The organism is Halomonas alimentaria (genome assembly GCF_009902005.1).
Taxonomy (GTDB): domain Bacteria; phylum Pseudomonadota; class Gammaproteobacteria; order Pseudomonadales; family Halomonadaceae; genus Halomonas; species Halomonas alimentaria.
Map to the genome: position 1 here is coordinate 2,052,955 of NZ_WUTT01000001.1, position 57,671 is coordinate 2,110,625.

A 57,671-nucleotide genomic window follows, 5' to 3' on the forward strand; every position below is an offset into this window, starting at 1 on the left:
TGCAGGGGTTATCTGGAGTTCACCCAATCCTCCACCCTTAACCCCGGTACTCGTTCGAACTCCTGCCGGTTGTTGGTGACCAGGATCAGGCCGCGGGATCTGGCATGGCCGGCAATCATCTGGTCATAGGGACCGATGGGAGTGCCGCCTCGGGCGAGTTCGGCCCTTAGCTGACCGCTGTGTGCAGCCGCCTCGTTGTCATAGGCGAGCACGTCGAGGCGCGCAGCGAAGCCCTCGATGACTTCGAGATTTCTCTCTGGCGCTGCCGACTTCTCTGCTCCATAGATCAGCTCCATCAGGGTGATGGTGCTGATGCAGAGTTGATGGTGATGCCGCTTGAAGGCTTCGCGCACCTCGGGTGGACGGTTCTTGATGGTGTAGATGCAGATATTGGTATCGAGCAGGTACTTGAGCATTCAGAAGGCCTCGCGTTCCTGCTCGGGGGGTTGGTCCCGGTCGGCCATGAAGTCGGCCGAGACCGGCGGGCCGTCGAACCAGCTGTCCCAGGATTCCCCGGCCGGGGTGATGATCCGTGTGCGGCCGATGGCGATGATCTCCACGCGTTTAACGTCCTCAGGCAGGGCGACGGCCTTGGGTAGCCGAACCGCCTGGCTGCGATTGGTCTTGAACACGGCTGCCTGTTCCAAGGTGCGGCTCCTTGAGGTTGTGGAAGGTGTGCCATTCAATCCTAGTCGTAGGATGGGATATGTCAAAGGGATATGGCAGGCCGGTTCCCACCAAGGTCGAATCCCCTCCTATCCGGACTCTGTTCGCGCTACCATGACGTTTTAACGTTATCTTCACCCGGTGAGACGCGAACCGATCATGTCCGAGACCCTGACCGAGCCTGTTGTCGTGGCCGACACCAGCGCCGCCGTGGCCGATGCCGAGGCGCTGCTTTCTGCCGAGCTGCTGGAATTTCTGGGCTGTCGCACGCCCGATGCGTGGGTGGCGTGGGCGCTGGAGAATCCCGAGCTGCTGTTGATCGACCACGCCCAGTGCGAGAAGAAGGCGGCCTCCACCGCCATGAGCCTGCTCTACCGCTATGTCGACCAGCCGCTGCTGCTCACCAAGATGAGCCAGCTGGCGCGCGAGGAGCTGCTGCACTTCGAGCAGGTGGTCAAGCTGATGGAGGCCCGCGGCATCGCCTACCGGCACCTGAGCGCCTCGCGCTACGCCGAGGGGCTGCGTCGCCACGTGCGGCCCGCCGACCCCGAGCGGCTCACCGATATCCTGATCATCGGCGCGCTGATCGAGGCCCGCAGCTGCGAACGCTTCGCGCGGCTGATTCCGCACCTCGATGCCGAACTTGCCAAGTTCTATCGCACTCTGGTTAAGTCGGAGGGACGCCACTATGAGGACTACCTGATGCTGGCTCAGCACCTGAGCGACTCACCGGTCGAGTCCCGAATCGCCTTCTTTGTCGAGCGCGAGGCGGCGTTAATACAAGAGCCGGACACGGCCTTTCGTTTTCACAGCGGTGTGCCGGCCTGATCCCGGCCCGCCGCTCAGGACGCAGGAATACCACGATGCGGGATGCCTCCGACGTCGCCGAGACCCTCACCTCGGCTCGGCTGACACTCTTCGGCCACTTCTCGCTCTCTCTCGGCGAGGACACCCTTACCCAGTTCAGCTACGACAAGGTCAAGGCGCTGCTGGTCTACCTGCTGCTGCACCATCAGCCGGTCAGCCGCGCCACCCTGGCCGAGCTGCTGTGGCCCGACCAGGGCCTCTCGTCGGGGCGCACCAACCTGCGTCACGCCTTGCATTGCCTGCGTCAGTCGCTGGGCGAGCACGCCGATGAGGTGCTGGTGGTCTCGCGCCAGACCATCGCCTTCCAGCTGCCCGAGCGCTGGACCCTCGACCTGCATGATATCCAGCAGCTGCTCGACGGTGAGCGTGACCTGCCGACCCTGGCCACCCTGCTCGAGCACTATCAGGGCGATCTGGTGGAGGAGCTGCAGATCGCCAACTGTCCCGAGTTCCAGCGCTGGATGGTGCAGGTGCGCAACGACTGGCGTCAGCGGGTCATCCGCTTCTCCGAGGCGGTGCTCGAGCGCTTCGAGAGCGTGCCCGACTCGCTCCTCGAGACCCTGGTCAACCGCTTCTCCGGCTACGGCCCCTTCCACGAGCGGCTGGTCCGCCAGCTGGCCGAACAGGGCCAGCTGGCCGCCGCCCATGAGCAGTACAACGCCTACCTGCAGCTGCTGGCGCTCTCCGGTCAGCAGCCCGAGCCCGGCTTCCTGCAGCTGGCGCGCTACTGGTCCGACGCCCAGGCCGATGCCGCCGGCGCCGGCAGTGTGGGCTTCTCGCGCACCATGGCGGCGGACAGCTCGCCGCTGCGCGAGGACGAGATCGAGCAGCGCCAGCTCTCGGTGATGGCCATTCGCCTGCGACTCAAGGCCGACCTCTCGACCCGCCCCGCCAGCCGGGCCTGCCTGATGCTGCAGTTCGAGCTGATGCGCTGGCTGGAGGAGCAGTGCCACCACCTGGGTGGCTTCTGGCTGCCTGGCGCCACCGGCGGGCTGGGGCTCGCCTGCTTCGGCACTCATGGCCCGGCGCACCAGCTGGCCGAACTGGTGGCCCTCTACGAACATTGCCGGCGCATGCTGCCGGAGGAGTCCGCACGTCATTGGACGGGGGAGGGCGAGCCGCCGCGTGTAGAGCTCGCCGCCGGCCTCAACAGTGGCCGGGTGATCTACCTGCCCGAGCGCCGCCTGGTCGATCCCATGGGCCAGGTGACTCAGGGCTCCCTGGACCTGATGGGCGCCGCCGAAGGCAGCGAGCTGGTGATCTCCCAGGACGCCAGCCAGCATATGCCGCCGGCGCTGGACCTGCAGCCGCGGCTCAGCTCGCGGCTGGTGGCCAGCGACGGTCGCGTACGCCTGCGCGCGCTGGTCCTGGGGGCCAGCGAGGGCGGCCGCGAGGCCCTGCCGCCGAGCCTGGTGGGCCGTGAGACCCAGCTGCGCAGCCTGCGCGACGCCCTGGCCCGGGCCGGCATCGGCCTGCGCCAGAGCGTGCTGGTGCGTGGCCCCTCGGGGATGGGCAAGTCGGCATTGATGGTGGGCTTCCGTCAGCTCGAGCAGAGCCGCGAGGCCGCCATCTGCTGGCAGCCCACCACCCGGCTCTCGGTGCAGGAGCCCTACGGCGTGGCACGCAAGCTGTTGCGCTGGCACCTCGGCCATGAGTGTGATGTGGATAGCCTGCAGGCACTGTGCGAGGCGCTCGATGCCCCCGAGCTCGACGAGTCGCGCTGCCGCCTGCTGCAGGAGGCCCTGGGCGCCCGCGAGGCCCACGCCGTGGCAGAGCTCACCCAGAGCGGCGAGGCGGTGGAGCTGGTCGTTGGCCTGCTGCAGCGCCTGATCGGCCAGATCGCCGCCGAGCGCACCCTGGTGCTGATGATCGACGACCTGCAGTGGCTCGACGAACCCAGCGTCAAGGTGCTGGCTGGCCTCCAGGCGCGCCTGCCGATCAACTGCGGCTTCATGCTGGTGGCCAGCCACCACGGCCGCGAGGGTTTGCCTGCCAAGCTGCACTGGGACCAGCAGATCACCCTCGGCAAGCTCGACGCCATGCAGTCGTCGCGGTTGCTCTCCCAACTGGCGCGGCGCTACCGCATCCATATCAGCCCGCGGCTGCGCGGCCAGATCATCGAGCGCTGCGATGGCGTGCCGCTCTACCTGCAGGAGATCGTGCGCCGCGTCGACATGGACCGCCGCGAGGGGCGCAGCGTGCAGCTCGACGAGCTGCCCCACGGCCTGCTTGGCCTGCTCGCCAGCCGCATCGACCAGCTCGATGGCGACCGCGAGGTGGCGCATGTGGCCGCGGTGCTGGGGCGCCGCTTCCGCTACGACTTCCTCGCCGAGTGCAGCGAGCTCGATGGGGCCCGGCTGACCCAGGCCCTGGAGCAGATGCGCCGGCTCGAGATCATCGAACCGGTGGAGGGCGATGACGCCGGCCGCGAGTTCCAGTTCACCCACCAGCTGCTGCAGGAAGCGGCCTACCTCTCCTGCCCGCGGGACGTGCGCAGTGCCATCCACCGCCAGGTGGTCGAGCTGATCGAGGAGCGCTTCCCGATGTGGATCGGCCGCCACCCGGGGGACTTCGCCACCCACCTGCGACGCAGCGGCCACTTCGCCCGGGCCGCACGCTATTACGAGCTGGCCGCCCGCGAGGCGCTCAAGGTCAGCGCCAATCGCACCGCGCTGAAGATGGCCGACCTGGGGCTGGTCAGCCTGCGCCAGGTGGCCGGCCAGACCGAACGCGAGATCAGCCTGCTCACCGTGCGCGGCCAGGCCGCCTTCGCCCTGGAAGGGCACGGCTCGCGCACCGCCCACGAGAGCTTCGTGCGGGCCCGCGAGCTGGTCAGGGCGCTGGCCGAGGAGGGCGAGAGCGTCGATCTGGAGCAGGCCTTCCTGGTGAAGTGGGGGCTGTGGGTAGGCTGCAGCCAGCGCCACGCCCACGCAGACGCCTTCCGCCTGGCGACCGCACTGGCCGACCTGGCCCGCCAGCTCGACGACCCACGTTATTCACGCCTGGCCGAGTACGCCCAGGCCAGCTGCGAATACTGGGCCGGACGCATCCCGCTCGCCTACGACCACCTCGACGAGATCAACCCGCTCGAGTGCGAGATGATGATCGAGTGGCTGCCGTTCTCTGACCACCCGCAGGTGGCCGCGGCCTGCTTCCAGGGCTGGGCGCTGTGCCTGCGGGGCGACTATCGCCGTGCCGAGTTCCAGGTGGAGTCGGCCATTCGCCTCGCCGAGCGCATCGGCCACCCCGGCAGCCTGGCCATGGCGCTGATGTACGCCGCTGCCCTCTATCGCCAGCTGGGCCACGTGCACCTGGCCGCCGCCCGTGCCGAGCGCGCCCATGAGCTGACCGGCACCCCCGACCTGCACCTGTGGCAGATGGCCGCCCGCGGCGTGCTCGGCTGGCAGCGCGCCATCGCCGGCGACCGCGACGGCCTGGCCCAGATCGAAGCTACTCAGGAGGAGCTCACTGAGCTCACCGGCCGCGATCCCTACAGTCGGCCCTCGTTGTGGCTGGTCGACGCCTGCATCGCCCTGGGAGAGGTCTCCCGCGCCGAGGACTACCTCGACCAGGCGCTGGTCCTCGCCCGCGAGCGCACCACGCTGTTCGTGCCGGAACTCGCCGTGCAGCTGGTGCGCGTGCGCCACCGCCTGGGTCATCCCCGCGAGGAGCTTGTCGCCCTGATCGAACTGGCTCTGAACCACGCCCGCGAAGACGGCAACCTCCACCAGCAGATCGGTGCCCTTGAGGCCTGGCTCACTCTGATCGACCCCGCCGACGCCGGTGTCCGTCAGGAGTTCCGCCAACTCCTCGCCGAGGTCAGCTACAGCGATGCCCCCATCCTCACCCGCTGGCACAGCCTGCTCGACCGCGCCCAGCCCAGGGCGATGGATACCGCGTTGTAGGAGGACCGGGCGCCGTCAGGCGCCCGGGCGGTGCTGCCTATTTCTCAATCGAGTGCTGTTCTGACCCCCCCAAAGGAATGATTCGCTCCCGGCACGACGATGATTTCGGCGCCGGGAATTCTCCTGGCATACTCCACGAATACTGCCGGAGGAACCTCGCGATCATCTTCGCCAAAGATCAGCGTGCGTCGCACTTCGTGACGCCATGCCTCCCTACCGGAAGGGTTCAAGGAATCGAAGAGCGGGGTAAAGCCGTGGAGCCTGCTCCATCGATCGATATCGATCGGCGCCGCATAGGTGATGACGCGATTCACTTCCGGTACGACCTCTGCCATCAGCAGGGCCAAGACTCCACCGCCCGAATGGCCGATCAGCGTCACTTGATTTACGCCAGGCTGCCGATTGAGCCAGTTGCGAAGACCGCTTGTCATGGCTTCCACGACTCGCTCCGAGTACCGGGAGAAGGTCCACAGCGCTGGATGACATGCAACCTCGGGCCCCATGCCGAAATAGCAAGGCCTGCCCAGATAAAGGGCCGGTGGCGACACAGCGAGAAACCGCCGCAACATCGGCGTATGACGGGGGGTGGGGTCGTCAGAAACACGCCGGCCACCGCTGATCCAGGGGCGGCCATCGCCTTCGATGAATACCGTGACGCTGTGTCCGTTACCCAGTCGCTCGGCGGCGGCCAGCTGGAATCCTGCGCCGCTCAGGGAAATGATGCCAGCAGCATGCCCCTCAGGCAGGCGTGAGGCCACCCCACCGCTCGATGCCACACATCCCACCAACAGGCTGCAGAGGCCGGTAACTATGCACAGTCGCATCACTCGGATGGTCCAGCTGATGATGACGGTCATGAGAGCGTGTTCGCCCTGCGTGAGAAGAAACAAAAAAGGGGCGCGTCGCCTCGCGACACGCCCCAAACAGTACCACTGAAGATCTTGCCTCAGAACTGCTGGCGGAACTGCAGCATCACGCCGTACTCATCGTAGTCGCTGTGGCCGAAGATGGTGTCGGCGTTGAGCGAGAGACTACGGTTACCGCCGATCTCCTGCATCAAGCCCACACTGACGCGCCCGTAATTGTCATCGGGGCGCGGTACATCCACGGTGAAGACATCATTGGGCGAGGCGGCGAATGCCGAGGTGACCGCGGTGGAGTCGTCCTTGAATTCATGCTCCCAGGCCACGGCGGCGGTGGCGGTGGTGTTGTCACCTACCTGGTAGGCGGCCCCCAGGCCCATCTCCCAGTTGATGGACTCGAGTCGAGAATCCTCGACCCGGAGAGCAGCGGCGCCACCGGACTCGGTGAAGCCATCCATGTCCACGTTCTGGTAGTTGAGGTACACGAAGGGCTGCACGGCGAACTTGGGCGTGACCGGGATATCCCGGAGCATGCCCAGCGAAGCGAAGGTGATATCGGCATCGGTGCTGCCGCTCACCCGTCCTGCCCCGGTATCACGATCGGCGTCGATGTCCATGCGGCTATAACCCAGGCTTGCCTCGAGGTAGAGGTTGGGGACCAGCTCATGGCTACCGTAGAGGTTGAGACCGTAGCTGTCGCTGTCGGTACCGCCTGACCCAAGGTCATAGTCGGCGTCGCTGTTGGCGTAGTGAAGTGCCACGCCCCCCTGGGTCTTGTCGTCGAAGTACTTGTCGACACCGCCCACCAAGGTATAGGTGTCACTGTCGTAACCGCTGGTGCTGTCGTTGCCTTCGAAGTCACCGTTGGTGTAGTGACCTCGGAGGAAGTAGCCGAACCCGTCGCGATCGCCCGAGGCAGCGCCGCCGCGAAGCTGCTGGGATGCCTCGATCTGACGGTTGGTCAGCGCCACGTTGCCGTCGTAGTAGTCCATCACATCCACGTTGGCGACGTTGGTGCCGGCCTGGCGCAGAGTGGCCATGCGCTTGCGCAGGGTGCGCATCACCATCTGGCCGTTGTTCAGCGCGCTCTGCAGCATCTGGCTGACCTGGTACTGGGTCAGTTTCTGTTGCTGGGCCACGCTGACCTGCTGGCCAAGGTTCTGCACGTTGGGATTCTGGCTGGAGGAGATGGCCGCGCACACCTGAGCGGCCGCACCGGTGGCTGCTGCGCAGTTGATGCCGATCACGGTGCCTCCACCACTGGCGGTGATGTTGGCCACCAGCTGGGCGAGGCTGCCGGAGAGAGCGTTCAGAGCGGTGGTGTCGGTGTAGACATCACGAAGCGCGTCGATATCGATCACGATGCCACCGGTCTTCAGGGCCACCTCGGTGTAGTCTGCCTGGGTGTTGCTGCTGGCGGTGCCGAACTGGAAGCCTGTCTTCTTGACGATGGTGCCGTCGGCCTGTTGCACATAGGCGGTACCGCTGGTCGGGTCATCCCCCACGATGGCGATGGCAGCATTGCCGTCGGCGTCCAGGAAGCGTTGGTCGACCACCGCGTGAACCGTGGTTCCGGTCCGCTGCAGCTCGCTCTCGATATAGCTTTTTTCCAGCTCGGTCATGCCCTGGGGCAGATGGCTGGTCTGCAGGTTGGTGGTGTCGTTGTCGCGATCCTCATCGGTGATCAGCATGATCGCCTTGCCGACAGATGAACGGAAGGTGTAGTTGCGGAAGGTGTAATCGATGGCACGATAGCCATCCTCTGTGCCTCCGCTGGTGTTAAGCTCCGGCGTTGTGTTGTCGAAATCCTGAGCACTACCCCACACGTCATCCGGGTTTCGCTCCAGCCAGAAGTGGCGATAGAGCGCGCTACCCTCTTCGCGGCCTGCTTCATTGCTGGTAGTGGACTGGAAGGTGCTTCCGCCGAAGCCAACCAACCCGTACTGGTTCAGGGTGACCCCTTCATTGTTGAGAAACTGGTCCAGATTATCGACATAGGTGCCGATGAACTGGTTGTGCTCGCCGGCCATGGAGCCGGATTCGTCGATGACGACCGCCATGTCCAACGACGTCACGGCCTGCTGGGCGTGGGCGGTACCTGCCACCGCCACGGCGGCGGCGATCAAGGTGGGCTTGAACAGTTTCATGGCTAGGTTCCCTTGCTGGCGGCAGGCTCGGGTTCTCGGGCCCCAGTCCTTGCCGTGCGCATTGCTGATGATTCGAGGCCGCAGATTCAAATAGGGCTCTGCTGCTCCGGTTTATTGTCTCTTGCCTGAAACGAATCGATGCCCATGGCACCTTTAGCGTATCAGCTCTGTTAAGTTATGAAACATTATGCCATTCGTCCATCAGCGAAAGCGTCGGTGTCATGTAGGAGAATGCTTACATCATCAGTGGCTCCGGCCTGACGAGCAGGAATCCCTGGAAGAGGCGGTAGCCGCGGGCCTTCAGCCAATGGAGCTGTTCTTCGGTCTCCACGCCCTCGGCGGTGACCTCGAGTATGAGGGGTTGGCCAGCGTCAGGGTGGTGTCGACGACGGCGACGTCCGGCATCAGGTAGAGTTCGCCGATCTCCAGCAGGGCGATGGCCATCGGCCGGTCCCGCGGCGGAAGGGCGGCGAGGCAGCGGATAGTGAGCAGGGGCACACAACGCGGTGTTGCGCCAGTATAATGTGGCTCTGACACTTCCTCACGAACACCGAAAGGACTCACCATGAAGATCGCCATCGCCGGTACCGGCTACGTCGGCCTCTCCAACGCCATGCTGCTCGCTCAGCACAATCAGGTCGTGGCGCTGGATATCGTTCCCGAGAAGGTCGAGGCGCTCAACACGGGCCGCTCGCCCATCGAGGATGCCGAGATCAGCGACTTCCTGGCCCACCGCGAGCTCGACTTCACGGCCACCCTGGACAAGCAGGCCGCATACCGCGACGCAGACTTCGTCGTCATCGCCACGCCCACCGACTACGACCCGATGACCAACACCTTCGACACCTCCAGCGTCGAGGCGGTGATCCAGGATGTGATGGCCATCAACCCGGCGGCGGTGATGGTGATCAAGTCCACCGTGCCGGTGGGCTACACCGTGGAGGCCAGCCGGCGCTTCGGTACCCAGAACCTGCTCTTCTCGCCGGAGTTCCTCCGCGAGGGCAGGGCGCTCTACGACAACCTGCACCCGTCGCGGATCATCGTCGGCGAGCGCTCGGCTCGCGCCGAGACCTTCGCCGAGCTGCTCAAGCAGGGCGCCGAGAAGCAGGACATCCCGGTGCTCTTCACCAACAGCACCGAGGCCGAGGCGACCAAGCTCTTCGCCAACACCTACCTCGCCATGCGCGTGGCCTACTTCAACGAGCTGGATACCTACGCCGAGACCCACGGCCTCGACACCCGTCAGATCATCGAAGGCGTGGGCCTGGACCCGCGCATCGGCAAGCACTACAACAACCCCAGCTTCGGCTATGGCGGCTATTGCCTGCCCAAGGACACCAAGCAGCTGCTGGCCAACTACCAGGATGTGCCGAGCAACATGATCCAGGCGGTGGTGGATGCCAACCGGACTCGCAAGGACTTCATCGCCGAGCAGGTGTTGGCGCGCAAGCCAGGCGTGGTGGGCATCTACCGACTGATCATGAAGACCGGCTCCGACAACTTCCGGGCCAGCGCCATGCAGGGGGTGATGAAGCGCATCAAGGCCAAGGGCATCGAGGTGATCGTCTATGAGCCGGCGCTGGAGGAGGAGACCTTCTACGGCTCCCGCGTGCTGCGCGACTTCGCGTCCTTCAAGGCCGAGGCCGATGTGATCCTGAGCAACCGCATGGCTGAAGAACTCGCCGATGTGGCAGACAAGGTGTACACGCGGGATCTGTTCGGCAGCGACTGAGGCGGGGCAGAACTTGGGACTAAGGTGCTGGTGCCCCGTGCGAGCACGGTACCGTACCCTTGGGGTCTGTCCCCCGTAGTTGTTGTAATAGCGAAAGGCGCCGGGGACAGGTCGTAGAGGGGGTCCTATGCCAGGGATGGCATCGGTAGCGCCCATGGATGGGTTCACAGCGCCCCCTCGAAGGCCTGTCGCCGGGAAAGCCTTGAGCGGTGCTTGCTTCAACAGTCCAGGGGGCTGCCCCCAGGGCTTGCCCTCAGCTAACTGCTACAGATGCAAACCACACTCCCGCTGCATGCCGAAGAAACGGGTCTCCTCTTCAGTCATGCCGGGCTGCAGCGGCTGGCTGGTGTGCCAGTCGCCAACCGAGGTGTAGCCCTGTTCCCACAGTGGGTGGTAGGGCAGGTCATGCTCGGTCAGGTAACGGTGCACGTCGCGGCTGTGCCAGTCGATCAGCGGATAGACCTTGTAGCGGCCATCGCCACGCTGCTCCACGACGGGGCGCTGCTCCCGGGTGCTGGACTGCTGGCGGCGCAGCCCGGCGAACCAGGTGCCCACCCGTAGCTCATTCAGCATCCGTTCCATCGGCTCGACCTTCATCAGCCGGTTATAGCGTGTCAGGCCTTCCTGACCCTGCTCCCAGAGCTTGCCGTGGCGCATCTCCAGATGCCCCGGCGACAGCACTGGCCTGGCCACCTTGAGGTTGAGATTCAGCCGCTCGGTCAGCTCGTCGACAAAACGGTAGGTCTCGGGAAACAGATAGCCTGTATCCACCAGCAACACCGGCAGGTCCGGCACGATGCGGGTCGCCAGGTGCAGCAGCACGGCTGACTGGATGCCGAAGCTGGAGCTGAGCACGAAGGTGCCAGGCAGGTTCTCCAACGCCCACTCGATACGTGCTTGCGCCGACTGAGATTCGAGCAGCGCGCTGGCATGGTCGATATCGATCTCTTGCTGTAAGGCCGCAGATCCCATTGGGTCACTCCGTCTACTCGGTTTCCCCTAGAGTAGAGGGCATTTGACAGATAAAAAAGAAATCAATATCTATTTTTTGATCTCTTTTTGGAATATGCGGCCATAATCGGGGTTGGTGGTTCCGGCGCCTACCTCTCGCCCCACACCACGAAGTAGGGATTGAGCTTCTCGGCGGCAGTGGCGTAGGAAAGCGCCTCGCCCTCCAGGGTCTCCACGCGGCCGCCGGCCTGCTCCACCACCGCCTGGGCGGCGCCGGTGTCCCAGAGGCAGGTCGGGCCAAGGCGCGGGTAGACGTCGGCTTTGCCCTCGGCGATCAGGCATAGCTTCAGCGAGCTACCCATGGGCACCATGTCGTGGCTGCCGAGCTTCTCCAGCCATTCGGCCAGATCGGGACTCGGGTGTGAACGGCTGCCGACCACGCGCCAGGTGGTGCCTTCGGCGGGCTTGCCGGCCACACGGATCGGCGTGCGCTCCCCCTTAGCATCGACCTTGAAGGCCCCCACGCCCTGGGCGGCGAGATATGAAACTTCCAGCGCTGGGGCCACCACCACGCCGAGCACAGGCTTGCCGTTCTCGATCAGGGCGATATTGACAGTAAACTCGCCGTTGCGCTTGATGAACTCCTTGGTGCCATCCAGCGGATCCACCAGCCAGTAGCGGCCATTGGCATCGGCGCCCTCGAAACCCTCGGCATCCTCCTCGGAGAGCACCGGAATGCCCTCAGGCAAGGCGTTCAGGCCGGCGACGATGACCTCATGTGCCGCCTGGTCCGCCTCGGTCAGCGGGCTCTTGTCCTCCTTCTCCTCGATGGAGAAGTCACGGGCGTAGACCGCCATGATGGCATCGCCGGCCTTGAGGGCGATGCTGTGCACGTCGTTCAGCAGGGTAGAGAAATCCATGGGAATTCCTTGTCCAGTGGCGGAGACCCGCGCTCTTGGGTCAGACCCCGGCAAAACCCCGCCGGTGTCTGACCCGCAAGCGCTGCTCAGGAGATCAGCTGGCGCTTACGCAGCATCTCGACGATGGCATCGGCGGCTTCGTCGCTGCTCATCTCGGTGGTCTTGATGTGGATCTCGGGGTTCTCCGGCGCCTCATAGTCAGAGTCGATGCCGGTGAAGTTCTTCAGTTCGCCGCGGCGGGCCTTCTTGTAGAGCCCCTTGGGATCACGGTCCTCGGCGACATTCAGCGGGGTATCAATGAAGATCTCGATGAATTCACCTTCCTCCACCAGGTCGCGAGCCATCTGGCGTTCGCTGCGGAACGGCGAGATAAAGGCGGTCAGCACGATCAGACCGGAATCGACCATCAGCTTGGCCACCTCGCCCACGCGACGGATGTTCTCCACGCGGTCGGCGTCGGTGAAGCCCAGGTCGCGGTTGAGGCCGTGACGCACGTTGTCGCCATCCAGCAGGTAGGTGTGCTGGCCGGCGGCGTGCAGTTTCTTCTCCACCAGGTTGGCGATGGTCGACTTGCCGGCGCCGGAGAGCCCGGTGAACCACAGCACCGCCGGCTGTTGCGCCTTGGAAAGGGCGCGTGCCTGCTTGTCGATATCCACATGCTGCATATGGATATTCTGGCTGCGCCGCAGGGCAAAGTGCAGCATGCCGGCGCCGACGGTGTTGTTGGTCATCCGGTCGATCAGGATGAAGCCACCGGTGTCGGCATTCTCCTTGTAGGGATCGAAGGCCACCGCCTTGTTCAGGCTCAGGGTGCACACGCCGATGCCGTTAAGGTCGAGCTGCTTGGCCGCGGTGTGCTCCAGGGTGTTGACGTTTACCTGGTACTTGATGTCGGTGACCGTGGCCGACATCGTCTGGGTGCCCAGCTTCATGAGATACGGCCGACCCGGCAGCAGCGGCTCGTCGTGCATCCATACCAGGCTGGTCTCGAACTGGTCGGCGATCTCGGCGGGCTGATCCACCCCGGAGATCACATCGCCTCGCGAGATATCGATCTCGTCCTCGAGCAGCAGGGTCACCGACTGGCCGGCGATCGCCTCGTCCAGATCACCGTCGAAGGTGTAGATCTGCTTGATGGTGCTGGACTGGCCGGAGGGCTGCACGCGGATGGCATCGCCCGGCTTGATGCTGCCGCTGGCGATCATCCCGGTGAAGCCGCGGAAGTCCAGGTTGGGGCGGTTGACCCACTGCACCGGCATGCGGAACGGCTGACGCTGCAGGCGCTCCTCGTCCACTTCCACGGTCTCCAGGTAGGCCATCAGCGTGGGGCCGTGGTACCACGGCATATGGTGGCCATGCTCGATGACATTGTCGCCCTTGAGCGCCGACATCGGGATGAAGGTGATGTCCTCGAGGCCCAGCTGTTTCGCAAACTCGCGGTACTCCTCGACGATCTCGTCAAAGCGATCCTTCGAGTACTCCACCAGGTCCATCTTGTTGATCGCCACCACGATATGGCGCATGCCGATCAGCGACATCAGGAAGCTGTGGCGGCGGGTCTGCGGCAGGATCCCCTGACGCGCATCCACCATCAGGATGGCGGCATCGGCGGTGGAGGCCCCGGTGACCATGTTGCGCGTGTACTGCTCATGCCCCGGCGTATCGGCGACGATGAACTTGCGCTTGTCGGTGGAGAAGAAGCGATAGGCCACATCGATGGTGATGCCTTGCTCGCGCTCGGCGGCCAGGCCATCGACCAGCAGCGCGAAATCCATCTCGCCGCCCTGGGTGCCCCACTTCTTGGAATCCGCCTCGATGGCGGCCAGCTGATCCTCGAACAGCAGCTTGGACTCGAACAGCAGCCGCCCGATCAGGGTGCTCTTGCCATCGTCGACGCTGCCGCAGGTGATGAAACGCAGCAGGCCCTTGTGCTCGTGCGACTTCAGGTAACCCTCGATGTCGCCGGCGATCATGTCGGAGGAATGAGCCATTAGAAATATCCTTCCTGCTTTTTCTTTTCCATGGAGGCAGCGCTGTCGTTATCGATAACGCGGCCCTGGCGTTCGGAGGTCTTGGTGAGCAGCATTTCCTGGATGATCGCCGGCAGGGTATCGGCCTCGGATTCGATGGCGCCGGTCAGCGGGTAGCAGCCCAGGGTGCGGAAGCGCACCTTGCGCATCATCGGTACTTCGCCAGGCTCCAGCGGCATGCGCTCGTCGTCGACCATGATCAGCGTGCCGTCGCGTTCCACCACGGGGCGCTCGGCAGAGTAGTAGAGCGGCACGATGGGGATGTTCTGCAGGTAGATGTACTGCCAGATATCCAGCTCGGTCCAGTTGGAGAGGGGGAAGACGCGGATCGACTCACCCTTGTGCTTGCGGGTGTTGAAGAGCCGCCACAGCTCGGGGCGCTGGTTCTTGGGGTCCCAGCGGTGCTGGGCGGTACGGAACGAGAACACCCGCTCCTTGGCACGCGACTTCTCTTCGTCGCGGCGAGCACCACCGAAGGCGGCATCGAAGCCGTACTTGTCCAGTGCCTGCTTGAGGCCCTCGGTCTTCATCACATCGGTGTGGATCGCCGAGCCGTGGTCGAAGGGATTGATGTCCTTCTCGATGCCCTCGGGGTTGATATGCACGATCAGATCCATGCCGGTTTCCTCGGCCATCTTGTCGCGGAACTCGTACATGGCCCGGAACTTCCAGCGCGTATCCACGTGCAGCAGGGGGAAAGGAGGCGGCGCCGGCGCAAACGCCTTGCGCGCCAGGTGCAGCATCACCGCGCTGTCCTTGCCGACCGAGTAGAGCATCACCGGATTCTCGGTCTCGGCGACCACCTCGCGCATGATCTGGATGCTTTCCGCTTCCAGCTTCTGAAGATGGGTGAGTGACGTCATGTCATTGGCCTGTGTGGGTGGAAATGGAAAATTTTAAAACCGCATCGGCTTGTTTGTAGGAGCCCGATTTATCGGCGACTTCGACATTGCCCTTGATCGCGCATGAATGCTGCTCCCACAAGGTGACGGATCCTGATTCTGTGGGAGCCCGATTTATCGGCGATCACAGGCTTCTCCCAAGGCCGGCCATGGCAACAGCCGGAATGACGGATTCCATTCGAGCCACCGCCCAATCTCGGGAACGGCCTGGAACCAGGCGCCATGGAACACCAGCGCCACCGGCTTGCCCTCAGCCTGGTCGAGCAGGCGCTGGAACAGCGCCAGGTAGTCATCGACCATCGGCGGTGTCGTCAGTACTCGTGTGTAGAGCACGCCACGCTTGCCGTGCAGATAGAGTTGGTAACGCGGTCGCTCGGGCTTGGCCTCTACTGCCGCTTGCTGCGTGGGCCGGGCAATGCGCACGCCACCTTGCCAGAGGCTGCCACCGACCTTGCCTACCTCCTTGAGCACTGGTGCGACCTGCTGGCGATACCAGCGACCCGTCTGACCACGCTTGCGCTCGAGTGCCTCCAGGGCCATGGGCTCGGGCTTGAGGTCGTGGGCCTCTAGCCAGTGATCGATGGCGCGCGGTGACACTTCATGCCCCGCGTCCTTGAGCGCGTCGGCCAGGGCGCGACTGCTCCAGGCCGGCTCCGGCGACTCCGGAAGCTCGCGCAAGCATTCGCCCAGTACCTGCTGCGCCGCGGCATCCAGGCGCGCCGCCTGGCCCACCTTGCGGCCCCGCGGGCGTACCGGCACCGCCTCCCAGCCACCCTCGCGGAAGGCCCTCCAGGCCGCCGAGACGGTGGGGGCCGACAGGCCCGTGCGCGTGGCGACCTCGGCGACGGTGTGTCCGTCCAGCCGCAACCTCACAGCCTGCAACCGGCGCTCATTGAGATTGTCAGGCGACAAATGTTTTGCCTTCATTGTTTGGCATAACCTTATGTTCTATAACGAAACATCTGCTGGAAATTGCAGGTGATCGAAGCGCGTTATCGACAATATCATAAAAGGCCAAGTAAACTCCCACAAGCTGGATTTCCTTACCACCCTGCAAAGAGCTTCAAGGACGACGCGTGATGACCTGGGCCGTGCTTCTCTCGATTGCCGGACTCCTCGCCCTGCTGGTCAGCGGCGTGGTACGCCCGGCGATCGCCTTCGTCGGCTTGGCCGGCGCTTACCTGGTGCTGGGCCTGGTGGATACCACCACTCTGCTCCAGCAGTACACCAACCCGGCCCTGGCCACCCTCCTGCTGCTGTTGCTGGTTTCCCTGGCACTCGAGCGCACGCCGTTACTCGACTGGCTCTCCCAGCGCCTGCTCACGGGCAGCGAGAAGACCGCTACCGCAAGGTTGATGGGTGCCAGCGCCGTGCTCTCGGCATTTCTCAACAACACCGCCGTGGTGGCCGCCTTCCTGGGTGCCATCTCGCGTCAGAAGCGTATCGCCCCCTCAAGGCTGCTGATCCCGCTCTCCTATGCCTCCATCCTCGGCGGCATGACCACTCTGGTAGGTACCTCTACCAACCTGGTGGTCAACTCTTTCGCCTTGGGTAGCTGCGGCTTCGAGTTGGGCATGTTCCAGTTCAGTCTGGTGGGCGTGCCGGTGGCATTGCTCACCTTCGGGGTACTGCTGTGGCGAGCGGGTAAGCTACCCGAACATCCGCCGGAAGATACCGCGGAGAAACTCTCCTACTTCCTGGCCGCCGACCTGGAAGCCGGCTCGGAGATGGTGGGCAAGAGCATCGAAGAGAACGAGCTGCGCAGCCTAGAGGGGCTCTACCTGCTGGAGCTCGAGCGGGAAGGGCGCCTGATCAGTCCGGTGGGGCCCGAGGAGATCCTGCAGGCCGATGACACCCTGGTGTTTACCGGCGAGGTGGGCAAGGTGCAGGCGCTGCAGCGTTTTCCCGGGCTCAAGCTGTTCGGCCACCAGGCCGATGACCTGCTGGCGACAAATCTGGTGGAGGTGGTGGTTTCGCACGAATCGGAGCTGGCCGGCCAGACCCTGCAGGACGTCGACTTCCGTAGCATGTTCAACGCGGGGGTGGTGGGCATTCGCCGCGGTGGCAAGCGGCTGGAGGGGCAGCTGGGTCAGATCCCGCTGCGCGTGGGCGACTGCCTGGTGCTGGCGGTGGGCAGCGACTTCCGCCAGCACCGCAATATCGAGCGCAACTTCCATCTACTCAGCGGCAGCTTCAAGCGTCCCCAGCTCAAGCGCACCGAGAGCATGCTGACGCTGGCCGGCTTCGCGGCGGTGATCGGCCTGGCGGCCCTGGAGTGGTTACCACTGTTCCACGGCCTGCTGCTGCTGATGGCCGGGCTGGTGGCCGGTAAGGTGCTCAGTACTGCGGAACTACGTCGACGTTTCCCCTTCGAACTGTGGCTGATCATCGGCTCGGCGCTGGCCATCGCCCAGGGGTTGGAAAGTTCCGGCGCCGCGGCGCTGCTCGCCCAGGGCATGCAGACGCTGTTTTCCGGCTACGGCATCTATGCAGCTTTTGTTGGTTGCTACCTGATGACTCTGCTGCTTACCGAGACCGTCACCAACAACGCCGCCGCAGCCCTGGCCTTCCCCATTGCCTGGACCACCGCCCAGGCCTTCGGCGCCGACCCCATGCCCTTCATCATGGCCGTAGCCTATGGCGCCAGCGCCTGCTTCCTGGTCCCCTACGGCTACCAGACCCACCTGATGGTCTACTCTCCCGGCCGCTATCGAATCAGTGATTTCATCAAGACCGGGCTACCGGTGAGCCTGACCTACTCGGCCGGGGTGCTGCTGCTGACGCCGGTGGTGTTTCCTTTCTGAGCAAGGCCATACAAAAAAACGCCGGACCCCTTGGGGGCCCGGCGCTGTGTGCCTGAAGCGAGTGCCGCTTAGAAGCGGTAGGTGACACCCGCGCCAACGGTCAGCGGGTTCAGGCTGACGTCGGCGACACCCTGGCCACCCTGCTCGAACTCGGCCTCGACATCGGCGTAACGGGCGAAGCCGGTAGCGCTGATGTTCTCGGTGAGGGTCAGGTCCATGCCCAGCTGGCCGACGACGCCGTAGCTGTCATCAACATCCATGCCGGCACCGCTCACGCTTGAGAAGCGGGTGTAGTTCAGACCCACGCCGATGAACGGCTGGACACGCGCCGCCTCGATGCCACCCAGCGGGTAGTACTGGACCAGCAGGTTGACCGGCATCCGATCCAGGGTGCCGGACTGGCTGCCGACCTGATAATCGTGCTCCACGTCCTCGCCGAGGCCCAGCTCCATGCCCAACTTATCGCTGAAGAGATAGCCGCCGGCCAGGCCGAAGGCATTCTCGCGGGAGACGTTGTTGTTATCGTCGATGTCGGACTTCTCGAACTCACCGCGCACATAGACGTCGCCGGCCTGGTAGGCCATGGCCTGACTGGCAACCAGCGAGAGGGCCAGGGTGCTTGCGGCAATCACGGGGATCATGCGCATGTGTAAATCTCCTTGGGGTGGTGGTCCATGCTGAGTCTACATAAGTAGCCTGTGGAACGCGAACACTAGCATCAGTACTATTTTAAGAAAGGCGAACGATGTTTTCCAATTCTTCTGTTCCCAACACTCGCATCTTGGCAAATCTGCATAAAAACTGCGTTGTGAAAGGGTGTTTCTGGCGGGGATTCCATAGGGTTCGGCGTAGCCCTTGGGGTCTGACCCCAAGGGCGCGGCACCGTGCTAATAGCGCCCCGGCCTCCCACAATTCCGCTTGGCCGCTTGGCCGCTTGGCCGCTTCTACTCCCACGCCTTGTCGTGTTCGTCCCAGTAGTCGCCCAGATCGCGCTCTTCGGTCATCCCGTAGAGTCCGTAGCGGCGATCAAGGGTGGCGCCACCGTCGCGGGTCAGGGGGCGCCAGCTGAGGCCGGCACGTGAACGGCTCGAGCGGGTGAACATCGCATCCAGCGGAATCGACAGGTAGAGCCCCTTGTCGAAGCTGCCCTCGCCGAAGTCATCGCCGGCATCGGTCCAGGTGCCCCAGGCGCCGACCCGCACGCCGGAGTCGAACTCGCGTGACAGGTCCAGCGTGGTGCCCACATCGCCTGCAAGATAGCGACCCACGCTCAGCTTCGCCAAAACATCCTCGACCCCGGTCTCAAGGTAGCCGGTCAGGTGGCCCGTCCAGGTCTCGTAGTCACGCAGATCGAAGCGCTGCTCGAAATCACGCTGGCGCACCCAGTTCACGTCCAGGCCCAGGGCGAGCGGGCTGTTGAAGGGTCGATAGAGTAGCTCGCCGCCGGCACCGGCATACATCATCTCCAGCAGGCCACCATAACCCATGGCGTACCAGTCATCGCCGAGCTGGGCGGTGCGGGTGTACTGCAGATTCTCGATCCCCAGACTGGATTCGGCCAGGTAGTCGCCGATGAAGGTGCGCACACGGGGCAGGGCGGACTCGGCGATGTAGTCGTACTCGTCGAAGTTATCGAACAGGGTCAGCGCCAGCTGGCCCGAGAGCCAGCCGTTGCGGTCGGTACGATAGTCGCCACCCAGCACCGCCATCAGCCGGTAGAGGTAGCCGTCGGGGCCGCCGAAGTTCTGGTCGACGCGTGGCCCCAAGCTCCACTGGAAGCCCCGGGGCTCCTGCTCGTAGAGAACTTCGCCGCGCGGCTCGTCGAGCTTGGCATGGGCATAGAGGCCATACAGGTGGTCGTCTTCCTGCCTGGTGGAGCGCGTGCCAGTTACCAGGGCCTCACGGTCGTGCACGTCCTCACGCAGCGATAGGCCGAGCGTCTCCCAGCGAAAGCGAAACCGCTCCACCTCGTCCTCGGCCTGGGCGTTGAGGATGCGCCCGGCGCGGATCTCGCTCTGCAGCAGCGAGGGGTACTTCACCGGCTCCCCGGTGACGACGAGGTCGCGGCCGTCACGGGTGATGCGCGATACCGCGATGCCTGCGTTCTCCTGCAGTTCCTGGCTGACCGTGGTCCAGTTATCCCGGGGGGGCGCCGTCGGATCGGCGGGCGGCGGATCACGCTTGATCTGGCTGAGCCCGGCCAGGTCCACTGCGTAGCTGATGCCGGCCATGGCAGTATCGCCGCGCTGCCAGCCGGCGCGCAGCTCCAGGTTGTCGGCCAGCGCCAGGCGGGCGCCGACATTGAAGCGAGTATCCTGGGGCTGGTCGTTGTCCTGGGGCTCGTTGCTGTAGTCATTGCCTTCATACTCCAGCTGCAACACCAGCGGGTCCCAGGGCGTCTGGTACTCAACGCCGCCGAACAGCGCCGCTGGTCCGCGGAACAGGTCATCCAGGGCGAACTCGCCCCCCTGGTCGCCACCTCCGTCGCCGGGCCGGGTATCGAAGCGATCATGCAGCGCCCCTAGTGGACTATCCATGTCGTCGGCATTACCCAGATAGCCCCAGCCCAGCCCCAGGGTGAAGTCGAAGTCATACCAGCGCTTGGTAGCCACCAAGTACTCCGCGCCGAACAGCGTGGTGCCGCCCAGGTCGCGCAGACCCAAGGCCAGCTGAGGCCAGTAGCGGCTCTCTTCGCGCAGGCGCAGCTTGATGTCGATGCCCTTGTCGAGGTTGGGGCGCTCCTCGTCGGCGGCGGCGTACTGGCGGTTCTCAACCTCCACGTACCGAAAGCCCCCCTCAAGCCATTCAGTCGGCTGAAAGAACAGGCTGTAGCGGCGATAAGGCGCTGTGCGGCTCCACCCCGCCAGCATGCTACCCACCGGTGCCATGCGCGCGCTGGGCGTCTGCATCAGGCCGATGCCGCCGAAGTCGCTCTGGCCAGAGCCTAGGCCACTTGCGAGGGCAGGGGAAGCCACAAGGGAGACTGCGGGAAGAGCAGCAAGTAGCGGGAGGGTTGAAAGTACAAAGTGACAAGAAGAAAGTCCCTCTCTGCACTCATTTCGCTTCGACGCCTTGGCACCCATCAATTGCCCCTTTCTACTTTCCACTTCCCACTCATTCCCTTCCCCCTTTCCGCCCGTCATTCCTCTGCTCCAGTAACCTCTTGAATCTCGCACTCATCCCCCGGCAACCTTGTTGCCAGGTACGCTGGCAGCCGCTGATTGACGAGCCGCCGAGCCGTCGAGTCGATGGAGGCGGGCAGTTCCAGCATTACACGGCTCCCCGGGGTGAGGGGCGTTTCCTGGTGGTTCCAGGCCATTATTCCGCGCCGGTGCTGCTCACCGCTGGGGGTGATCAATGCGGCGTGTTCTGCGCCCTGGCGTGCGGCACTTCCGGCGATCTGGTCGAGTGCCTGTGACAGCGTCATGTCGGGCTGCCAAGGGAGTCTCGATACCCCGCCCAGATGCCAGACCTCGACCCATGTCGGCACTGCGCAGTGCCCCCAGTAATGAAATGCGGACAGCGGTGGATCGCGGCGCCGGTCGGCACCCAGCCAGGGCAGGTCATGCCGCCCAGGGGTTCTAGCAGGGACCGCGCTTGAGGCCTCGAGCTCACGTTGCCAGGCGCCAAGCGCCGCGATCAGGCCGTCGGCACCATCGAGCCGGGCACGGCGCCTCAGTGTCTCGAGTTCGGCGATCAGCCGCCGGCGCTGCGGCTCCACTGCCTCGACGGTAGCGTGTTCGAGGGCGAAGGCATGGGTCCACACCACGCGCTCCCCGCTTCGCTGCAGGGTGTCGAGCCAGGCGTCGGACAGGCGAACGTGTGGCGATGGCTGCGGTTCGGGCTGTTGGGCGGTGGCGCCCAGTGGCATCAGCAACCAACTGGCTGCAAGGCACACCGCCAGCGTGCGAGTGGCTACCACCATGGTCTGGCTACCTCCCAGCGAATCGTGGGGCCGTCTGGCCAGGCTTGTTCCTCGCCGGCCCATAGCCGATGGTTCTGTGGGTCGCGCCACAGCACGCCTTCCGTGACGTCACCGTTATCCCAGTTCAGCACCTGTGTGCAGGGCTGGAGGGTCAGCGTGGCCAGCGGCAAATCGAAGGGCCTGGCCTCGTCGCAGCGTAGCTCGCCTTCTGCGGTCATACGCCTGGGCAGTCCCTGTTCATCCTGCCAGCTACGAGTCACCTCGAAGGGCGCCGGCTCGGCTTGCTGCCATGGCACTTCGGCATCTCCGCGGAGGCGATAGGCGGTATCCAGCAGGTTGTGGGCCAGGCCCACGGTGGTGTGCAGCGCCTCATGGCGCAGGGCGATCAATCCCTGATGGCCGGTTGGCCAGTAGGTTTCCGCGTTACCCTGGGCGCCCAGCACCACCAGCCCTCGGCGGTCGCCGGTGTCGATGTTGATGGTAGCGAAGGGGATCTCGTCGGCCCGTGCCGCGGGGTCGGCCTCGCTCACGCCCAGGGCATCCTCGAACATTGTGGTGATCAGCGATCCACCGCCGTTGGCGCAGCCCGTCAGGGTGAGCGGCAGCAGGGTGGCGCCTAACAGGCAGGCAGGGCGTAGACGTAAGAGAGCCGCCCGCAGGCGGCTCTGTGCGTTCACGTTGCCGTGTATAACCATCGGCATTCGCGACTCCGATCAGTTGGTGCCAGTGGTGCCAGTGGTGCCAGTGGTGCCAGTGGTGCCAGTGGTGCCAGTGGTGCCAGTACCGCTGTCACTACCGGAGATAGCGGCGATCAACGCCACGGCAATGCCAGCGCCAACGCCAACGGTCAGTGCCGGGTTTTCACTTGCTGCATTGGCCAGGCCTGAAGCCCCACCGCTTTGCGGGGCGTTGTCACTGGCGCCTTGCGCCATGGCCAGGGGAGTGCTGAGCATACCGGTGATGGCGATCAGCGCCATGCCCTTCTTGGCGAAAGCGTTCTTGGCAAAAGTATTCTTCATCGTGTCCATCCTCCATGTTGCTGTTCCCGGGCACGACCCGTACACGGGCTTCATCGACTGTCCGGCCTTAGGGTAATCGCTAATCCGGCGTTTGTCTCGTCCTGAGCACTGTGTTTAACAGAAATTCATGGGTGGCGAAACCTGGTGGCAGCGATTGGCTCGCCCCCGTGTAAGAGATCTCCTACACGGGGGCAGGTCGGGCTCCTGATGCTGGAATCGTCATCGTTTGTTCATGTATAGTCGCCACCCTCGAAACCCTAGTAAAGAAAGTTAGCGGCAGCACCTCTACTTTGGTTGTTGCTTGATGCAGACGCTTGAAAATTAATTTTAGTTCGCGAACAATCGCTTGCGGATACTTTACAATCAGCGAAACCAGGCCTCGGGGATGCGCCATGACACCTCGGGGCGGTAGCGTGTCCCGATCCCTTATTACTCATCTCAGCAGGCACGAGCCAATGTTAAATCCAACGTCGATCAAACTGCTGGCGGTGCTTGGTGGCGCCCTGTGGCTGACTGGCTGCGCTTTCGCCCCCGGGAGCCACTTCGATTCCAGCGTCGAGGGCGCGCCCATCGATGACCTGGTGGAGATCGAACCCATCACCCCGGGGCTGGTCAGTGCCCTGCAGCCGGCGCAAGGCGTGGAGCCCGGCAATGCCGATCTGCAGCAGCTTGCCGCTCAGCAGGGTGCCGCCATCGACGATTACGACTACCGCATCGGCAGGGGGGATGTGCTCAGTATCATCGTCTACGACCACCCCGAACTGACGATTCCCGCCGGCAGTGAGCGCAGCCCCGCAGAGTCGGGCAACATCGTGCATCGTGACGGTACCATCTTCTACCCCTATATCGGGCGTGTTCAGGTTGAAGGCAGGAGTGTGGCCGAGGTGCGCGACCTCATCGCCAGTCGCCTGCAGACCTACATCTCGGAGCCCCAGGTCGAGGTGCGCATCGCCGCGTTCAAGTCGCAGGAGGTGCAGATTACCGGAGAGGTGAAAAGGCCGGGCGCTCAGCCGATCACCAACGTACCGCTGACCCTGCTGGATGCCATCGGCCAGGCCGGAGGTCTCGACACGGAGGCCAACTGGCACGAGGTGCAGTTCACCCGTGCAGGGAAGACTCGGCGAATCTCGCTCTACGCCATGCTCAACGAGGGGGAGTTGGCCCGCGATATCCTGCTCCAGGATGGCGACGTTATCCATGTGCCCGATGTTGGCAACCAGCAGGTCTACGTGATGGGTGAGGTAGGCGAGCCCCAGGCGCTTTCCATGGGGCGCACGCGGTTGACCCTCACCGATGCGCTCGCCCAGGCCGGCAGCTTCAAGGAGGCCAGCGCCAACGCCAGCGGCATCTTCGTCTTCCGGCGCGCTCCGGCGACCAGCGGCAAGCTGGCCACCGTCTACCAGCTGGATGCACGCAATGCAGCGGCCATGGTGCTGGGCACGCAGTTTGCCCTGCAGCCCACCGATATCGTCTATGTCACCTCCACCCCGCTGGGACGTTGGAACCGGGTGATCGGCCAGCTGCTGCCCACCGTTACCGCGGTCTACCAGGTGACCCGCGCCGTAAACGATGCTAACGAACTGAGAGACGATCTCTGATGTTCGATCGCATCCTGGTAGTCTGCATCGGTAACATCTGCCGTAGCCCCGTCGCCGAAGCCATGCTTCGCCAGGCCCTGCCCGGCAAGCGGCTGAGCTCCGCGGGCCTCGGTGCCCTGGTCGGCCAGGGCGTCGACCCCACCGCGCGAGAGTTCGCCGAAGCTGACGGCCTCGACGTTTCCGCCCACGCCGCCCGCCAACTCAACCGCGAGATCCTCGCCGGCGTCGACTTGGTGTTGGTGATGAGCGACAGCCAGCGCCGCGCCGTCGGCGAGATCTCTCCCGAAGCGCTTGGCAAGACCATGACGCTCGGCAAGTGGCTCGACGGCGGCAACGGCCAGGACATCCCCGACCCCTATCGCAAGAGCCGAGAAGCGTTTGAGCATGTGCATGAGCTGCTCAAGGAAGCCACCGAAGCCTGGGCAGCCCGCCTGTAGGAGCCCAGATTCTGGGCGATGGCGCCGCAGGCGCCCGGTGGTGTTCCCGTGGCCGCTTCGATCGCTGATAAATCGCGCTCCCACAATGTTGCTTTCAGCACATATTTTTCTTTGACTCACGACATAGCGCATCCATGACCGAATCTTCCAACACAGCTCCCCCACGTTCGGCCCCGGCCGACGACGAGATCGACCTCGGCCGCCTGTTTGGCCTTCTCCTCGATCACAAGTGGCTGATCATCGCCATCACCTTCGTGTTTGCCCTCGGTGGGGTGACCTATGCGCTGTTGGCGACGCCGGTGTACCAGGCCGATGCGCTGGTGCAGGTAGAGGAGAAGTCCGGCATGGCCAATCCGCTGGAGGACGTGCGCTCGATGCTGGGCGAGCAGCCTTCCGCGGATACCGAGTTAGGCATCATCAAGTCGCGCATGGTGCTAGGCCAGGCCGTGGACCAGCAGCGCCTGGACCTGGTGGTCACCCCGCAGCGCCTGCCTGTGGTGGGGGAGTTCCTGGTTCGCCGTGGGATGGAGCGTCCGGATTTCGCCGAAAATAGCGTATGGGCCGGCGAGACGATCAATATCGGCGACTTCCAGGTGACGCCTGACTACGTGGGGCAACCCTTCCAGCTTAAGGTGATCGACGCTCAGCGCTATTCCGTCAGCCTGGAGGGCGAAGACCTGGGCGAGGGCCAAGTTGGCACGCAAGCGAGTTTCCTTAATGGTGATGTCACCCTGCGGGTCGCCGAGATCCAAGCGGGGCAGGGGGCCACCTTCACCCTGCAGCGGCGCTCACGCCTGGCCACGATCATGGGTCTGCGCAGCCGGCTGAGTATTAGCCCCCAGGGCAAGGATAGCGGCCTGCTCGACCTCTCCTTGACCGATACAGATCCCGGCCGCGCAAACCGTGTGTTGGACGCCATTACCCAGATCTACCTGACCCAGAACGTGCAGCGCCAAGCCGCCGAGGCCGAGCAGAGCCTGGCGTTCCTCGAGGAGCAGGCGCCCCAGGTGCGCGAGGAGCTGACCGCGGCGGAGAACAGCCTCAACAGCTATCGATCCGAACGCGACAGCGTGGACCTCTCCCTCGAGACCCAGTCGATCCTCGAGCGCATCGTCGACTTAGAGAAGCAGCTTAATGAGCTGGAGTTCACTGAGGCCGAGGTCTCGCGGCGTTTTACGCCCAGCCACCCCACCTACTCGGCGCTGCTGGAGAAGAAGGCCCAGCTGCGCCAGCAGCGAGATCGCTTGGAAGAGCAGGTGGACAGCCTGCCCGAGACCCAGCAGCAGGTGCTGCGCATGCGCCGCGACGTGGAGGTCAACCAGCAGGTCTACGTCCAGCTCCTCAACAAGATCCAGGAGATGCAGATCGCCCGGGCCAGCACCGTGGGCAACGTGCGCATCATCGACGATGCCGTGGCGCAACCTAATCCCATCGAACCCAAGAAGCCGCTAATCGTGGTGCTGGCCACCCTGCTCGGCGGCATGCTGGCAGTGGGCCTGGTGCTTGTACGCGGCCTGCTGCGCCGTGGCGTGGAGTCTCCCGAGCAGATCGAGGATGCTGGGCTGGCGGTCTACGCTACCGTGCCGCGTTCGGAAGAGCAGCAGAAGCTGATTCGTCGGGTCAAGCACAAGAAAGACAAGCACGCCAGAGAGGTATCTACCGCGGTTCTCGCCGAGCGCGCCCCGGCCGACACTGCCATCGAGGCGCTGCGCGGCCTACGCACCAGCCTGCACTTCGCCATGCTCGAGGCCACGGATAACCGACTGGTGATCACCGGCGCCAGCCCCGGCATCGGCAAGAGCTTCGTCTCCACCAACCTCGCCGCGGTGTGTGCCCAATCGGGCCAGCGCGTGCTGGTGGTGGATGCCGACATGCGCAAGGGCCACATCCACAACGCCTTCGGCGGACGCAGCCACGATGGCCTTTCCGAACTGCTCACCGGCAAGCTCAGCCTGGACGAGGCGATCCGAAAATCTCGCGTGGAGGGCCTGCATTATATGGCCCGCGGCGAAGCGCCGCCCAACCCCTCCGAGTTGCTGATGCACGAGCGCTTCGGCGAGTTTCTGGCCGAAGCCAGCGAGCGCTACGACCTGGTGATAATCGACACGCCGCCGGTCCTCGCGGTCACCGACCCTTCCATCGTCGGCCGCCAGTGTGGCACTACCCTGATGGTCGCACGCTTCCAGCGCAACCCGGTGAAGGAGATCCAGATCGCCACCCGCCGCCTGGAGAACGCCGGCGTTACCGTCAAGGGCGCCATCCTCAACGCCATGGAGCGCAAGGCGTCAACGGCCTACGGCTATGGTTATTACAACTACGCATATAAGTAAGGGGCAAGGGGCAAGGAAGAATCAGTCTGCCAGTAGCATCATCTTGCAAGTTGAACAGCTGAAAAAATCCTGGCACTTATACCCTGCGCATATTCCTGAACGACATTGATGAATCGCTCGGTAACTTCGCTTATCGCTAGGTTCATTAAAAATCAATGGGTTAAGTAGGTCGCTTTCGCCACAATGCGGCATCACCCCGCCAAATGGCGGGGCCTTTGACGAAACGGCCGATGCCGCCATATGGCGGACACACTCCGCCAATTGGCGGGCCCAGATGCTCCGCCAGATTGCTGCCAATGGCCATTTATCACGCAGTCGCCATGCTTGTGATGGCCTCCTGGATACCGCAGATACTGCGCTTATTTATTGAATTCAGAATTGCGATTCCTCACTCTTACCGACACTGATATATAGCCATGAAACTCCTCATCACCGGCGGCGCGGGCTTTATCGGTTCGGCCGTGATTCGTCATATCATCTGCCACACCGCCGACAGCGTCGTCAACGTCGACAAGCTGACCTACGCAGGCAACTTGGAATCGCTCAGCGAGATCGCCGACAGCGACCGCTACGCTTTCGAGCAGGTCGATATTTGCGACCGCGCCGAAGTGGAGCGTGTCTTCCGCGAGCATCGGCCGGATGCGGTGATGCACCTCGCCGCCGAAAGCCACGTCGATCGCTCCATCGACGGTCCCGCCGCGTTTATTGAAACCAATATCGTCGGCACCTACACGCTGTTGGAAGCCGCCCGCGCCTACTGGAACGGCTTGGATGCCGAACGCCGCGACGCCTTCCGCTTCCACCACATCTCCACCGATGAGGTGTACGGGGACCTGGAAGGGCCAGACGGGTTTTTCACCGAGGAGACTTCCTACGCCCCCAGCTCCCCTTACTCGGCCAGCAAGGCCAGCTCGGATCACCTGGTGCGCGCCTGGCAGCGCACCTACGGCCTGCCGACGTTGATCACCAACTGCTCCAACAACTACGGGCCCTATCACTTCCCCGAGAAGCTGATCCCGCTGATGATCCTCAACGCCCTGGAAGGCAAGGCGTTGCCGGTTTACGGAAAGGGCGAGCAGATCCGCGACTGGCTCTACGTGGAAGACCACGCCCGCGCGCTCTTCAAGGTGGTCACAGAAGGCGAGGTAGGGGAGACCTACAACATCGGCGGCCATAACGAGAAGCAGAACATCGAGGTGGTGAATACCATCTGCGCGCTCCTCGATGAGCTGGCGCCATCGCCGCACTCACCCCATGCGAGCCTGATCACCCATGTGGCAGACCGCCCTGGCCACGACCTGCGCTACGCCATCGACGCCGGCAAGATCGAGCGGGAGCTGGGCTGGCGACCGGAAGAGACCTTCGAATCCGGCATCCGCAAGACGGTGCAGTGGTACCTCGACAACTTGGAATGGTGCCGTCGCGTGCAGGACGGCAGCTACCAGCGCGAGCGGCTGGGCACGACCACTCACGTGTAGGAGCGCAGATCCTGCGCGATCCATCGCCAAGCGGTGGCAGCCACAGAACACTGAAAGGAATCACCATGGCACGTAAAGGCATCATTCTCGCCGGCGGCTCCGGCACCCGGCTCTACCCCATCACCATGGGCGTCTCCAAGCAGCTGCTGCCGATCTACGACAAGCCGATGATCTACTACCCGCTCTCCGTGCTCATGCTGGCCGGCATTCGCGAGGTGCTGATCATCACCACCCCGGAAGACCTGCCCAGCTTCCAGCGCCTGCTGGGAGATGGTAGCCAGTTCGGCATCGAGCTGACCTATGCCGAGCAGCCCAGCCCCGATGGCCTGGCCCAAGCCTTCATCATCGGCGAGGAGTTTATCGGTAGCGATAGCGTCTGCCTGGTACTGGGCGATAACATCTTCTATGGTCAGGGCTTCTCTCCCAAGCTCAAGGAAGCCTCGGCGCGAGCCAGCGGTGCCACGGTATTCGGCTACCAGGTGAAGGATCCGGAGCGATTCGGCGTGGTCGAGTTCGATGCCAGCAAGCGCGCCATCTCCATCGAGGAAAAGCCGGCCAAGCCCAAGTCCCACTACGCGGTCACTGGCCTCTACTTCTACGACAACTATGTGATCGAGATCGCCAAGGGTGTAGAGCCGTCGCACCGCGGCGAGCTGGAGATCACCAGCGTCAACCAGGCGTATCTGGACCGCGGCGACCTTAACGTGGAGCAGCTGGGCCGCGGCTTTGCGTGGTTGGATACCGGCACCCACGAGAGCCTGCTTGAAGCCGCCCAGTTCGTGGAAACCATCGAATGCCGCCAAGGCTACAAGATCGCCTGCCTGGAAGAGATTGCCTGGCGTAACGGCTGGATGAGCACTGCCGAGATGGTGGCCGCCGGCGAGCGTTTGGCCAAGAACGGCTATGGGCAGTATCTGCTCTCCCTGATCGAAGACGAATAAGTTCTTCCCTGCTTCACTCCCTCCCAACGGTTCTCGCCATGATTCCTGTGACCAAGCCCTATCTGCCCAGCCGGGAAAAGCTGGATCGCTACATCGACGGCATCTACGAGGGTCAGTGGCTGACCAACAATGGCCCGCTGGTGCAGGAGTTGACGCGGCGGCTGGAGGAGTACCTGGGGATTGAGAATCTGCTGCTTGTCTCCAACGGCACCCTGGCGCTGCAGATCGCCTACCGAGCACTGGGCATAAGCGGAAGTGAAGCACCTGCGGAAGCGATCACGACCCCCTTCACCTTTGTGGCCACGGCCAGCTCGTTGAAGTGGGCAGGGGTAGATCCGCTTTTCGTGGATATCGACGCTGAGACCTGGTGCCTGGACCCTGCGCTTGTCGAATCAGCCATCACGCCCCTTACCCGTGCCATTGTGCCTGTTCACGTGTTTGGCAACGCCTGTGACGTGGAAGCCATAGACGAGCTTGGTCGCCAGCACGGTTTGAAGGTGGTCTACGACGCCTCCCATGCGTTTGGCATAACCTACAAGGGGGAAAGCCTGCTCAAGCACGGGGACGCCGCCACGCTGAGCTTTCACGCCACCAAGCTGTTCCACACCGGCGAGGGCGGGGCGATCATCTTCAAGCGCAAGGAAGACCTGGAGCGGGCGAAGAAAATGATCAACTTCGGCATCACCGGGCCGGAGAGCATTGAAGAGGTCGGCATCAACGCCAAGATGAATGAGTTTCAGGCGGCGATGGGATTGTGTGTGCTGGACGAAATGGAAGAAAACCTGAAAGCCCGTGCAGCGGTCTGGCACCGGTACGAACAGGCGCTGAGCCAGATCCTCCAACTGCAAGCAAAACCGGAAGCACTGGATTACAACTACGCCTACTTCCCGGTGGTGTTCGAAAGCGAGGAACAGGCTGTGCGAGTACTGGACACACTGAAAGAGAACGGCGTGCTGGCCAGACGGTATTTTTACCCTTCGTTGGAAAATGTAGCGTGCCTGAATTCACAGTTAGAGCAGCCGGTATCTAAGGATATTGCCAGTAGGATACTGTGTTTGCCGATTTATGCGGAGCTTGCGCTTGAAGTCCAGAGCCACGTAAGCCATGTGATTGATGCGGAGCTGAAGGCATGAAGCTGGCAGTCATGCAGCCTTATTTGTTTCCTTATATTGGCTATTTTCAGCTAATTCATGCTTCAGATCTGTTTCTTATCTATGATGATGTTGCCTATATTAAACAGGGTTACATCAACCGAAACACTATATCGTCGCCAAATGGTGTGGCGCGCTTTACTATTCCAGTGCCAGGCGCCTCTTCAAATAAGCTGATAAAAGAGCTATCTTTTTCGAGCGATGTGACCAAGGTGTTAAGGACGATCGAGCAAAGCTACTCCAAAGCGCCGAATTTTGCAGAGGTATTTCCTCTGGTTGAAAGGGTTCTTCAGCACGAAGACCGATCTATTGCCTCGGTATGCATGAGAAGTTACCAAGAGATTTTTTCGTATCTTGGTATTCAGAAGCGGTTCAGAAAAACAAGTGAGCTTGATTATGACCGAACAGTATCTGCTAAAGACCGACTGATTGCGTTGAGTCATAAGTTTGGAGCCGATTGCTACATTAACACACCTGGTGGGCGTTCTCTTTATTTTAAAGATGATTTCGAAAAGAGTGGTGTCAGCCTTAAATTTATTGATACCTTGCCGCTCCAGTACCAGCAAGAAAACAGAGAGTTTGTGCCGAATCTCTCAATTATTGATGCCCTCATGAATTGCTCAAGATCTGAAATTGGACGTCTGTTAAGAATGTATGCCCTTAACTAAGACTAATGTAGAAGTGAGAATATATTTTCATGGTGGCTGACAAAAAAGCCAAGTCTCTAGGTGGATATCAAGGGTTGGAGCTTCCATTCTATGGGGCCGACCTTGATAAATGTAAGGTGAAAACTAATTCGGCGCGGTCAGCGTTAAGAATAATACTTAGTGAACTGACACCAAAGAAAATTTGGTTGCCTGCCTATACGTGCGACGCAGTAGTCCAATCAGTAGAGGCTGTGGGTATAGAGAAGGAGTACTATCGGCTCACCTCCTCATTCGATGTTGATGCCTCTGTAAGAGTTGGTGGCGATGAATGCATCTTGATTGTGGATTACTTTGGCCTGTCTGGCGATGCGGTATGCCGAGGTTTGAACCGGTTTGGGCATCGAAATACGATTGTTGATTGCTCTCAGGCCTACTTCTCTGAATATTCAGAAGCGCTGGCTACCATTTACTCACCCCGAAAGTTCTTCGGCCTTCCCGACGGAGGGCTTCTGTTTTCGGACGATCCACGCATCAAACAACCAGATATTAGAGATACAACCTCCGAAAGTCGCATGGGGCATTTGATTAGTAGAATCACGGAAAGTCCCGAAGCGGCTTATAAAAAGTACCAGGATGCCGAAGAGGCGATTGGCGAACTTCCTGTTCAAGGCATGTCTAGACTCACGGAGAGGCTCTTGCGGTCGGTTAATTACGATGCCGCCAGAGTTTCACGTACCCGTAATGCGCAGTACCTGGACAAAAAACTCGGGGAATACAACAAGCTAAGCTTGGAGATCGGCGAGGATATCGCTCCGCTGTGTTATCCGTTTCTTCCAAACACAGCAACAGCCAGTCGGGCAGAATTGATTAAAAACCGTGTATTCGTGCCGAGCTATTGGCCGGAGGTACTCCAGCGCTCAGAAGGAGGAAGCTTTGAGTGGGATATGGTAACAAACGGTTTGTTCCTGCCATGTGACCAGCGCTATACCGAAGAAGATATGGAAAGGCTCGTAAGCCTGTTGGCAATCAGATAAAAGGTATTTATACGTGGCTGTTCCTGAAAATCGGACAGAAAAATACGCACGAGTCTCCGCTCTTGAAGTGCTACTGAAAGATCTCAACGGCAACCTTACTGGTGCCAATGAGGCTTTTCTAAAACACTCGGAAGAGCGCTTTTCTAAAATCTTTCTGATGGGGCCGCACCGCTCTGGTAGCACCCTGTTTACGCAATGGCTAGCAAACACTGGCCTTGCCGCCTACCCAACCAATATGCTCTCCCGCTTTTTCGGAGCACCGCTGGTAGGCGCAAAAATCCAGCAACTATTGACGGACCCGCGTTACAACTTTCGTAACGAAATCCTGGATTTCAACTCCGACATAAATTTCAGCTCCGACAACGGCAAAACCAAGGGTGCGCTGGCCCCGAACGAATTCTGGTACTTCTGGCGCCGTTTCTTGCCTTTCGAAGAGCTGGATTACTTGCCTGGCGAGGAATTACGTGAGAAAGGTAACCTGGCAGGGTTCCGTGATGAGTTGAATGCGCTGGCGAATATCTTTGAAAAGCCGTTCGCCATGAAAGCCATGATCATGAACCAGAATATCCCGGAGCTTGCCGAACAATTCGATAAGCCACTGTTCATCTGGATTCGGCGCGACCCGATCTTCAACATCCAGTCTGCACTGGAAGCCCGAAAGCGCCAGTACGGCGACATCAACACCTGGTACTCGTTCAAGATCAAAGAATACCCGGAGCTGAAAAGCCTCGACCCACTGGAATCCGTCGCCGGCCAGATCGCGGCCATCAATCGCTCGGTAGAACAAGGCATTGCCGCGTTGCCAGATCACAAAAAGTTGGTGGTTCAGTATGAAGACTTTTGCCAGCGTCCGGAGTACTACTACAACGAGATCACCCGCCGGCTGATAGAGCAAGGTGGAGTGAGTGCGGAGCAGGTGCCGGAGTACTCCGGTGAGGCGAGCTTCTCGAATACTAATCGTTGGCGATTGGAGGAGTATTCGCAGGAGGATGCGGAGCGGGTTTATCAGAAAATTGTGGACCATTACTAATGACAGCAGCGGCAATTAGCAAGGTAAAGCGGAAAGCAAAACAAGCCGCATCGGACCTTAACAAACGAATAAAAGCGGCCGGAAAAGAGAAAGTCTTTTGCATCGGCAGAAATAAAACAGGCACTACCTCACTGAAAGCCGCTTTCGAAGCCCTCGGTTACCCCGTTGGTAACCAGCGCAAAGCCGAAGTACTCACCGGCACCCATTACTTCGAAGCCAACTTCCAGCCCATTGTAGATTACTGCAAGTCTGCCCAGGTGTTTCAGGATGTGCCCTTCAGCTATCCGGAAACCTATAAGCATCTCGACAAAGCCTATCCGGGCAGCAAGTTTATCCTGACGGTGAGAGACGACGCGGAGCAGTGGTATCGCTCAATCACCCGGTTTCACGCCAAGAACTTCGGCAAGGATGGTCGGATTCCCACTGCAGAAGACCTGAAAGCGGCTCAGTACGTATGGCCCGGCTTTATGTACAACGTCGTGCGTGTACATGGCACGACAGACGATGACCCGTACAACAAAGAAACCATGATTGCCCACTATGAGCGATACAACCGCGAAGTGATCGAATACTTCAAGGATCGCCCGAACGACCTCTTGGTGATCAACGTAGCGGAAAAGGACGCGTACCAGAAGTTTGTTGAGTTTCTGGGTGTAGATTCGTCATTTGACGATTTTCCTTGGGAAAATAGAACTTGAGGTGCGAGCTAAATGCTTAAATCAGTTTCCATAAAGTTAAAAAAACACATCGAACATAGTGTACTTGGAGGACACAAACCGGATTTTATGATCATAGGTGCCCAGAAATGTGGTACTACTTCTTTATTTTCTTATCTTGATGAGTTGGCCTCTTTCTCAGGCTCTCAACCCAAAGAGGTCCATTATTTTGATCGGGAAGACAACTTTCGAAAGGGACATCGTTGGTATGAATCGCGTTTCCTGAAAAAGACTCACGGAAACCAGCTATTTTTTGAGGCTTCTCCAACTTATCTATGCAGAGAGAAAGTTCCTGCGAGGCTAAAAGCTTATAATCCCGACCTGAAACTGATACTAATATTGCGCGAACCTACCGCCAGAGCGTACTCAGCATGGAATATGTATCGGCAATGGAGTGAGGAAGGCATCCTGCCATGGAGCATCGCCAACGATCAATACGGAAGGAAAGAAAGTCCAATATATAGTACCTTTTTCAAAAGTGGGTGCCCGTCTTTTACAGACTATATTCAGCTTGAAATGGAATTGATCAAGAACGGGGATACGGAAGAAGAGCCTAGCCTTTTGCGTCGGGGGCTGTACAAGCAACAAATTGAGCGCTACGTTAACTTGTTCGGATGGGATAATATCCTCGTTCTGGGCTTCAATGAGCTCAAAAATGATAGCGAATCCGTAATTCGAAAGTGCCATGAGTTCTTGGGTGTTCCATACCAAGCTCAGGTGGCTGCCCCGGACGAGAAAGAAATCAAGAACAAGCGTTCCTATCCGTCAAAAATCAGCTCTGCCGACTTCGAAATTTTGCGAGAGTTCTACGAACAACCTAATCAAGAACTGTTCGACTACCTTGGTTACCAGCCAGACTGGTAAACACTGCTCCGCAGGATAATAAACTTTGGCTAGCCTTAATCGAAAAATTGGTATTGGTACTCTTTGGAATTTTTTGGAGCTGTTTCTTTCCAAGAGCGCCACGACTTTATTCACGATTTTCCTCGCGACACTCCTCGTTCCGAAAGACTTCGGTCTGATAGCGATTATCGCTGTTGTTTTCGAGCTTTCCGGGGTTTTGGTCAATGCCGGGTTTACGCAGGCGCTTATTCGCTCGAAAACGGTGAATGACAGAGAGTTGAGCACTGCCTTCTGGGGTAATCTCGGAATCGCGGGGGGCGTTTACTCAGCGGTTTTCCTGCTTTCTGGTGAAATAGCCGCTTTTTTCGGCGAGCCGATTCTAGAGTTAATGGTTCAGGTATTGGGCATCGGAATTTTGGTGAATTCATTCAGGATTGTTCAAACAGCAATCCTTAGTCGCCGGATGGATTTCCGCTCCCAAATGATCGCGGCTACAGCTGGTACCATCATCTCCGGCTTTATTGCCATTGCAATGGCTTATAATGGGTTTGGCGTATGGAGCCTGGTTGCGCAGATGCTCTCTTCCCAGATTATCGCCACTGGGATTCTATGGTTCTCTACCCGTTGGGTTCCGTTATTTGCTTTTGACGGATCAGCCTTCAGATATCTGTTTGATTTTGGGAAGTTTCTGGTGATTGCTAACGTATTGAACGTTGCATTCAAAAACTCCTATGCGCTGGTAATCGCTAAGCTGTTCAGCCCAGAACTCACAGGGTTGTATTATTTTGCAACCAAGCTCTCTAACCTTGCTGCTCAGCAGCTGACCGGTGCCCTGCAAAAGTCATCCTTTCCAGCGTTAGCAACTCTGCAAGATGACAACGCGCAGCTGAAGCACAAATACCGTCAAATCATACAGCTGACCATGTTCGTGATGGCCCCCGTTATGCTCATATTCATGGGGCTTGCAGATCCGGTATTCGCCCTGCTGTTCGATGATCGCTGGATGGACGCTGTAACCTATACCCAATTGTTGTGTTTGGTTGGTTTGCTATACCCCGTACACTCCCTGAACATTAATGTCTTGATGGTGAAGGGGCGTACAGGCCTCAACCTAAAGCTTAACCTGATCAAAAAAGCCATTCAGATAAGCATTCTGGTTGCGTCAATTCCGTTCGGCGTATTAGGGATAGTGGTCGGGCAAGTAATCGGCTCCATTGTTGCGCTGTTGCCGAACAGCTACTACACGGCGAAGCTGATCCACTACGACTTCAAAATGCAGATCAACGATATTGGTAAACCCATCGGCGCCGCAATGCTGGCCGGGGCAGGTGCATGGTCGATTGCACACACCATAGCAGCGCACCCGTTGATCGTGTTGATTTTCTCCGGGCTCGCAGGGGCTGGGATATACTTACTCGCCAGCATTATCATTCGCGCTGAAGGCGCCTTGATGCTGTGGGGAAAAGTGGGTAGTCGCATGCAGCGTGCATAGGTTATTGGATGACTAAGATCTTATGGCTATAGAACATTTGCAGCCGGGTAATCTCGTGCCTAAGCCTCCGGAACCGAGGCCGGAATCGGAAATTATGGCGGGGTGGAAGGGGGATAGGAATAAACCATTAGTAAGCATCTTGTGTATTACCTATAACCATGCACCGTATATTGCGGATGCGCTCAACGGCTTTCTGATACAGGAAACAGACTTTCCTTTTGAGATTATTGTTCATGATGATGCATCGGCGGATGAGACGCAGCGCATTATTGAGCAGTACCAGCAAAGATATCCAAATTTGATTACTACTGTTTTCCAGACCGAGAATCAGTATTCAAAAGGGAGCAGGCCAACCCAGTTTGTGAAAGACCTTTGCAGGGGAATTTACTCCGCATTGTGCGAGGGTGATGATTATTGGTTGAGTCCCGATAAGCTATCTAAGCAAGTTTTTTTATTAGAGACAAATAAAGACGTTCATTTGAGTGTGCATCCTGCGTATCTCTTCGATGTTAGCAAGGGAAAGTTTGCGCCGAAGTTTGAGCATGATCTGGTAAGTGGCAGTGTTTTGCCAGTATCGGATGCTGTGTCGGCTTCCAGTCAGTTCGCTCCTACGGCATCGTATTTTTTTAGGACTAAAGAGTTCTTGTCGATGCCAGAGTGGTTTTTTAACGCTCAGGATTTGCCTTTTGGTGATTATTTTATAGAAGCGCTACTTGGCCGGCATGGTATTATATATGCGCACGACATATTTAGTGTATATCGAAGGAATGTTCCTGGGTCTTACACGCATAGAACCGCTCAAAGTTCGGATAATTATTTGATTTCACGAATTGGGTCAGTGTTAAGGTATACATCAAAGCTTGAAGATTATGAGTGTATTAGCTCAATCTCTATTCAAAAAAGAAAGGTTAACATTGTAAAGGATTATCAGGGTATGGCTTTGGCTAGGCGTTCGTTATATTTGTATAGAGCGGTCAGTGCCGAGGGTGAAAGATATGCTGTCCGAAATGCCGTTGTTGAAAACATTGCAATGAAAAGTGAGGTTAGCTTTCGATGCTATCGATTCTATCGATTCTTAAAAGCAACTTCCTCTAAGCTTAAGAGCTTTATTTGGATGCTAAAGAAGCGGTTTTCAAGAAGTCCTAATTTTTCAGGTTAATGAAACTATGCCGAGCCTATTGATTTAAATTTCATTGGCGATATGCGGGATGTACAGCATCTAACATGCCGCAGCTGCAACTTATTTTCGTAAGCTTAAAAGAATGGTAAGAACTCGGTTATTCCTTATGTCACTTTATCATTCAGTGAAACTAAGAGTTCGAAAAAGCTTTTATCTAATTACTCGATAGGCTTCTTACCTATGTCCTTGATTTTAACTTTAACCTCTACATCCAGTCGCCTTGCGGTTTTGAAGTATACTCTGTTATCTCTTCTGGATCAGAAGCATAAAGCAGATAAGATAGTTCTTTGCATTTCGAAATCTCCTTATTTAATAGATGAAGGTATAAAAGATCTGCCAGAATGGCTGTCCTATATGGTCAGTCAGGGAGAAATTGAGATAAACTGGGTCGAAAACACGGGGCCTTATCGAAAACTAATTCCAGTATACCGCTCAGCGGATGAAGATGACTGGATTGTCACTTGTGACGACGATGTCATCTATGCCCCCGAATGGCTTGAGTCACTGGTCAAGACGGCTCAGCAGTATCCATCTGCTATTGTTTGCGGTAGGGCTCGTCGTCCCTCAAAAAATCCGCTCGGCATAAGACAAGGCTATATGAGCTGGCCGATAGTTCCACTCGGCTCTAGAGGTAAACATCTGCTGCCTATTGGGATTGCAGGCGTGCTTTATCGAAAAAACCTTCTAGACAAAGAAACTATGTACAGTGATGAATTTAAAAAACTAGCACCGAAGCAGGATGATCTTTGGTTTCATTTGGCTAGAAAATTGGTTGACGGGGAGGTGGTGGTTTGTTTAGAAGCAGGTAAGCATGTGTTTCCAATAGAGGCACCAGGTGCTTTATCCGTTTCTAACACTGCCTCAAACCTCCCAGACTGGGATAAGTTTATTTCGGCACTATCTAGTCGCATTATGATAAAGTTCAAGTCCTATGTCGGCATCCCTACTTGCGATAATGATGTCGTTATCAAAAATCTTGGGAAGTTTAAATCCTCACTTTTTTGATGCCTTGGGTTCCTGAATTCAAGCAATAAGCGCAGCACCTGCGGTATCCAGGGCTCCTGAGTATTCCCCCAGAATCACCTGTGCCGGTGTCCGATAGCCGAGACGTTTTCGCGGTCGGTCATTCAGTTTCTTGACCACCTTGCGCACCTCGGCATCGGTCACCTGGCGGAAATCCGTTCCCTTGGGGAAGTACTGCCTTATCAGGCCATTGGTGTTCTCGTTGGTCCCACGCTGCCCGGAACAGTAGGGATCACAGAAGTACGTCGCTGCTGTCACTGCCTTGGCCACGGCCTCGTGGTCGGCGAATTCAGAGCCATTGTCCAGCGTGATGGTCTGGACAGCACTGATCTTGCCCAGCAACAGTGGACACCCCGTTAAGGTATTACACTCAACGAGGTGACCCATGGCAAAGCAAGCTACCCCGATGAAGAAGACCCGCGCCCGTTACTCCGATGCCTACCGTGAGTTGGGCCTGCAGACCAGCCAGCTCTATCAATGGCGCGCCAAGGCCCCTATGCGTCAACGTAGTTGTCACCCAAACGGATTGAGAGGTGATCAACGTGCGTTATCCCGCAGAACGTAAGGAAGCCATCCTCAAGAAGATGGCACCGCCCATGAGCATGACCATCCCGGAACTGGCCGAGCAGGAAGGCATCACCGCGACAACCCTCTACAATTGGCGGAAACAAGCCAGAGCACGAGGACAGGTTTTGCCATCACGTTCGACCCAGCCCGACCAGTGGACCAGCCAGGAGAAGTTCCAGATCGTCCTGGAGACGGCCCCGATGAACGAGGCCGAGCTCAGTGCCTATTGCCGCGAGCGTGGGCTCTACCCCGAGCAGGTAGAGACCTGGCGGGATGCCTGCATGAACGCCAACGAGGATGCAGCGGCCCAGGCCAAGCAGCTTCGCCAGACGCGTAAGGCGGAGCAGAAGCGGCTCCGTAAGCTGGAGCGCGAGTTGCACCGCAAGGACAAGGCTCTCGCCGAGACGGCGGCACTGCTGGCCCTATCAAAAAAGGCCGAGGCGATCTGGGGCACGACCAACGACGAGGACGACTGACCAGCCTCCCGGATCGCCAGCGCATCGTGACTCTGGTGCAAGACGCACAGCGTGACGGTGCTCGGCTGGCCAAGGCCTGTCAGGTGATGGGCATCAACGTGCGGACCTACTACCGCAGGGTCGCGGAAGGCGAGGTGACGGCGGATCGCCGCCCCGACGCCGACCGCCCAGAACCGGCCAACAAGCTGTCGCCCGAGGAACGAGATGCGATTGTGGTGCTGTGCAACGCCCCGGAGTATCGGAGCCGCCCGCCGGCCTTCATCGTGGCCGACCAGGCGGACAAGGGCCGCTACCTGGCTTCTGAGTCGACGATGTACCGAGTGCTTCATGAATATGACCAGCAACACCACCGGGGCCGACAGCAGGCCCCACAGCGCAAGCGACCGCCGACCACGCACCAGGCCACGGCACCAAACCGGCTTTGGTGCTGGGATATCAGCTGGTTACCGGGCCCTGCACGCGGTACCTGGTGGTACCTGTACCTAATCATGGACGTCTTCAGCCGCAAGATCGTTGGGCACGAGGTCTATGAAGCCGAGACCGGCGAGCTGGCCGCCGAGCTGATCCAGAAGGCCTGCTGGCGCGAGCACCTCACCGATCGTCACAAGCCTTTGATTCTGCACTCAGATAACGGCAGCCCGATGAAGGCGGCGACCTTCCTGGAGAAGCTCTACGACCTGGGCATCACCCCGTCGTACAGCCGACCAAGGGTCAGCAACGACAACGCCTTCGCCGAGTCGGCCTTCAAGACGCTGAAGTACCGGCCGGGCTTCCCCATCGACGGGTTCGCCACCCTGACTGAGGCTCAGGAGTGGGTCCAGCAATTCACCGAGTGGTATAACCACGAGCATCGGCACAGCGCCCTTCGCTACATCACGCCGAGCCAGCGTCATAACGGCGAGGCCAAAGGCATCCTGGCGCAGCGCCGGGAGGTCTTCGAGGCGGCGAAGCAACGTCACCCGGAGCGCTGGTCGGGTGACATCCGGAAACTCAGCCTGCCAGAGATAGTGCACCTGAATCCCGAGCGGGATCCGGTGCCACAGGCAGCAGGGTTTTAAAGAGCCAGAACCATTTTATATGCCAACTATGTTGACAGACTCCGAGGAGTGGGTCCAGCAATTCACCGAGTGGTATAACCACGAGCATCGGCACAGCGCCCTTCGCTACATCACGCCGAGCCAGCGTCATAACGGCGAGGCCAAAGGCATCCTGGCGCAGCGCCGGGAGGTCTTCGAGGCGGCGAAGCAACGTCACCCGGAGCGCTGGTCGGGTGACATCCGGAAACTCAGCCTGCCAGAGATAGTGCACCTGAATCCCGAGCGGGATCCGGTGCCACAGGCAGCAGGGTTTTAAAGAGCCAGAACCATTTTATATGCCAACTATGTTGACAGACTCCGAGGCCCAGCAGAAGAAGAACACGTCCGATCGCGAGCAATCACTGGCTGATGAGAACGCCCGACTTAAGCGGCAACTCGCTGAAATGTCAGAGGAATTGGCCATAACAAAAAAGGCCGCCTTGTGCTCAACCGGTCAATGCAACGGTGGTTGATAAGACTTCGGCGGGTGTCTTGTAGCCCAGCGTTTTCCTGGGGCGCTCGTTCAGCCGCATGGCCACCTGATCAAGGTCTTGCTGGGTGAACGTGGATAGATCCATCCCCTTTGGGTAGTACTGTCTCAGCAGGCGGTTGGTATTCTCGTTGGTTCCCCGCTGCCATGCGATGCCTGTCAAGCTTGTTGGAACCTGGAATCAGGCGGCTTCTAATCGCTGATCACGTTGAACCAGCGGGTCTTCCCGGTCCGGGTTCAGCCAGACCGTCCGACGCGGCGTCCAGTTGCGGGTGGTACCGCTCCACCGACCGGGATGTTGCCGTTTCGCCTCGGCATAAATGGCATCTCGCCTGGCCAGCACTTCGTCATCCTGGCCAGCATGCCGCTCACCCGGGGTAACGAACCGAATGGCGCTGTGGCGGTGCTCGTGGTTGTACCAGTGAACGAAGCCGGTCACCCACTGCTGCGCCGCTGTCAGGTTCTCGTAGCCATCCACCGGGTAGTCGGGCCGGTACTTGCATGTCCGGAACAGCGACTCCGAGAAGGCGTTGTCATTGGAGACTCGGGGGCGGCTGTACGACGGGGTGATGTTCAATCGCTGCAGCGTGGCCTGGAGCGTCGAGCCCTTCATGGCGGAGCCGTTGTCGGCATGCAACACCAACGGCTGGTTGATGCAGCCCTCGCGCAGCACGGCGCGCTGGATGACCTCGCTGCTTTTGGCCATGGACTCCTGGTCGAAGACCTCGGCATCGACGATCTTGCGGCTGTAGATGTCGACGATCATGTAGAGGTAGTAGAACTGCCCACGCACCGGGGTCGGCAGGTACGTCACATCCCAGCTCCAACAGGTATTGGGACGTGTCACACGGTGCCGTTGGGGATCGCCCTTGGGACGTGGGGCACGAGCCCGGCCACGATGGTGCTGCTCGCCATTCGCCCGGAGGATGCGGTAGTAGCTGGACTCTGACGCCACGTAGAGGCCTTCCTCGTCCAGCAGCCGCGGCACTATCTGCCCCGGCGGCAGGCTGGCAAACTCGGGACGATGGCAGATCTCCAGCACCTGCTGACGCTCCTCAGGCGACAGCGCGTGGCGCGGCACAGGCCGCACGGCCTCAGGCCGGCGGTCCTGATCTCCCCGCACCCAGCGACGGTAGGTGTTGGTACCGATGCCGAGCTCTGCACAGGCGGCCTGTAGGCGGGCCCCTGCGGCGCGGGCTTCATCGATCAGCTGTACGGCGTCCTGGCGATCTGAAGTGCTGATCATTCGTCCTCGTCCCCCCAGATCGCTCGGGCCTTTTTTCTCAACGCTAGCAGCGCAGCGGTTTCCGCGAGAGCAGCCTCCTTGCGGCGAAGCTCACGTTTGAGCTCCTTGTTCTCCTGGCGCTCCGCCTTGCGGGCTTCGCTGACCTGCTTCGAAGCGGCATCGCTCCGGTCGTTGGCACCTTCGCAGCTCGCCCGCCAGCGCTGGATCTGCTCGGGGTAGAGGCCCCGATGCCGGCAGTACTCGGCACGCTCAGCTTCACTGAGGGCCGCCGTTTCCAGAACGGCGTGGAACTTGTCCTGCGAGCTCCAGCCCTCAGGGTCATCACTCTGGTCCGGCAGGAGGCGGCCTGCTTGCCGAGCCTTCTTGCGCCAGGTGTACAGCGTTGCCGCTGAGATGCCTTCTTCCTGAGCCACCTCCGCCACCGTGCGGTTATGCGGCGGGAGCAGCTTCTTGAGGATGGCTTCTCGGCGCTCGTCGGAGTACTTCATCGGAACCTCGTCACGCCCCACATCGTTCAGAGTCTAACAGCCGCTGACACTCCAACTAGCTTGACAGTGGGGGCATGGGCTCTGAGGGTCGCAGAAATAGACTTGAATATCGGTCGCAACAGTGAAGTCCTTGTGTGCCGCCAGCTCTGTGCCCCGGTCCCATGTCAGAGAACCTCTCAGAGCGGCTGGCAACCGCTGGGCCTCTCTTACCAAGCCAGCGATCACACTGGTCGTATCCTTGCCATCCACCTGAACTAGCATGGTGAAGCGAGAGTGACGCTCGACCAGCGTGGCAATATGGGAGTTTCTGGCACCGGTGATCAAATCACCTTCCCAGTGTCCAGGGATTGCCCGTTCCTCCGCTTCTGGAGGACGTTCCCGGATGGACACCGCATCTCTGATCTGCCCGCGCGGCTGACTCGTAGCGAGCTTGGAACGGCGCATCATCCGCTTAGAGCGCAGATGCTGGATCAGCTCCTTCTTCAGTACACCGCGCGCTTGGATGTAAAGACTGCGGTAGATCGTCTCATGTGACACCTGCATGCGCCGGTCTCTCGGGAAACGGAGTTTCAGCCAGCCCGAGATCTGCTCAGGAGACCACTGTAGCGCAAGCTTTTCCGCCACGAGATGCCGTAATTCGGGGGCGGTTTCCAGATGGCACACCTTAGGGCGTTTTGCCTGTTCCCATGCAGCCTCATCAGCAGTACTGGCCCGATACCGGTCGCGTCCTCCATGGCGAGCGACTTCCCGGCTCACCGTGGAAACAGAGCGCCCCAGCTGTTGGGCGATTCGCCTAAAGGACTGACCAGTTGCGATACCACGGGAGATCGTCTCCCGCTCAGCCAGGGTCAAGTGCCGACTGGATCGTGAACGAGGGTGCGGTGCGATACCACCATTGATGGACAGCACACGGGACCCGACACTTAACGATTGACCGGCTTGCCACTGCTCCCAGAGTAACTGCTTCTGGTTTGCGGAGATTCCTACTGGCCGTCCTCGTCTTGCCATATCGTTCCCTGTAGGGTGGCTGTGTTGCGATGACCAGTTGAGCGTACCGCGGTGTACTTTGCGAAGAGCCTGAAGTGAAGTACGCCTTCATCCACCAGCATCGCCAGGCATTCAGCACCCAGCGTATGTGCGCCGTGCTCGGTGTGGCGCGCAGCGGCTATTACGCCTTGCGACAGCGTGGTGGCAAACCGTCCCCGCGGCGCCGCCAGCAGGCCATTACCGACCAGCGTGTGGCTGAGGCCTTTGAGCACGGCAAGGGGCGCCAGGGAAAACGCATGAAAAACCGCTCTACGACGGGGTTCGTAGCGTTTTACCAGTAGGAGCTAATGTGGTCATCTAACGGTTTTTGCTCATGGATGACCCGATGCTGACACCGTCCCTTATGCACCATTTATCGATCGTTCCCGACTTCCGCCAGGCTTGGAAAGTGCAGCATCAGCTGTCGGATATCCTGTTTCTGACGGTCTGTGCGGTGATCTGTGGTGCCGAGGGTTGGGACGAAATCGAGGATTTTGGACACGCGAAGCTCGATTTTCTCCGTCAGTACGGCGATTTTGAGGCTGGCGTGCCCAGCCACGACACCTTGGCGAGAGTCATGGCCCTTGTGAATGCCGAGCAGCTGCAAAGCGCATTCGCCGAGTGGATGAAGGCCTGCCACGATGTGACGGAGGGCGCGGTAGTGGCCATCGATGGCAAGACGCTGCGTGGGTCTTACTGCCAAGGGAAGGGCAAAGGCGCGATTCACATGGTCAGTGCCTTCAGTGCGGCAAATGGTGTGGTGCTGGGCCAGGTCAAGACGGCCGAAAAGTCCAACGAGATCACGGCGATTCCCGAGCTGCTCAAGCTTCTCAATCTGCAAGGCTGCCTGGTGACGATTGATGCCATGGGATGCCAGAAGAAGATCGCCACTCAGGTGCTGCAGAAGGGCGCCATTACCTACTGTCCGTGAAGGACAATCAGCCTGCCTTGGCTGACGCCTTCGAGGCCGCATTTCCCATGGCCAAGGTCGCCAGCTTCGAGGGTGATGCCTATGTCACGGATGAGAAGAACCGGGGCCGGCAAGAGACCCGATACCATATTGTCAGCGAGGTTACTGAAGAATTTCAGGAGCTTAGCTATGAATGGGCAGGCCTGAAAACGGTGGGCGTGGTAATGAGTTTCCGCCAGGAAGGCGATAAGGAACCAGAAGCCCCGATGATCCGCTACTACATCAGCTCTGCCGATCTGAGCGCCAAGAAGCTCGCTGAAGCGGCCCGCCAGCACTGGCATGTTGAGAATAAACTCCACTGGTCTCTGGATGTAGCGTTGCGCGAAGACGCCTGCAAAATCCACCGCGGACAGGCAGCCGAAAACCTCGCCAGGGTTCGTCATATCGCCTTGAATTACCTGAAAGGGGAGAAGCGTTTCAAGGGTGGAATCCGGCGGAAACAGAAGAAAGCCACGCTGGATGAGACGTACCTGGCGGACATTCTCTCGGTGTAGGGTTTTTCATGCGTTTTCCCTGAAGTATAGGTTAATTAGTGTCTAATATAATGGGTTTGACCATCAGGTTTCAGCGTCTAATTGATGAGCATGTGCTGTGAAAATAAATAAAAATTTGGCTTTTTGTATAATTTGCTTCCCTTTTTTTTATATAGGGTCTTATGTTCTGATCTCTCACTATATAGGCGGAGATCAAGTTCACTACCGTGCTTTTTATGATGCCCTTTCAAGCGCATCATACGATGCTGTCATGCTATTGGCACGAGGTTATGTTTCAAGCGCCGAGCCAATAACTGCATATGCTTTATGGTTTGGGGCTAGAGCTGGATTTAGTAAGGATGTTTTTATTTCGTTGATAAATGCGACTTTCCTTACATTTTTCTTGCTTTTCCTCAGACGCAATCGCGTACATCCTGTATTTGTGCTTTTGCTGCTGTCAAACTTCTATATAATTGTTATTCTTACGGGTGCTGAAAGGCTTAAGTTTGCGTATTTTCTTTTCATCGTGTCTGCGCTAATTGAGGGGCGTAGCCGATTTTTTATTATTATGGCTAGTCCGGCTGCCCATTTGCAATCATTTGTCTTTATTCCTGCCATTGCAATTTATAGTTACGCAAAAAAAATTTTTGAGATTTTGTTTACATGGAGGCTTAACGCTAGATTTGCTATTGCCTTTTTTTGCGCTGCAGGCTTGTTAGTATTCTTGCTGATTGTGTTTTTCCAGGCTCTCCTAACTAAGGCTGGCTACTATTTTAGTAATGATTTAAGGTTTTCGTCACTTCTGCAAGTGTTTGCCCTCTCGTTGATATCTTTCCCATTGCTAAAGAATAAGATGGGGGCGGTATTGCTGTTTGTTTATTTTTCTGTAGCTATTCTCTTGCTGGGTGGGGAAAGAGTGAATATGATAGCTTTTTCTGTTTTTACATTCTACTTATTGAAAGAGAGGGCATTCTCAAGCATGAGGGTAATTAATTTGCCTTATCTTGCTGCCCTTGCTTACTTTTCTTTTAAATCTTTTGGGTTTATAAGGAATATTATGCTTTACGGCAATGGTTTTTATTCGGTCTGATTGTAGAGGTTTGATGTGAAAGTTTTGGTGTTTTCAGGTTTTTATCTCCCCGGCTACAAGGGCGGTGGACCAATAAAAACAATTGCCAACCTAGTGGCCACAACTTCTGATGCTGTAGATTACCATATTATTACCAAAGATCGTGATCTTGGCGACACCTCCTCTTATGAAAATATCAACTCTAATGCTTGGTCTTCACATGGGGGGGCAAAGGTTTTTTACTGTTCATCAGGACTTCGAGGAATTGTGAGAGGTTGGCTTCAGGTCCTGCGTGGAAGCCACGATATTGTGTATTTGAATAGTTTTTTCTCCCCATTTTTTTCTTTTGTTCCTTTGTTACTCTGCAAAGTGATAGGTCGCCGTGTGGTACTCGGGCCTCGTGGCGAGTTTTCACTAGGCGCGTTAAGTCTCAAAGCTAAGAAAAAAGAAAGGTTTATACGGCTCTTCAAGATGTTAGGGCTAAATAAGGGGGTTGTTTTTCAGGCTTCCACAGAGTTTGAGAAAAGCGACATTTATAGGGCCCTAGGTGACGATATTGATGTTTTTGTAGCTGAAAATATAGGGCTTCTTGAGGCCCCAGAGGCTGTGCCTTGTAAAGTGTTTGACAAGTTGAAGCTTGTATTTATCTCTCGCGTTTCCCCCAAGAAAAACCTTCTTTATGCATTGGAAGCGTTGAAGGATGTCAAAGCATTGGTCTCTTACGATATCTATGGCCCCCTTGAAGATGCTGACTATTGGCAACAGTGCTTGAACGTAATTGCCGAACTCCCAGAAAATGTCGAAGTGGCTCACAAGGGTGAGCTGACGCCTAACCAGGTTGTTCCGACCCTGTCACAGTACGATATGTTTTTTATGCCCACGCAGGGCGAGAACTATGGCCATGTGATTGCCGAAGCTCTATGTGCAGGCTTGCCGGTTCTTATCTCCGATCAGACGCCGTGGCGTGGGCTAGAGGCTCGGGGTATCGGCTGGGACCTTCCGCTTGACGATAAAGGCGCTTTTGTCCAAGCCATCGAGCAAGCTCATGCCATGTCAGCTGATGAGTATGCCGATTTCAGGGAGCGAGTCCTTGCCTGGGCCAAGCAGAAATTTGAAAACCCTGAGGCCATTGAGGCCAACAAGGCCATGTTTGAATACGCGCTAAAGAAAAAATAGGGATACGCATGTCATTGGACGCAAAAACTGTTCTGATTACGGGCGGCACCGGTTCCTTCGGCAAGACCATGGCCAACTACCTGCTGGATCGCGGTTGCAAGGAGATCCGGATCCTCAGTCGCGATGAGGCGAAGCAGGAGGAAATGCGTATTGCCTATGGCCGCCCCGAGCTGAAGTTCTACATCGGGGACGTGCGTGATCGCCAATCCGTCGATAAGGCGATGCGTGGTGTCGATCTGGTCTTCCATGCCGCGGCACTCAAGCAGGTGCCATCTTGTGAGTTCTTTCCGCTGGAGGCGGTGAAGACCAATATCCTGGGCAGTCAGAATGTCATCGACTCGGCGGTGGAGGCGGGCGTCAAGAGCGTGGTCTGCCTGAGTACCGATAAGGCGGTGATGCCGGTCAACGCCATGGGCATGACCAAGGCGCTGATGGAGAAGACCGCTCAGGCGGCGAGCCGCCAGCTGGGGGAGGGGGAGACCACCGTTTCCTGCGTGCGTTACGGCAACGTGATGTGCTCCCGCGGCTCGGTGATTCCGCTGTTCATCAAGCAAATCAAGGAAGGCAAGCCGCTGACCATCACCGAGGCGAGCATGACGCGCTTCATGCTCTCGCTGCCGGATGCCATCGAGCTGGTCAACTTCGCTTTCGAGAATGCTCGCCAGGGCGATATCTTCATCAAGAAAGCGCCGGCCTGCACCGTCAAGCTGCTGGCCGAGACCCTGTTGGACATGTTCGGCGCCGATAACGAGCTGCGCGTCATCGGCATGCGCCATGGCGAGAAGCTCTACGAGACCCTGGCCAGCCGAGAGGAGCTGCGTCGCTCCGAGGACATGGGTGACTACTACCGGGTCAGCTTCGATGACCGCGACCTCAACTACGGCAAGTACTTCACCGAGGGGGACGTGGAGGAGGCGGCGGTCGACGACTACCACTCCCATAACACCTACCAGCTCAACAAGCACGAGCTGAAGGAACTGCTGTTGACCCTGCCGGAAGTCCGCGACGCACTCGATAGCTGATTCAGCCCACCCCACTGCCCGCCAACCCTTCAGGGAGATTCCATGAAGATCGTTATCACCGGAGCCAATGGACTGCTCGGCCGGCATGTTCATCTCTATCTGCGTGCCCAGCCTGCCTATCGTGAGGGGCTGGTGCTGTTGGATCGCCACGCCTTTCAGGACGATGCAGCGCTTATGGCCGCGCTGGAGGGAGTCGACTGGGTGATCCACTGTGCCGGCATTAATCGCGACAGCGAAGAGCGGGTCGAGCAGGGCAACCGCGAGCTGGCCGAGCGGCTGGTTGAGGGCTTGAGCAAGACGGCGGCCACGCCGCATCTCTTCTATGCCAACAGCATCCAGCGCGGCCGGGACGTGCCCTACGGCCGTGGCAAACAGGCGGCGCATCGCGCCTTCGCGCAGTGGGCCGAGGGTTGCGGCGCGCACTATACCGAGCTGGTGCTGCCCCATGTATTCGGCGAGGGGGGCAAGCCCCACTACAACTCCGCGCTTCACACCTTCTGCCATCAGCTGGCCGCGGGTGATGAGCTGGCCATCAACGGCACCGGCCAGCTGGAGCTGCTGCACGCCCAGGATATCGCCAGGGCCGTGGTAGAAGCCTTCGAGCGCGCCCAGAGCGGCGAGCTGAGGCTGGAGGGGCGCACCATGAGTGTGGCCAGCGCCGCCGGCAAGCTGATCGACATGCACCGCAGCTATACCTCGGACGTAATCCCCGACCTGCGCGACCCCTTCGACCTGCAGCTATTCAATACCCTTCGCTCGTTCCTCTACCCCCGCTACTACCCCAAGGCGCTGACACTGCACAGCGACGATCGCGGTGCGCTATTCGAGGGGGTCAAGAACCGCAACGGCGGCCAGGCGTTTCTCTCTACCACCAAGCCGGGTATCACCCGCGGCAACCACTACCACTTCAACAAGGTGGAACGCTTCCTGGTGGTCAAGGGGCAGGCGGTGATCCGTATCCGGCGCCTGCTGGATGACCACATCGAGGAGTTCCACGTCAGCGGCGATGCGCCGGCCTACGTGGACATGCCGACCCTGCACACCCACAGCATCACCAACATCGGCGACGAAGAGCTGCTGACCCTGTTCTGGAGCCACGAGATCTTCGACCCCGAGAAGCCGGACACCTACTTCGAGCCGGTGCTGAACCCTGAAGCCTCCAACTGAGCGAGCCAGTTGATGAAAGTCTTGACCATTCTGGGCACTCGCCCGGAGATCATTCGCCTCTCACGGGTGATGGCAGCGCTGGACCAGTTGGTCGATCACAAGATCGTCCACACCGGCCAGAACTACGACTACGAACTCAATGACGTCTTCTTCGAGGAGCTGGGCGTGCGCCGTCCGGACCACTTCCTCAACGTTGATACTTCATACCTGGGGCGCAGCTTGGGTGAGATCCTGATCAAGACGGAGCAGGTGCTGCTGGAAGAGAAGCCCGATGCAGTGCTGGTGCTGGGTGATACCAACAGCGCCATCGCCACGCTGATGGCCAAGCGCATGAAGATCCCCACCTATCACATGGAGGCGGGGAACCGCAGCTTCGACGCCAACGTGCCGGAGGAGATCAACCGCAAGCTGGTCGACCACCTGGCCGACTTCAACCTGGTCTACACCGAGCACGCCCGGCGCCACCTGATCAGCGAAGGGCTCTCGCACCGCTTTATCTACCTGACCGGCTCGCCCATGCGCGAGGTGCTGGAGCACATGCTGCCACAGATCCAGACGTCCACCATCCTGGAGACCCTGGGCCTGGAGGCCGGCAAGTACTTCATCGTCAGCGTGCACCGGGAAGAGAACGTGGATAGCCGTGATAACCTGCGCGAAGTGGTCGAGGCGCTGCAGGCCCTGCATCAGCACTACGGCTACCCGGTGGTAGTCTCGACCCACCCGCGCACCCGCAACCGCCTGGAGAAACTGGGGCTGGCCAGAGAGGGCGAACAGGAAGGGAGCATTCGCTACCTGAAGCCGTTCGGCTTCCTCGACTACAACCAGCTGCAGATGCAGGCCTGCTGTGCCATCTCCGATAGCGGCACCATCAGCGAAGAGGCCTCGATTCTCGGCTTCCCCGCGGTGACGCTGCGCCGCTCCATCGAACGCCCGGAAGCGCTGGATACCGGTGCCATTGCGCTCACCGGCCTCGGCAAGGAGGGGCTGCTGGATGGCGTGCGCATCGCCACGGCGTCGCGGGAGGTGTTCTCCGGCACCGAGCGCGAAGTGCCCGAGGCCTACCAGGTGCGCAACACCTCCGAGCGGGTGGTGCGGCTGATCACCGGTACCGCCAAGCTGGCCAACCGCTGGCGCAATATGGATGGCTTCAGCCGTTATGACTGGAGTTGAGAGCGCGCAAGCGGCTGGTTCCCGTGAAGATGGAAAGCAATTAAAGATCCTTGCCGTGCACCGCTATTATTGGCCAGATACGCCGCCCTATGCAGCCATGTTGCGCCGCATCGTGGCGAACTGGCGTGATGCAGGCCATCAGGTGGAGGTGCTGTCTTCCCAGCCCTCCTACAAGGGAGAGCTGGACAACGCCAAGCGACCCCGCTGCGATGATGTCGATGGCATCAGCGTCACCCGCCTTTCCCTTCCTAGCGAGGCTGGCCGGCCACTGACGAGGATGGTGAACGCCGTCCGCCTTGGGGGAGCAGTGATCTTGCGCGCCATCTCGCGCCGGCCCGATGTGATCATGATCTCCACGGCACCGCCGGTTCTGGGCGGAGCTGCCGCTGCACTGGCCGCAAAGCTGACCGGGGCACGTTTCATCTACCACTGCATGGACATTCACCCCGAAGTGGGCAAGGTATCGGGCGAGTTCGCGCATCCGCTGATCTACGGCGTGCTTGGCAGGCTCGATAACTGGAGCTGCCGGCGGGCCGATCCCGTCGTTGTCCTGTCACGCGACATGGAGAAAACGTTAAGAGAGCGACGGGGTGGCGAGTGCTTGTCCATCGAGGTGCTCAACAATTTCAGTCTGCCCGCTGAAAAAGCGCTGCCTGATGAACTTCCGTTCGTGTGGTCCGATGAGACATTCCAGGTATTGTTCGCAGGAAATATCGGCCGCTTCCAAGGGCTCGATACCGTGGTGGAAGCCATGGGCTTGCTGAAGGAGCGAGAGGACATCGAGTTCGTGCTGATGGGTGAGGGGGCTGCCAAGCAGCGCCTTCAGAGGAGGGTTAATGAGCGCGGGGCCCGTGTGCGTTTCCTTGGCCACCAACCCGTGGAAATTGCCAAGGCAGCCATGCAACGCGCCGATGCAGGGTTTGTCAGCCTGTCGGCCGGCGTCTATCGCTATGCCTATCCCAGCAAGACCATGACTTATCTGGAGCAGGGCTGCCCCTTGATCGTGGCCGTGGAGCCCGAGAGTGAACTGGCGTCTGAGGTGGTTGCGGGTGGATATGGCCACACGGTTCCGGTCGGTGACAGCCAGGCGTTGGCAGAATTATTGATTCGACTGGCGGATGATCGCTCTGAAGCTGCGGACATGCGCGCTCGGGCCAGAGAAAAGGCAAAAAACACCTTTTCCGAGGATGTCGTACTCAAGCAGTGGGTCGAATTGCTGCAATCAAGCGAGGTGGAAAGGGAGTGACATCCAATAACGTGATCATCATCGGTGCCCCCCGGAGCGGCACCAACATGCTCCGCGACGTGCTCTGTGAATTTGAGGGCGTGGCTACCTGGCCTTGCGACGAGATTAATTACCTCTGGCGCCATGGCAATGTTCGTTATCCCTCCGACGAGATCCCTGCTGAGCGTGCCACGCCTGCTGTACAAGCCTATATGCAGAAGCAGTTCCGGTGGGTCTCCGAGCGTTATGGGGCGCATACAGTGGTCGAAAAGACCTGCGCCAACAGCCTGCGCGTGCCCTTCATCGATCGCGCCGTGCCGGATGCCCGCTATATCTACATCTACCGCGATGGACTCGATACCACCGGCTCGGCCAAGTTGCGATGGCAGGCGAAGCTGGACATTCCGTACCTGATGGAGAAGGTGCGGTTCGTTCCCCTGACGGATCTGCCGTATTACGGAACGCGCTACCTGTGGAGCCGCGCCTATCGGCTGTTTTCCCGGGAACAGCGCCTGGCGTTCTGGGGGCCTGCCCTTGACGGCATGCCTGAGATTCTTGAGCGCCATACACTCAACGAGGTGTGCGCGCTTCAATGGCAGCGCTGCGTCGAGAACGCTGAGGCGGCCTTCGCCAAGATGCCCGATGAACGGGTTATCCGTGTGCGTTACGAAGACTTCGTACGTGATCCCGAAGGAGAGCTGAGGCGGCTGGTCGAGTTTCTTGGACTCCAGGTAAGCGACGAGACCATCCGGGAATCCGTTTCGGGAGTTTCCAGCCGCAGCATCGGTAAAGGGCGAGCCTCATTGGAAGAGGATGAAGTCGCGGGTCTTGAGGCGTTGATCGGAAGGACACTGGAGCGCTATGGCTATTGTGGTTGAATCTACGGGACTAAGCCTAGGCCAGTCTCTCTTGAAGCGGGTCTTCGATGTGACGTTGTCTGCCATTGGGCTGATTTTGAGTGGTTGGCTCATTTTGCTGGCCTGGTTCGCAGCTAGCCTCGATACTCGCAGCAATGGTTTCTTTGCCCAGAAGCGTGTCGGGAAAGGCGGTCGTCTTTTCACCGTAGTCAAGATCAAGACAATGCGTCCTGATGGCAAGCTGACAACTACGGTTACTCGTTCGGGAGATCCCCGTATTACTCCTCTGGGAGCCTTCTTTCGTCGCACCAAGATTGATGAGTTGCCACAGCTTTGGAATGTACTGTTGGGTGACATGAGTTTCGTTGGTCCTCGCCCGGATGTCCCTGGTTATGCAGATAAACTGCAAGGCGAGGAACGAGCCATGTTGTCCATCCGACCAGGCATTACCGGGCCGGCCACGCTCAAGTATCGGAATGAAGAGGAATTGCTGGCAGCCCAGAACGATCCGGAAACCTACAACCGGGAAGTGATCTGGCCTGACAAGGTACAGGTTAACCTCGAGTACATTCGTAACTGGTCGCTAGGGCGCGACATTCGATACATTTTGAATACGGTGTTTCATTAAATGTTAAATGGACCTTTCTCACCTTGGCCATCATTTACTCAAGAAGAAGCCGATGCGGTGCAGCGCGTGCTGCTCTCCAACAAGGTGAATTACTGGACAGGCCAGGAAGGCCGCGAGTTCGAGCGCGAGTTCGCCCGCTTTGCGGAAACCGAGTACGCCATCGCTTTGGCCAACGGCACCATGGCGCTGGATCTGGCCCTGAAGGGGCTAGGCATCGGTGAAGGCCAGGGCAGGGAACGCGATGAGGTGATTGTCACTTCGCGCACCTTCCTTGCCTCGGCCTCCAGTATCGTTACCGCCGGTGCGATACCGGTGTTCGCCGATGTGGATCGCGACTCTCAGAACATTACGGCCGAGACGGTGGCCGAGAAGATCACCTCCAACACCAAAGCGATTCTCGCTGTGCATCTCGCTGGCTGGCCCTGCGAGATGACAGCGCTGATGGCGCTGGCCGATCAGCACGGTCTTTATGTGATCGAAGACTGTGCGCAGGCCCATGGCGCCACCTACCGGGGCCGTAGCGTGGGCAGCATTGGCCATGTGGGTTGCTGGTCATTCTGCCAGGATAAGATCATGACTACCGGCGGAGAGGGCGGCATGGTTACCACCAATGACGAGGCGCTGTGGCGCAAGATGTGGGCCTACAAGGACCACGGCAAGAGCTGGGAGGCGGTCTACGAGCAGGAACACCCGCCGGGATTTCGCTGGCTGCACGAGAGTTTCGGCACCAACTGGCGGCTGACCGAGATGCAGTCGGCCATCGGCCGCATCCAGCTAACCCGCATGCCGGAGTGGAAGGCCGCACGCAAAGCCAATGCGCGGCGCATCTGGGAGGCGGCGAGCGAGTGTCGGGGCCTGCGCGTGCCGGCGGTTCCAGCGCATATCGAGCACGCGGCCTACAAGTGCTATGTGTTCGTTGAGTCTGAACAGCTTGCCGAAGGTTGGAACCGAGACCGGATCATGGGCGAGATCGTCGCCAACGGCGTGCCCTGTTTCTCAGGCTCGTGCTCAGAGGTCTATCTGGAGAAGGCGTTCGAGGGCACCGGTTGGACGCCTGAAAAGCCACTACCTGTCGCCCAAGAGCTGGGTAAGACCAGCCTAATGTTCCTGTGTCACCCCACGCTGACGGATGCCGAGATCGACAAGACCTGCCGGGTGCTTCACGAGGTGATGGCTGAAGCCACTAACCGATAGCCAGTAGCCCATGGCCAAGCGCGGCTGTCAGGCCGTGGTGGCCGGGTGCTTGAAGCGATAGAGAATCAGGTTGACCAGCAGCGATTCCGAGAGGATATCGGCCTGGTCACCTTGGGGCAGTACTACATGCATCTCGGCCGGCTTGGCATTGATCCAGCGGTGCTTGGGCTCCACCGCCTGCGTTGTGATGCGCCGGAACACGTCGCTTTCATTGACGAGCAGCAGGTCGGCATTCTCGTTGTGGTCTATGCCCTGCAAGCCACTCAGTTGCTTGTCGCTACTAGCGCCTTGCTGGTGATCGCTCCACAGGGTCATGACCCGCTGAGCATCGAGTTCCAGAGGCAGGTAGAAGAACAGTTCCGGTTTGCCGCAGCGGCGTAGCTCGCGGGTCATGCCGAGGAATTCGGCTCCTTGCAGACACTGGCTCAAGGGCTGGGCAAACGCCTCCGAGGCGTGAGCCAGAAAGGGGAGTTCCTCGAGCAGCTCCTGCACCAGCCAGGCCAGTGGCGAAGTAGTCACCCGAAGGGGTTCGGCAGGTAGCGAGGTTGGCCGCCCCCGAGACGCTGGGCGACAGCTGTTCCTTGAAGACGGTGGTGTGTTGACTACGGCGGGGCAGGATCAGGGCGCCGTCCCGGGTGCGGATCAGGCAGCTGAGCCCCAGGTGATTCTCCGGCAGGGCCGACGCCAGCTCGCTGAGGCAGGGGCCAGGCTCCAGCAGGTCGCGGTAAGTCAGACCTCCTGGAAGGCGCATCTCCGGCAGCATATTGGTTGCCAGGTAGTTGTAGTAGAACGACTTCTTGAAGCGCAAGGCGAAGCGGTCCGAGCTGGCATGCCAGTCATGGGTGGCCAGCGTCAAACCGTTATAGTCGTAACGGTCCACGGCATTGAAGCGCTTGAGAATGGTGTCCAGGCCATGTTCCGTGACGATCCACGGCAGGTCATACCATTCATCCATCAGCTCGAAGGTCACCTCGCTGATCGTCATGGGCCGCTGGGGAGTCCACTCCAACACGCTCTGGCTGATCAACAGATCATGACGCGAGGCCAGTCGTATCAGAGCGGGGCCGACGCACTTATCGGTGGGGATGCCCGTCAAGGCACGGGTATCCCCGGCGGTATGGCGCTGGAGTGCCAGCATACGGTAGCGCTCGTCCTTGTAAAGCTTGAGGTAGAAGCGGGGGTCCTGTGAGTAACGCTGGCCCTCCTGCTTGCTGGTGCTGGTGTAGAGCAGCATGAGCGCGGCCTGGATCAAGGCGAACTGTACGGTATTGATCAGCAGGGACAGGTTGAGCCCCAGGGCGATGTCCTGAGTAAAGGCATAGGCGCCTAGCCCGAAATGCAGTAGCAAGGCTGCCAGCAAGGCGTGGCGCCAGCGTTGCCGAGAAAACAGGATGCTCAGGTAATGAGTGACGGACAACGCGGTGCCTCCTTGCCGGCGAGATAAGCAAAGATTGTACTCGCCCGACGATAACGTAGCGAACGGAGACGAGATGAGTCACTGGCATGGCCTGGCCAGGGTTTGTGACGCAGGCAGCCCGCCGAAGAATGAAGACCTGTGGCATTTCGGGGACGACCTGGCATTCGTACTGGATGGTGCCACTGGCTTAGGACCCTCGCGGCTGACGGATCAGGCCAGCGATGCCTGTTGGTTCGTGGAGCGGCTCGCTGACCATCTGCGTCAGGCTTGGTGTGAGACTCACCGGGTCGAGAATGCCTTGAGGATAGCGCTGGCGCGAGTGGCCGAGGCGTGGTATGCCCGGGTCCCCGATAACCTGCCCGTGGAGCAGCAGCCTTCCGCCGCCCTGGTCTTGGCGGCCCGGGAAGGTGATGAACTGGTCATGCTGCGTCTGGGCGATTGCGAGCTCTACCTGGCGACCAAGCATGGCGTAGAGCGGGTCTTTGGTGACTCCCCTCTGCAGGCGCTGGATCGGCGGGCCATCAATGCCGTCATGGATTTGCGCCAACGAGGCCATTCGCTTGAGAGTGCCTTGACGGCGGTCCGCCCCAAGCTGGTGGCACACCGCACGCTGATGAATACTCCCGGGGGCTACTCGGCGCTCAGCGTGGCACACCAGAACCAGATCAGGCCGGACATTAAGCGAGTCGAGGCGTGGGGAGTGCACCGCATGCTGTTGGCCAGCGATGGATTCGCCGCCGCGTGGCAAGCCTATGGTATCGGTACTCCGGATACCCTTTTAGGTTCTCGAGATGCCCAAGGCGCCCTCGAGGCCCTGTTGCGACGGCTGCGCAAGCTTGAATGTCAGGATGCCGAAGGGGACCTTTTTCCCAGGCTCAAGTGCCACGATGACGCCACGGCGTTGCTGCTGGAAGCCCAGGCTTAAACCCTGAGATCCGATTGCGAGGCATCGCCGGCGAGCCGGTACTCACACGAGTGAGCCGCAATTAAAGTCTTATCTCAGTAGATTTGCTACCATCGCGCCAGCTCAACGACAGGATGTTGTCATGACCCAATCAGGAAAGATGCACCGCTCCATCGCTGCTCTCAGCCGCGGCAAGAAACGCCTGATTATGGTGGCCACGGACCTCGTGGCGCTGCCCCTGGCGCTATGGTCGGCCTACGCGCTTCGGCTCGCCGAATGGTGGCCGGAGCGCTACTTGCAGCCCTATTGGTGGTTGTTCGTGATCCTGCCGCCGGTGGGGGTGTTCATTTTCGCTCGGCTGGGGTTGTATCGCGCGGTGGTGCGCTTCATGGGGCCCCA

The 57,671-nt window shown here is 59.6% G+C and carries 49 protein-coding genes and 6 pseudogenes (1 of these 55 running past the window's edge); 34 read left to right on the plus strand and 21 right to left on the minus strand.

The annotated features are described in order from the left end of the window. Window positions 1-8 precede the first annotated feature (8 nt). Both vapC and vapB read right to left on the minus strand, forming a co-directional pair. A complete protein-coding gene (gene vapC / locus GRB96_RS09690; protein WP_023004962.1) occupies window positions 9-416 on the minus strand; it encodes a type II toxin-antitoxin system tRNA(fMet)-specific endonuclease VapC in 408 nt (135 codons plus the stop codon). Continuing rightward, window positions 417-647, minus strand: coding sequence for a type II toxin-antitoxin system VapB family antitoxin (gene vapB, locus GRB96_RS09695; RefSeq protein WP_023004963.1), 231 nt, complete (start codon window positions 645-647; stop codon window positions 417-419). Between the two features lie 178 nt (window positions 648-825). Between vapB and GRB96_RS09700 the strand changes: the two genes are divergently transcribed. Beyond that, on the plus strand, window positions 826-1,494 hold the full coding sequence (locus GRB96_RS09700; RefSeq protein ID WP_161431951.1) for a MiaE family protein: 669 nt from the start codon (window positions 826-828) through the stop codon (window positions 1,492-1,494). A gap of 35 nt (window positions 1,495-1,529) precedes the next feature. Beyond that, the gene (locus GRB96_RS09705) at window positions 1,530-5,438 is read left to right on the plus strand and encodes an ATP-binding protein (RefSeq protein ID WP_161431952.1); all 3,909 of its coding nucleotides are present in this window, start codon (window positions 1,530-1,532) and stop codon (window positions 5,436-5,438) included. 44 nt (window positions 5,439-5,482) lie between these two features. On the opposite strand, the gene GRB96_RS09710 is transcribed toward GRB96_RS09705, so the two are convergent. From GRB96_RS09710 to GRB96_RS15680, 3 genes are all read right to left on the minus strand, one after another. After that, a complete protein-coding gene (locus GRB96_RS09710; RefSeq protein ID WP_161431953.1) occupies window positions 5,483-6,295 on the minus strand; it encodes an alpha/beta fold hydrolase in 813 nt (270 codons plus the stop codon). 89 nt (window positions 6,296-6,384) lie between these two features. Further along, window positions 6,385-8,448, minus strand: a complete 2,064-nt coding sequence (locus GRB96_RS09715) for an autotransporter outer membrane beta-barrel domain-containing protein (RefSeq protein ID WP_161431954.1) — start codon at window positions 8,446-8,448, stop codon at window positions 6,385-6,387. A 300-nt stretch (window positions 8,449-8,748) separates the two neighbouring features. Then, window positions 8,749-8,892: a hypothetical protein gene (locus GRB96_RS15680; RefSeq protein WP_240894149.1), complete on the minus strand. Its 144-nt coding sequence runs from the start codon at window positions 8,890-8,892 to the stop codon at window positions 8,749-8,751. 121 nt (window positions 8,893-9,013) lie between these two features. Here GRB96_RS15680 and GRB96_RS09725 point away from each other — a divergent pair, with 121 nt between their 5' ends. Continuing rightward, complete coding sequence (locus tag GRB96_RS09725) at window positions 9,014-10,180, plus strand: nucleotide sugar dehydrogenase (RefSeq protein ID WP_161431956.1); 1,167 nt, start codon at window positions 9,014-9,016, stop codon at window positions 10,178-10,180. A gap of 264 nt (window positions 10,181-10,444) precedes the next feature. Here GRB96_RS09725 and GRB96_RS09730 read toward each other — a convergent pair whose 3' ends face one another. The 5 genes from GRB96_RS09730 to GRB96_RS09750 form a co-directional block, all read right to left on the minus strand. Then, the gene (locus GRB96_RS09730; RefSeq protein ID WP_161431957.1) at window positions 10,445-11,152 is read right to left on the minus strand and encodes a phosphoadenylyl-sulfate reductase; all 708 of its coding nucleotides are present in this window, start codon (window positions 11,150-11,152) and stop codon (window positions 10,445-10,447) included. A 128-nt stretch (window positions 11,153-11,280) separates the two neighbouring features. Next, the gene (gene cysQ, locus GRB96_RS09735; protein ID WP_161431958.1) at window positions 11,281-12,051 is read right to left on the minus strand and encodes a 3'(2'),5'-bisphosphate nucleotidase CysQ; all 771 of its coding nucleotides are present in this window, start codon (window positions 12,049-12,051) and stop codon (window positions 11,281-11,283) included. Between the two features lie 86 nt (window positions 12,052-12,137). After that, entirely contained in the window at window positions 12,138-14,042 is a 1,905-nt protein-coding gene (gene cysN, locus GRB96_RS09740) for a sulfate adenylyltransferase subunit CysN (protein WP_161431959.1), read from the minus strand. Next, a complete protein-coding gene (gene cysD, locus GRB96_RS09745; protein ID WP_161431960.1) occupies window positions 14,042-14,944 on the minus strand; it encodes a sulfate adenylyltransferase subunit CysD in 903 nt (300 codons plus the stop codon). Before cysD ends, cysN begins: the two co-directional genes overlap by 1 nt. 153 nt (window positions 14,945-15,097) lie before the next feature. Further along, a complete protein-coding gene (locus GRB96_RS09750; RefSeq protein WP_276608739.1) occupies window positions 15,098-15,910 on the minus strand; it encodes a helix-turn-helix domain-containing protein in 813 nt (270 codons plus the stop codon). A gap of 152 nt (window positions 15,911-16,062) precedes the next feature. Between GRB96_RS09750 and GRB96_RS09755 the strand changes: the two genes are divergently transcribed. Next, window positions 16,063-17,787, plus strand: coding sequence for an SLC13 family permease (locus GRB96_RS09755; protein ID WP_205743517.1), 1,725 nt, complete (start codon window positions 16,063-16,065; stop codon window positions 17,785-17,787). Between the two features lie 68 nt (window positions 17,788-17,855). Here GRB96_RS09755 and GRB96_RS09760 read toward each other — a convergent pair whose 3' ends face one another. From GRB96_RS09760 to GRB96_RS15575, 5 genes are all read right to left on the minus strand, one after another. Continuing rightward, complete coding sequence (locus tag GRB96_RS09760; RefSeq protein WP_161431963.1) at window positions 17,856-18,434, minus strand: OmpW/AlkL family protein; 579 nt, start codon at window positions 18,432-18,434, stop codon at window positions 17,856-17,858. 297 nt (window positions 18,435-18,731) lie between these two features. Further along, window positions 18,732-20,870: a YjbH domain-containing protein gene (locus tag GRB96_RS09765; protein ID WP_161431964.1), complete on the minus strand. Its 2,139-nt coding sequence runs from the start codon at window positions 20,868-20,870 to the stop codon at window positions 18,732-18,734. A 56-nt stretch (window positions 20,871-20,926) separates the two neighbouring features. After that, window positions 20,927-21,712, minus strand: a complete 786-nt coding sequence (locus GRB96_RS09770; RefSeq protein ID WP_161431965.1) for a capsule biosynthesis GfcC family protein — start codon at window positions 21,710-21,712, stop codon at window positions 20,927-20,929. Then, window positions 21,703-22,413: a YjbF family lipoprotein gene (locus GRB96_RS09775; RefSeq protein WP_161431966.1), complete on the minus strand. Its 711-nt coding sequence runs from the start codon at window positions 22,411-22,413 to the stop codon at window positions 21,703-21,705. The genes GRB96_RS09770 and GRB96_RS09775 overlap by 10 nt, the downstream gene beginning before the upstream one ends. 12 nt (window positions 22,414-22,425) lie before the next feature. Beyond that, the gene (locus GRB96_RS15575) at window positions 22,426-22,731 is read right to left on the minus strand and encodes a hypothetical protein (RefSeq protein ID WP_161431967.1); all 306 of its coding nucleotides are present in this window, start codon (window positions 22,729-22,731) and stop codon (window positions 22,426-22,428) included. Between the two features lie 455 nt (window positions 22,732-23,186). On the opposite strand from GRB96_RS15575, the gene GRB96_RS09785 reads away from it, so the two are divergent. The 14 genes from GRB96_RS09785 to GRB96_RS09850 all read left to right on the plus strand — a co-directional run bounded on the left by GRB96_RS09785 (window position 23,187) and on the right by GRB96_RS09850 (window position 38,613). Then, window positions 23,187-24,329, plus strand: coding sequence for a polysaccharide export protein (locus tag GRB96_RS09785; protein ID WP_161431968.1), 1,143 nt, complete (start codon window positions 23,187-23,189; stop codon window positions 24,327-24,329). Beyond that, window positions 24,329-24,766 carry a low molecular weight protein-tyrosine-phosphatase gene (locus GRB96_RS09790; RefSeq protein ID WP_161431969.1) on the plus strand — a complete coding sequence of 146 codons (438 nt, stop codon included), beginning with the start codon at window positions 24,329-24,331 and terminating at the stop codon, window positions 24,764-24,766. Before GRB96_RS09785 ends, GRB96_RS09790 begins: the two co-directional genes overlap by 1 nt. Window positions 24,767-24,900: 134 nt before the next feature. Continuing rightward, window positions 24,901-27,096: a polysaccharide biosynthesis tyrosine autokinase gene (locus GRB96_RS09795; RefSeq protein WP_161431970.1), complete on the plus strand. Its 2,196-nt coding sequence runs from the start codon at window positions 24,901-24,903 to the stop codon at window positions 27,094-27,096. Between the two features lie 416 nt (window positions 27,097-27,512). Next, window positions 27,513-28,574, plus strand: coding sequence for a dTDP-glucose 4,6-dehydratase (gene rfbB, locus GRB96_RS09800; RefSeq protein WP_161431971.1), 1,062 nt, complete (start codon window positions 27,513-27,515; stop codon window positions 28,572-28,574). 65 nt (window positions 28,575-28,639) lie between these two features. Further along, on the plus strand, window positions 28,640-29,515 hold the full coding sequence (gene rfbA, locus GRB96_RS09805) for a glucose-1-phosphate thymidylyltransferase RfbA (RefSeq protein WP_161431972.1): 876 nt from the start codon (window positions 28,640-28,642) through the stop codon (window positions 29,513-29,515). Between the two features lie 38 nt (window positions 29,516-29,553). Further along, window positions 29,554-30,648, plus strand: a complete 1,095-nt coding sequence (locus GRB96_RS09810; protein WP_161431973.1) for a DegT/DnrJ/EryC1/StrS family aminotransferase — start codon at window positions 29,554-29,556, stop codon at window positions 30,646-30,648. Then, a complete protein-coding gene (locus GRB96_RS09815; RefSeq protein ID WP_161431974.1) occupies window positions 30,645-31,334 on the plus strand; it encodes a WbqC family protein in 690 nt (229 codons plus the stop codon). The genes GRB96_RS09810 and GRB96_RS09815 overlap by 4 nt, the downstream gene beginning before the upstream one ends. A 29-nt stretch (window positions 31,335-31,363) precedes the next feature. After that, entirely contained in the window at window positions 31,364-32,347 is a 984-nt protein-coding gene (locus GRB96_RS09820) for a DegT/DnrJ/EryC1/StrS aminotransferase family protein (RefSeq protein WP_161431975.1), read from the plus strand. 13 nt (window positions 32,348-32,360) lie between these two features. Next, window positions 32,361-33,377: a sulfotransferase gene (locus tag GRB96_RS09825; protein WP_161431976.1), complete on the plus strand. Its 1,017-nt coding sequence runs from the start codon at window positions 32,361-32,363 to the stop codon at window positions 33,375-33,377. Then, the gene (locus GRB96_RS09830; RefSeq protein ID WP_161431977.1) at window positions 33,377-34,075 is read left to right on the plus strand and encodes a sulfotransferase; all 699 of its coding nucleotides are present in this window, start codon (window positions 33,377-33,379) and stop codon (window positions 34,073-34,075) included. Before GRB96_RS09825 ends, GRB96_RS09830 begins: the two co-directional genes overlap by 1 nt. 12 nt (window positions 34,076-34,087) lie before the next feature. After that, window positions 34,088-34,957, plus strand: a complete 870-nt coding sequence (locus GRB96_RS09835; protein WP_161431978.1) for a sulfotransferase domain-containing protein — start codon at window positions 34,088-34,090, stop codon at window positions 34,955-34,957. A 25-nt stretch (window positions 34,958-34,982) separates the two neighbouring features. Further along, window positions 34,983-36,428, plus strand: coding sequence for a lipopolysaccharide biosynthesis protein (locus GRB96_RS09840; protein ID WP_161431979.1), 1,446 nt, complete (start codon window positions 34,983-34,985; stop codon window positions 36,426-36,428). A 22-nt stretch (window positions 36,429-36,450) separates the two neighbouring features. Next, window positions 36,451-37,587, plus strand: coding sequence for a glycosyltransferase family 2 protein (locus GRB96_RS09845; protein ID WP_161431980.1), 1,137 nt, complete (start codon window positions 36,451-36,453; stop codon window positions 37,585-37,587). 201 nt (window positions 37,588-37,788) lie between these two features. Then, window positions 37,789-38,613, plus strand: a complete 825-nt coding sequence (locus tag GRB96_RS09850) for a glycosyltransferase (RefSeq protein WP_161431981.1) — start codon at window positions 37,789-37,791, stop codon at window positions 38,611-38,613. Window positions 38,614-38,631: 18 nt separating this feature from the next. On the opposite strand, the pseudogene GRB96_RS09855 reads toward GRB96_RS09850, so the two are convergent. After that, window positions 38,632-38,952 (minus strand): annotated as a pseudogene (locus GRB96_RS09855) (IS30 family transposase); the annotation flags it as partial. Between the two features lie 263 nt (window positions 38,953-39,215). Here GRB96_RS09855 and GRB96_RS09860 point away from each other — a divergent pair. The 3 genes and pseudogenes from GRB96_RS09860 to GRB96_RS15840 all read left to right on the plus strand — a co-directional run. After that, a protein-coding gene (locus GRB96_RS09860; RefSeq protein ID WP_161433073.1) for an IS3 family transposase occupies window positions 39,216-40,732 on the plus strand; the annotation gives its coding sequence in 2 pieces (ribosomal slippage) (window positions 39,216-39,650 and window positions 39,653-40,732; 1,515 coding nt in all). Between the two features lie 19 nt (window positions 40,733-40,751). Continuing rightward, a complete protein-coding gene (locus tag GRB96_RS15685) occupies window positions 40,752-41,027 on the plus strand; it encodes an integrase core domain-containing protein (protein ID WP_161431982.1) in 276 nt (91 codons plus the stop codon). 40 nt (window positions 41,028-41,067) lie between these two features. Next, window positions 41,068-41,208, plus strand: a pseudogene (locus GRB96_RS15840) (IS3 family transposase); the annotation flags it as partial. On the opposite strand, the pseudogene GRB96_RS09870 reads toward GRB96_RS15840, so the two are convergent. The 3 genes and pseudogenes from GRB96_RS09870 to GRB96_RS09880 all read right to left on the minus strand — a co-directional run. Next, window positions 41,197-41,388 (minus strand): annotated as a pseudogene (locus GRB96_RS09870) (transposase); the annotation flags it as partial. The pseudogenes GRB96_RS15840 and GRB96_RS09870 sit on opposite strands and share 12 nt — an antisense overlap. 33 nt (window positions 41,389-41,421) lie before the next feature. Then, window positions 41,422-42,974: pseudogene (locus GRB96_RS09875) on the minus strand (IS3 family transposase). A gap of 33 nt (window positions 42,975-43,007) precedes the next feature. Then, window positions 43,008-43,826 carry an IS30 family transposase gene (locus tag GRB96_RS09880; protein ID WP_161431983.1) on the minus strand — a complete coding sequence of 273 codons (819 nt, stop codon included), beginning with the start codon at window positions 43,824-43,826 and terminating at the stop codon, window positions 43,008-43,010. A gap of 203 nt (window positions 43,827-44,029) precedes the next feature. Here GRB96_RS09880 and GRB96_RS09885 point away from each other — a divergent pair. From GRB96_RS09885 to GRB96_RS09935, 11 genes and pseudogenes are all read left to right on the plus strand, one after another. Continuing rightward, window positions 44,030-44,251: pseudogene (locus GRB96_RS09885) on the plus strand (IS3 family transposase); the annotation flags it as partial. 95 nt (window positions 44,252-44,346) lie between these two features. Beyond that, window positions 44,347-45,464: pseudogene (locus GRB96_RS09890) on the plus strand (ISAs1 family transposase). 97 nt (window positions 45,465-45,561) lie between these two features. Continuing rightward, window positions 45,562-46,533, plus strand: coding sequence for a hypothetical protein (locus GRB96_RS09895; protein WP_161431985.1), 972 nt, complete (start codon window positions 45,562-45,564; stop codon window positions 46,531-46,533). Between the two features lie 15 nt (window positions 46,534-46,548). Beyond that, a complete protein-coding gene (locus GRB96_RS09900) occupies window positions 46,549-47,688 on the plus strand; it encodes a glycosyltransferase (protein WP_161431986.1) in 1,140 nt (379 codons plus the stop codon). 8 nt (window positions 47,689-47,696) lie between these two features. Then, window positions 47,697-48,710, plus strand: coding sequence for an SDR family NAD(P)-dependent oxidoreductase (locus tag GRB96_RS09905; RefSeq protein WP_161431987.1), 1,014 nt, complete (start codon window positions 47,697-47,699; stop codon window positions 48,708-48,710). Window positions 48,711-48,752: 42 nt separating this feature from the next. Next, a complete protein-coding gene (locus GRB96_RS09910) occupies window positions 48,753-49,877 on the plus strand; it encodes a polysaccharide biosynthesis C-terminal domain-containing protein (protein ID WP_161431988.1) in 1,125 nt (374 codons plus the stop codon). A 12-nt stretch (window positions 49,878-49,889) separates the two neighbouring features. Next, entirely contained in the window at window positions 49,890-51,047 is a 1,158-nt protein-coding gene (gene wecB / locus GRB96_RS09915) for a non-hydrolyzing UDP-N-acetylglucosamine 2-epimerase (RefSeq protein WP_205743518.1), read from the plus strand. Then, window positions 51,034-52,293 (plus strand): glycosyltransferase family 4 protein, encoded by a 1,260-nt coding sequence (locus GRB96_RS09920; protein WP_161431990.1) that lies wholly within the window; start codon window positions 51,034-51,036, stop codon window positions 52,291-52,293. The genes wecB and GRB96_RS09920 overlap by 14 nt, the downstream gene beginning before the upstream one ends. Next, window positions 52,290-53,150: a sulfotransferase family protein gene (locus tag GRB96_RS09925; RefSeq protein WP_338074025.1), complete on the plus strand. Its 861-nt coding sequence runs from the start codon at window positions 52,290-52,292 to the stop codon at window positions 53,148-53,150. Before GRB96_RS09920 ends, GRB96_RS09925 begins: the two co-directional genes overlap by 4 nt. Continuing rightward, window positions 53,134-53,757, plus strand: coding sequence for a sugar transferase (locus GRB96_RS09930; protein WP_161431991.1), 624 nt, complete (start codon window positions 53,134-53,136; stop codon window positions 53,755-53,757). The genes GRB96_RS09925 and GRB96_RS09930 overlap by 17 nt, the downstream gene beginning before the upstream one ends. Then, window positions 53,758-54,951: a DegT/DnrJ/EryC1/StrS family aminotransferase gene (locus tag GRB96_RS09935; RefSeq protein WP_161431992.1), complete on the plus strand. Its 1,194-nt coding sequence runs from the start codon at window positions 53,758-53,760 to the stop codon at window positions 54,949-54,951. Between the two features lie 27 nt (window positions 54,952-54,978). On the opposite strand, the gene GRB96_RS09940 is transcribed toward GRB96_RS09935, so the two are convergent. Then, complete coding sequence (locus GRB96_RS09940; protein ID WP_161431993.1) at window positions 54,979-55,209, minus strand: hypothetical protein; 231 nt, start codon at window positions 55,207-55,209, stop codon at window positions 54,979-54,981. Between the two features lie 22 nt (window positions 55,210-55,231). Continuing rightward, a complete protein-coding gene (locus tag GRB96_RS09945) occupies window positions 55,232-56,368 on the minus strand; it encodes a hypothetical protein (RefSeq protein WP_161431994.1) in 1,137 nt (378 codons plus the stop codon). Between the two features lie 73 nt (window positions 56,369-56,441). Here GRB96_RS09945 and GRB96_RS09950 point away from each other — a divergent pair, with 73 nt between their 5' ends. Continuing rightward, complete coding sequence (locus tag GRB96_RS09950; RefSeq protein WP_161431995.1) at window positions 56,442-57,293, plus strand: PP2C family serine/threonine-protein phosphatase; 852 nt, start codon at window positions 56,442-56,444, stop codon at window positions 57,291-57,293. A gap of 121 nt (window positions 57,294-57,414) precedes the next feature. Then, a protein-coding gene (locus GRB96_RS09955) for a polysaccharide biosynthesis protein (RefSeq protein ID WP_161431996.1) crosses the window boundary here: on the plus strand, window positions 57,415-57,671 show its 5' portion. It continues 1,717 nt past the right edge of the window; the window shows 257 of its 1,974 coding nt (coding positions 1-257); its start codon is at window positions 57,415-57,417; its stop codon lies off the right edge, out of view.

Coding starts and splice junctions, on each gene's coding strand:
- vapC (WP_023004962.1), bottom strand. CDS start 416: ATGCTCAAGTACCTGCTCGATACCAATATCTGCATCTACACCATCAAG.
- GRB96_RS09700 (WP_161431951.1), top strand. CDS start 826: ATGTCCGAGACCCTGACCGAGCCTGTTGTCGTGGCCGACACCAGCGCC.
- GRB96_RS09705 (WP_161431952.1), top strand. CDS start 1,530: ATGCGGGATGCCTCCGACGTCGCCGAGACCCTCACCTCGGCTCGGCTG.
- GRB96_RS09710 (WP_161431953.1), bottom strand. CDS start 6,295: ATGACCGTCATCATCAGCTGGACCATCCGAGTGATGCGACTGTGCATA.
- GRB96_RS09715 (WP_161431954.1), bottom strand. CDS start 8,448: ATGAAACTGTTCAAGCCCACCTTGATCGCCGCCGCCGTGGCGGTGGCA.
- GRB96_RS15680 (WP_240894149.1), bottom strand. CDS start 8,892: ATGGCCATCGCCCTGCTGGAGATCGGCGAACTCTACCTGATGCCGGAC.
- GRB96_RS09725 (WP_161431956.1), top strand. CDS start 9,014: ATGAAGATCGCCATCGCCGGTACCGGCTACGTCGGCCTCTCCAACGCC.
- GRB96_RS09730 (WP_161431957.1), bottom strand. CDS start 11,152: ATGGGATCTGCGGCCTTACAGCAAGAGATCGATATCGACCATGCCAGC.
- cysQ (WP_161431958.1), bottom strand. CDS start 12,051: ATGGATTTCTCTACCCTGCTGAACGACGTGCACAGCATCGCCCTCAAG.
- cysN (WP_161431959.1), bottom strand. CDS start 14,042: ATGGCTCATTCCTCCGACATGATCGCCGGCGACATCGAGGGTTACCTG.
- cysD (WP_161431960.1), bottom strand. CDS start 14,944: ATGACGTCACTCACCCATCTTCAGAAGCTGGAAGCGGAAAGCATCCAG.
- GRB96_RS09750 (WP_276608739.1), bottom strand. CDS start 15,910: ATGAAGGCAAAACATTTGTCGCCTGACAATCTCAATGAGCGCCGGTTG.
- GRB96_RS09755 (WP_205743517.1), top strand. CDS start 16,063: ATGACCTGGGCCGTGCTTCTCTCGATTGCCGGACTCCTCGCCCTGCTG.
- GRB96_RS09760 (WP_161431963.1), bottom strand. CDS start 18,434: ATGCGCATGATCCCCGTGATTGCCGCAAGCACCCTGGCCCTCTCGCTG.
- GRB96_RS09765 (WP_161431964.1), bottom strand. CDS start 20,870: ATGGGTGCCAAGGCGTCGAAGCGAAATGAGTGCAGAGAGGGACTTTCT.
- GRB96_RS09770 (WP_161431965.1), bottom strand. CDS start 21,712: ATGGTGGTAGCCACTCGCACGCTGGCGGTGTGCCTTGCAGCCAGTTGG.
- GRB96_RS09775 (WP_161431966.1), bottom strand. CDS start 22,413: ATGCCGATGGTTATACACGGCAACGTGAACGCACAGAGCCGCCTGCGG.
- GRB96_RS15575 (WP_161431967.1), bottom strand. CDS start 22,731: ATGAAGAATACTTTTGCCAAGAACGCTTTCGCCAAGAAGGGCATGGCG.
- GRB96_RS09785 (WP_161431968.1), top strand. CDS start 23,187: ATGTTAAATCCAACGTCGATCAAACTGCTGGCGGTGCTTGGTGGCGCC.
- GRB96_RS09790 (WP_161431969.1), top strand. CDS start 24,329: ATGTTCGATCGCATCCTGGTAGTCTGCATCGGTAACATCTGCCGTAGC.
- GRB96_RS09795 (WP_161431970.1), top strand. CDS start 24,901: ATGACCGAATCTTCCAACACAGCTCCCCCACGTTCGGCCCCGGCCGAC.
- rfbB (WP_161431971.1), top strand. CDS start 27,513: ATGAAACTCCTCATCACCGGCGGCGCGGGCTTTATCGGTTCGGCCGTG.
- rfbA (WP_161431972.1), top strand. CDS start 28,640: ATGGCACGTAAAGGCATCATTCTCGCCGGCGGCTCCGGCACCCGGCTC.
- GRB96_RS09810 (WP_161431973.1), top strand. CDS start 29,554: ATGATTCCTGTGACCAAGCCCTATCTGCCCAGCCGGGAAAAGCTGGAT.
- GRB96_RS09815 (WP_161431974.1), top strand. CDS start 30,645: ATGAAGCTGGCAGTCATGCAGCCTTATTTGTTTCCTTATATTGGCTAT.
- GRB96_RS09820 (WP_161431975.1), top strand. CDS start 31,364: ATGGTGGCTGACAAAAAAGCCAAGTCTCTAGGTGGATATCAAGGGTTG.
- GRB96_RS09830 (WP_161431977.1), top strand. CDS start 33,377: ATGACAGCAGCGGCAATTAGCAAGGTAAAGCGGAAAGCAAAACAAGCC.
- GRB96_RS09835 (WP_161431978.1), top strand. CDS start 34,088: ATGCTTAAATCAGTTTCCATAAAGTTAAAAAAACACATCGAACATAGT.
- GRB96_RS09845 (WP_161431980.1), top strand. CDS start 36,451: ATGGCTATAGAACATTTGCAGCCGGGTAATCTCGTGCCTAAGCCTCCG.
- GRB96_RS09850 (WP_161431981.1), top strand. CDS start 37,789: ATGTCCTTGATTTTAACTTTAACCTCTACATCCAGTCGCCTTGCGGTT.
- GRB96_RS15685 (WP_161431982.1), top strand. CDS start 40,752: ATGCCAACTATGTTGACAGACTCCGAGGAGTGGGTCCAGCAATTCACC.
- GRB96_RS09905 (WP_161431987.1), top strand. CDS start 47,697: ATGTCATTGGACGCAAAAACTGTTCTGATTACGGGCGGCACCGGTTCC.
- GRB96_RS09910 (WP_161431988.1), top strand. CDS start 48,753: ATGAAGATCGTTATCACCGGAGCCAATGGACTGCTCGGCCGGCATGTT.
- wecB (WP_205743518.1), top strand. CDS start 49,890: ATGAAAGTCTTGACCATTCTGGGCACTCGCCCGGAGATCATTCGCCTC.
- GRB96_RS09920 (WP_161431990.1), top strand. CDS start 51,034: ATGACTGGAGTTGAGAGCGCGCAAGCGGCTGGTTCCCGTGAAGATGGA.
- GRB96_RS09930 (WP_161431991.1), top strand. CDS start 53,134: ATGGCTATTGTGGTTGAATCTACGGGACTAAGCCTAGGCCAGTCTCTC.
- GRB96_RS09935 (WP_161431992.1), top strand. CDS start 53,758: ATGTTAAATGGACCTTTCTCACCTTGGCCATCATTTACTCAAGAAGAA.
- GRB96_RS09950 (WP_161431995.1), top strand. CDS start 56,442: ATGAGTCACTGGCATGGCCTGGCCAGGGTTTGTGACGCAGGCAGCCCG.